This is a genomic window from Rhizobium mesoamericanum STM3625, from assembly GCF_000312665.1.
Lineage (GTDB): Bacteria > Pseudomonadota > Alphaproteobacteria > Rhizobiales > Rhizobiaceae > Rhizobium > Rhizobium mesoamericanum.
The window spans coordinates 1,642,210-1,699,060 of record NZ_HF536772.1 but is presented as its reverse complement, the minus strand read 5'-3'; the positions used below and the strand labels follow the sequence as shown (position 1 = coordinate 1,699,060).

The 56,851-nt window shown below is 60.3% G+C and carries 55 protein-coding genes and 1 pseudogene (2 of these 56 running past the window's edge); 22 read left to right on the top strand and 34 right to left on the bottom strand.

Annotation, left to right across the window (positions count from 1 at the left end):
- The 6 genes from lpxK to BN77_RS08210 form a co-directional block, all read right to left on the bottom strand.
- Positions 1–679 carry the 5' portion of a tetraacyldisaccharide 4'-kinase gene (gene lpxK / locus BN77_RS08235; protein WP_007530429.1) on the bottom strand. The gene continues 362 nt to the left of window position 1, outside the view, so the window shows 679 of its 1,041 coding nt (coding positions 1–679); it begins with the start codon at positions 677–679; its stop codon lies beyond the left edge, outside the window.
- A 106-nt stretch (positions 680–785) separates the two neighbouring features.
- Positions 786–1,499, bottom strand: coding sequence for an HAD family hydrolase (locus BN77_RS08230; protein WP_007530427.1), 714 nt, complete (start codon positions 1,497–1,499; stop codon positions 786–788).
- 14 nt (positions 1,500–1,513) lie between these two features.
- On the bottom strand, positions 1,514–2,833 hold the full coding sequence (waaA, locus tag BN77_RS08225; protein ID WP_007530425.1) for a lipid IV(A) 3-deoxy-D-manno-octulosonic acid transferase: 1,320 nt from the start codon (positions 2,831–2,833) through the stop codon (positions 1,514–1,516).
- Positions 2,834–2,981: 148 nt separating this feature from the next.
- On the bottom strand, positions 2,982–3,227 hold the full coding sequence (locus tag BN77_RS08220; RefSeq protein ID WP_007530422.1) for a DUF4170 domain-containing protein: 246 nt from the start codon (positions 3,225–3,227) through the stop codon (positions 2,982–2,984).
- Positions 3,228–3,288: 61 nt separating this feature from the next.
- A complete protein-coding gene (locus BN77_RS08215) occupies positions 3,289–4,098 on the bottom strand; it encodes a 3'(2'),5'-bisphosphate nucleotidase CysQ (RefSeq protein WP_007530419.1) in 810 nt (269 codons plus the stop codon).
- A gap of 16 nt (positions 4,099–4,114) precedes the next feature.
- On the bottom strand, positions 4,115–5,461 hold the full coding sequence (locus tag BN77_RS08210; RefSeq protein ID WP_007530417.1) for a TldD/PmbA family protein: 1,347 nt from the start codon (positions 5,459–5,461) through the stop codon (positions 4,115–4,117).
- A gap of 118 nt (positions 5,462–5,579) precedes the next feature.
- On the opposite strand from BN77_RS08210, the gene BN77_RS08205 reads away from it, so the two are divergent.
- Both BN77_RS08205 and BN77_RS34375 read left to right on the top strand, forming a co-directional pair.
- On the top strand, positions 5,580–7,388 hold the full coding sequence (locus BN77_RS08205; protein WP_007530415.1) for a monovalent cation:proton antiporter-2 (CPA2) family protein: 1,809 nt from the start codon (positions 5,580–5,582) through the stop codon (positions 7,386–7,388).
- 334 nt (positions 7,389–7,722) lie between these two features.
- Positions 7,723–7,872: a hypothetical protein gene (locus BN77_RS34375; RefSeq protein ID WP_202902608.1), complete on the top strand. Its 150-nt coding sequence runs from the start codon at positions 7,723–7,725 to the stop codon at positions 7,870–7,872.
- A 15-nt stretch (positions 7,873–7,887) separates the two neighbouring features.
- Here BN77_RS34375 and BN77_RS08200 read toward each other — a convergent pair whose 3' ends face one another.
- Genes BN77_RS08200 through BN77_RS08190 form a run of 3 tightly spaced genes read right to left on the bottom strand, consistent with a single transcriptional unit; the run spans position 7,888 to position 11,207 of the window.
- Entirely contained in the window at positions 7,888–8,784 is an 897-nt protein-coding gene (locus BN77_RS08200; protein WP_007530413.1) for a patatin-like phospholipase family protein, read from the bottom strand.
- A gap of 22 nt (positions 8,785–8,806) precedes the next feature.
- Entirely contained in the window at positions 8,807–9,367 is a 561-nt protein-coding gene (gene rsmD, locus BN77_RS08195; RefSeq protein ID WP_007530410.1) for a 16S rRNA (guanine(966)-N(2))-methyltransferase RsmD, read from the bottom strand.
- Positions 9,348–11,207, bottom strand: a complete 1,860-nt coding sequence (locus BN77_RS08190) for a pseudouridine synthase (protein ID WP_007530408.1) — start codon at positions 11,205–11,207, stop codon at positions 9,348–9,350. Before BN77_RS08190 ends, rsmD begins: the two co-directional genes overlap by 20 nt.
- Before the next feature lie 90 nt (positions 11,208–11,297).
- On the opposite strand from BN77_RS08190, the gene BN77_RS08185 reads away from it, so the two are divergent.
- Entirely contained in the window at positions 11,298–11,735 is a 438-nt protein-coding gene (locus BN77_RS08185) for a nucleoside deaminase (protein WP_007530406.1), read from the top strand.
- Positions 11,736–11,837: 102 nt separating this feature from the next.
- Here the strand turns inward: BN77_RS08185 and BN77_RS08180 are convergent, their stop codons facing one another.
- From BN77_RS08180 to chrA, 5 genes are all read right to left on the bottom strand, one after another.
- Complete coding sequence (locus BN77_RS08180; protein ID WP_040676900.1) at positions 11,838–12,464, bottom strand: hypothetical protein; 627 nt, start codon at positions 12,462–12,464, stop codon at positions 11,838–11,840.
- 132 nt (positions 12,465–12,596) lie between these two features.
- Complete coding sequence (ileS, locus tag BN77_RS08175; protein WP_007530402.1) at positions 12,597–15,503, bottom strand: isoleucine--tRNA ligase; 2,907 nt, start codon at positions 15,501–15,503, stop codon at positions 12,597–12,599.
- 261 nt (positions 15,504–15,764) lie between these two features.
- The gene (locus BN77_RS08165; RefSeq protein WP_007530397.1) at positions 15,765–16,748 is read right to left on the bottom strand and encodes a bifunctional riboflavin kinase/FAD synthetase; all 984 of its coding nucleotides are present in this window, start codon (positions 16,746–16,748) and stop codon (positions 15,765–15,767) included.
- A gap of 27 nt (positions 16,749–16,775) precedes the next feature.
- Entirely contained in the window at positions 16,776–17,624 is an 849-nt protein-coding gene (locus BN77_RS08160) for a TIGR01459 family HAD-type hydrolase (protein ID WP_007530395.1), read from the bottom strand.
- A 103-nt stretch (positions 17,625–17,727) separates the two neighbouring features.
- Positions 17,728–19,140: a chromate efflux transporter gene (chrA, locus tag BN77_RS08155; RefSeq protein WP_007530393.1), complete on the bottom strand. Its 1,413-nt coding sequence runs from the start codon at positions 19,138–19,140 to the stop codon at positions 17,728–17,730.
- A 322-nt stretch (positions 19,141–19,462) separates the two neighbouring features.
- Between chrA and groES the strand changes: the two genes are divergently transcribed.
- From groES to BN77_RS08140, 3 genes are all read left to right on the top strand, one after another.
- Complete coding sequence (groES, locus tag BN77_RS08150) at positions 19,463–19,759, top strand: co-chaperone GroES (protein WP_007530391.1); 297 nt, start codon at positions 19,463–19,465, stop codon at positions 19,757–19,759.
- Positions 19,760–19,834: 75 nt separating this feature from the next.
- Entirely contained in the window at positions 19,835–21,475 is a 1,641-nt protein-coding gene (groL, locus tag BN77_RS08145; protein ID WP_007530389.1) for a chaperonin GroEL, read from the top strand.
- 696 nt (positions 21,476–22,171) lie between these two features.
- Positions 22,172–22,618, top strand: a complete 447-nt coding sequence (locus tag BN77_RS08140; RefSeq protein WP_007530386.1) for a hypothetical protein — start codon at positions 22,172–22,174, stop codon at positions 22,616–22,618.
- Between the two features lie 70 nt (positions 22,619–22,688).
- Here BN77_RS08140 and BN77_RS08135 read toward each other — a convergent pair whose 3' ends face one another.
- Entirely contained in the window at positions 22,689–23,399 is a 711-nt protein-coding gene (locus tag BN77_RS08135) for a glutathione binding-like protein (protein ID WP_007530385.1), read from the bottom strand.
- Positions 23,400–23,614: 215 nt separating this feature from the next.
- On the opposite strand from BN77_RS08135, the gene BN77_RS08130 reads away from it, so the two are divergent.
- Positions 23,615–24,037: a DoxX family protein gene (locus BN77_RS08130; RefSeq protein ID WP_007530383.1), complete on the top strand. Its 423-nt coding sequence runs from the start codon at positions 23,615–23,617 to the stop codon at positions 24,035–24,037.
- Between the two features lie 83 nt (positions 24,038–24,120).
- Here BN77_RS08130 and hisG read toward each other — a convergent pair whose 3' ends face one another.
- From hisG to hisS, 3 genes are read right to left on the bottom strand one after another with little or no spacing between them, the layout of a single operon-like run.
- Positions 24,121–24,816: an ATP phosphoribosyltransferase gene (hisG, locus tag BN77_RS08125; RefSeq protein ID WP_007530381.1), complete on the bottom strand. Its 696-nt coding sequence runs from the start codon at positions 24,814–24,816 to the stop codon at positions 24,121–24,123.
- Positions 24,816–25,934 (bottom strand): ATP phosphoribosyltransferase regulatory subunit, encoded by a 1,119-nt coding sequence (locus BN77_RS08120; protein WP_007530379.1) that lies wholly within the window; start codon positions 25,932–25,934, stop codon positions 24,816–24,818. The genes hisG and BN77_RS08120 overlap by 1 nt, the downstream gene beginning before the upstream one ends.
- Position 25,935: 1 nt before the next feature.
- Positions 25,936–27,450, bottom strand: coding sequence for a histidine--tRNA ligase (gene hisS, locus BN77_RS08115; RefSeq protein WP_007530377.1), 1,515 nt, complete (start codon positions 27,448–27,450; stop codon positions 25,936–25,938).
- A gap of 138 nt (positions 27,451–27,588) precedes the next feature.
- Here hisS and BN77_RS08110 point away from each other — a divergent pair, with 138 nt between their 5' ends.
- The 3 genes and pseudogenes from BN77_RS08110 (at position 27,589) to BN77_RS34700 (ending at position 29,680) form a co-directional block, all read left to right on the top strand.
- Positions 27,589–28,347 carry a hypothetical protein gene (locus tag BN77_RS08110; protein WP_007530375.1) on the top strand — a complete coding sequence of 253 codons (759 nt, stop codon included), beginning with the start codon at positions 27,589–27,591 and terminating at the stop codon, positions 28,345–28,347.
- Between the two features lie 141 nt (positions 28,348–28,488).
- Positions 28,489–29,376, top strand: a complete 888-nt coding sequence (locus BN77_RS08105) for an amino acid ABC transporter substrate-binding protein (RefSeq protein WP_007530373.1) — start codon at positions 28,489–28,491, stop codon at positions 29,374–29,376.
- 45 nt (positions 29,377–29,421) lie between these two features.
- Positions 29,422–29,680: pseudogene (locus tag BN77_RS34700) on the top strand (DUF305 domain-containing protein).
- A 59-nt stretch (positions 29,681–29,739) separates the two neighbouring features.
- Here the strand turns inward: BN77_RS34700 and BN77_RS08095 are convergent.
- Positions 29,740–30,789: an aldo/keto reductase gene (locus BN77_RS08095; protein ID WP_007530369.1), complete on the bottom strand. Its 1,050-nt coding sequence runs from the start codon at positions 30,787–30,789 to the stop codon at positions 29,740–29,742.
- A gap of 235 nt (positions 30,790–31,024) precedes the next feature.
- On the opposite strand from BN77_RS08095, the gene BN77_RS08090 reads away from it, so the two are divergent.
- Complete coding sequence (locus BN77_RS08090) at positions 31,025–31,729, top strand: HAD family hydrolase (protein ID WP_007530367.1); 705 nt, start codon at positions 31,025–31,027, stop codon at positions 31,727–31,729.
- Between the two features lie 7 nt (positions 31,730–31,736).
- Here the strand turns inward: BN77_RS08090 and BN77_RS08085 are convergent, their stop codons facing one another.
- Positions 31,737–32,219 carry a hypothetical protein gene (locus BN77_RS08085; RefSeq protein WP_007530365.1) on the bottom strand — a complete coding sequence of 161 codons (483 nt, stop codon included), beginning with the start codon at positions 32,217–32,219 and terminating at the stop codon, positions 31,737–31,739.
- Positions 32,216–32,845 (bottom strand): DNA-3-methyladenine glycosylase I, encoded by a 630-nt coding sequence (locus tag BN77_RS08080; protein ID WP_007530363.1) that lies wholly within the window; start codon positions 32,843–32,845, stop codon positions 32,216–32,218. The genes BN77_RS08085 and BN77_RS08080 overlap by 4 nt, the downstream gene beginning before the upstream one ends.
- Positions 32,846–33,053: 208 nt before the next feature.
- On the opposite strand from BN77_RS08080, the gene BN77_RS08075 reads away from it, so the two are divergent.
- Together BN77_RS08075 and BN77_RS08070 are read left to right on the top strand one after the other, a co-directional pair.
- On the top strand, positions 33,054–33,794 hold the full coding sequence (locus tag BN77_RS08075) for a L,D-transpeptidase (protein WP_007530361.1): 741 nt from the start codon (positions 33,054–33,056) through the stop codon (positions 33,792–33,794).
- A 136-nt stretch (positions 33,795–33,930) separates the two neighbouring features.
- Positions 33,931–34,611, top strand: coding sequence for a L,D-transpeptidase (locus tag BN77_RS08070; protein WP_007530359.1), 681 nt, complete (start codon positions 33,931–33,933; stop codon positions 34,609–34,611).
- A gap of 34 nt (positions 34,612–34,645) precedes the next feature.
- Here the strand turns inward: BN77_RS08070 and BN77_RS08065 are convergent, their stop codons facing one another.
- From BN77_RS08065 to BN77_RS08050, 4 genes are read right to left on the bottom strand one after another with little or no spacing between them, the layout of a single operon-like run.
- Positions 34,646–35,086, bottom strand: coding sequence for a hypothetical protein (locus BN77_RS08065; protein WP_007530357.1), 441 nt, complete (start codon positions 35,084–35,086; stop codon positions 34,646–34,648).
- A gap of 38 nt (positions 35,087–35,124) precedes the next feature.
- Entirely contained in the window at positions 35,125–36,438 is a 1,314-nt protein-coding gene (glcF, locus tag BN77_RS08060) for a glycolate oxidase subunit GlcF (protein WP_007530356.1), read from the bottom strand.
- Positions 36,439–36,442: 4 nt separating this feature from the next.
- On the bottom strand, positions 36,443–37,648 hold the full coding sequence (gene glcE / locus BN77_RS08055; RefSeq protein WP_040676895.1) for a glycolate oxidase subunit GlcE: 1,206 nt from the start codon (positions 37,646–37,648) through the stop codon (positions 36,443–36,445).
- On the bottom strand, positions 37,645–39,084 hold the full coding sequence (locus BN77_RS08050; RefSeq protein WP_007530351.1) for an FAD-binding oxidoreductase: 1,440 nt from the start codon (positions 39,082–39,084) through the stop codon (positions 37,645–37,647). Before BN77_RS08050 ends, glcE begins: the two co-directional genes overlap by 4 nt.
- 134 nt (positions 39,085–39,218) lie before the next feature.
- On the opposite strand from BN77_RS08050, the gene BN77_RS08045 reads away from it, so the two are divergent.
- From BN77_RS08045 to BN77_RS08020, 6 genes are all read left to right on the top strand, one after another.
- The gene (locus BN77_RS08045; RefSeq protein WP_007530350.1) at positions 39,219–40,115 is read left to right on the top strand and encodes a LysR family transcriptional regulator; all 897 of its coding nucleotides are present in this window, start codon (positions 39,219–39,221) and stop codon (positions 40,113–40,115) included.
- 316 nt (positions 40,116–40,431) lie between these two features.
- Entirely contained in the window at positions 40,432–40,944 is a 513-nt protein-coding gene (locus BN77_RS08040; protein ID WP_040676893.1) for an NUDIX hydrolase, read from the top strand.
- Positions 40,945–41,007: 63 nt separating this feature from the next.
- Positions 41,008–42,507, top strand: coding sequence for an inorganic phosphate transporter (locus tag BN77_RS08035; protein ID WP_007530346.1), 1,500 nt, complete (start codon positions 41,008–41,010; stop codon positions 42,505–42,507).
- Between the two features lie 13 nt (positions 42,508–42,520).
- Positions 42,521–43,258 (top strand): 16S rRNA (uracil(1498)-N(3))-methyltransferase, encoded by a 738-nt coding sequence (locus tag BN77_RS08030; protein WP_007530344.1) that lies wholly within the window; start codon positions 42,521–42,523, stop codon positions 43,256–43,258.
- Positions 43,259–43,406: 148 nt separating this feature from the next.
- Positions 43,407–44,780, top strand: coding sequence for a glutamate--cysteine ligase (locus BN77_RS08025; protein ID WP_007530342.1), 1,374 nt, complete (start codon positions 43,407–43,409; stop codon positions 44,778–44,780).
- A 98-nt stretch (positions 44,781–44,878) separates the two neighbouring features.
- Positions 44,879–45,742 (top strand): DUF937 domain-containing protein, encoded by an 864-nt coding sequence (locus BN77_RS08020; protein WP_007530340.1) that lies wholly within the window; start codon positions 44,879–44,881, stop codon positions 45,740–45,742.
- 86 nt (positions 45,743–45,828) lie between these two features.
- Here the strand turns inward: BN77_RS08020 and BN77_RS08015 are convergent, their stop codons facing one another.
- Positions 45,829–46,128: a YjiS-like domain-containing protein gene (locus tag BN77_RS08015; protein ID WP_007530338.1), complete on the bottom strand. Its 300-nt coding sequence runs from the start codon at positions 46,126–46,128 to the stop codon at positions 45,829–45,831.
- Positions 46,129–46,330: 202 nt separating this feature from the next.
- Here BN77_RS08015 and BN77_RS08010 point away from each other — a divergent pair, with 202 nt between their 5' ends.
- Positions 46,331–47,287, top strand: a complete 957-nt coding sequence (locus BN77_RS08010) for a LysR substrate-binding domain-containing protein (RefSeq protein WP_007530336.1) — start codon at positions 46,331–46,333, stop codon at positions 47,285–47,287.
- A gap of 2 nt (positions 47,288–47,289) precedes the next feature.
- On the opposite strand, the gene BN77_RS08005 is transcribed toward BN77_RS08010, so the two are convergent.
- A complete protein-coding gene (locus BN77_RS08005) occupies positions 47,290–47,922 on the bottom strand; it encodes a TetR/AcrR family transcriptional regulator (protein ID WP_007530334.1) in 633 nt (210 codons plus the stop codon).
- 390 nt (positions 47,923–48,312) lie between these two features.
- Here BN77_RS08005 and BN77_RS07995 point away from each other — a divergent pair, with 390 nt between their 5' ends.
- Positions 48,313–49,218: a hydrogen peroxide-inducible genes activator gene (locus tag BN77_RS07995; protein WP_007530332.1), complete on the top strand. Its 906-nt coding sequence runs from the start codon at positions 48,313–48,315 to the stop codon at positions 49,216–49,218.
- Here the strand turns inward: BN77_RS07995 and BN77_RS07990 are convergent, their stop codons facing one another.
- From BN77_RS07990 to guaB, 4 genes are all read right to left on the bottom strand, one after another.
- Positions 49,219–50,094, bottom strand: coding sequence for a dienelactone hydrolase family protein (locus BN77_RS07990; RefSeq protein ID WP_007530330.1), 876 nt, complete (start codon positions 50,092–50,094; stop codon positions 49,219–49,221).
- A 91-nt stretch (positions 50,095–50,185) separates the two neighbouring features.
- Positions 50,186–50,608: an MAPEG family protein gene (locus BN77_RS07985; protein ID WP_007530328.1), complete on the bottom strand. Its 423-nt coding sequence runs from the start codon at positions 50,606–50,608 to the stop codon at positions 50,186–50,188.
- Positions 50,609–50,691: 83 nt separating this feature from the next.
- Positions 50,692–51,252 carry a hypothetical protein gene (locus BN77_RS07980; protein ID WP_007530326.1) on the bottom strand — a complete coding sequence of 187 codons (561 nt, stop codon included), beginning with the start codon at positions 51,250–51,252 and terminating at the stop codon, positions 50,692–50,694.
- Between the two features lie 2 nt (positions 51,253–51,254).
- A complete protein-coding gene (guaB, locus tag BN77_RS07975; protein WP_007530324.1) occupies positions 51,255–52,739 on the bottom strand; it encodes an IMP dehydrogenase in 1,485 nt (494 codons plus the stop codon).
- Positions 52,740–53,230: 491 nt separating this feature from the next.
- On the opposite strand from guaB, the gene BN77_RS07970 reads away from it, so the two are divergent.
- Positions 53,231–54,655 (top strand): MFS transporter, encoded by a 1,425-nt coding sequence (locus BN77_RS07970; RefSeq protein ID WP_007530320.1) that lies wholly within the window; start codon positions 53,231–53,233, stop codon positions 54,653–54,655.
- Between the two features lie 3 nt (positions 54,656–54,658).
- Here the strand turns inward: BN77_RS07970 and BN77_RS07965 are convergent, their stop codons facing one another.
- The 3 genes in view from BN77_RS07965 to BN77_RS07955 are tightly spaced (at most 57 nt apart) and all read right to left on the bottom strand, a layout consistent with a single transcriptional unit that may run on beyond the window.
- Positions 54,659–55,042: a VOC family protein gene (locus tag BN77_RS07965; protein WP_028749931.1), complete on the bottom strand. Its 384-nt coding sequence runs from the start codon at positions 55,040–55,042 to the stop codon at positions 54,659–54,661.
- Positions 55,043–55,099: 57 nt separating this feature from the next.
- Entirely contained in the window at positions 55,100–55,819 is a 720-nt protein-coding gene (locus BN77_RS07960) for an RlmE family RNA methyltransferase (protein WP_007530316.1), read from the bottom strand.
- Positions 55,820–55,828: 9 nt separating this feature from the next.
- A protein-coding gene (locus BN77_RS07955; RefSeq protein WP_007530314.1) for a Ppx/GppA phosphatase family protein crosses the window boundary here: on the bottom strand, positions 55,829–56,851 show its 3' portion. The gene runs 513 nt beyond the window's last position; 1,023 of the gene's 1,536 nt are visible here — the last part of the coding sequence; the start codon falls outside the window, past its right edge; it ends in the stop codon at positions 55,829–55,831.

Genomic DNA, 56,851 nt, shown 5'->3' with positions numbered 1-56,851 from the left:
AAAGATCGGCGCTATCGCACACTTTCAGCGAGGCTGTGAAATAGGGCTTGGCGGCGCGCGCGGCGACCCGAACAATGTTATCGGCGGCCTCGCCCCCTCCAACCTTCAGAAGGGCCGTCGCGTAGCGCAACTGCTGGCGAATGGGCGCGCGCACGGGGCCGCCCGGAACGATATGGCCGTTGCCTAGGCCGCGCGTGGAATCGATGACCAGCAATGCATAGTCGATCGTCAGCCGGGCGCTCTGGAAGCCGTCATCCATGATGATGAGGTCCACACCCTCATTGACGAGGCGCTGAGCGCCTTCAACCCGGCGCCGGGAAATCACGGTCAGAGCTTCGCGGGCGAGAAGCAGAGGCTCGTCGCCGACTGCAAGGGCGCGGTGATGAGCCGGATCGACGACGGTGGTGACATCGAGCGAACCGCCATAACCGCGGCTGAGGAAGCCGGGCTTCAATCCCTTTGCCTTTGCCGCACGGGCAATCGTCAGCGCCGTCGGCGTCTTGCCGGCACCGCCGACAGTGAAATTGCCGACGCAGATAACGGGCACGGGAACCGAGGCGCGCTTCGCATTGGCCATGCGATGGCCGGCGATGCGCCCATATAGGAAGGAAATCGGATAAAGCGTCCAGGCACGCCAATCGGCTTTCGACCACCAAAACGGCGGCGCTTCGGATACCATTCTTCCCGTCCTGCCCTTTGGACGCCGAGCATCATGCTGGCGGTTCTTGTCCTTAACCGGGCGAAAGGAGAGGGCAATTTTCAAGAAAAAGCAAGCCCTTGGTCAATCAGGCAAGCTGAAGAACGGGTAGTAGGCCCTCAAGCTCGGTGATGTCGTTCAGGCAGTAGTCCGACGCAGCGGTGAGTGATTCCCGCGATCCAGTGCCGGTGAGCACGGCGACGGTGACGCCGACCTTGGCGTTTCGACCCATATGCAGGTCGTGGTTATTGTCACCAACCACGGCGACCTCGGAGGGATCGAGGCCTGTCGCAGCGCAGAAACCAAGCACCATTCCGGGTTCCGGCTTGGTGCCGAAGCCGCTGTCGTATCCAGCCACGTAATCGATGAAGGGTGCAAAGCCAAAACGCTGGGCAGTCTGTGTGATCGAACGCTCGTTGTCGCTCGAGGCAACGCCGAGGCGAAAGCCACGGGCATGCAGGCGACCGAAGAAGGCGGCGAGATCCGTCACCGCAACGGAAAACGCGGCGGCGTGTGAAAAAAGAGCGTCCAGCTTGATCGTTAACTCGACCAAGTCAAGCTTCGAGCCGGCCTCGATCAGCCCTTCGGAAATTTGGCGCGTGTTGCCAGCCGCAAGCAAGCTATCGGGAACGATATGTCCAGTGACAGGATCCATACCGCAAGCGAGTAGCAGCCGGTCTGCAAGTTCCGTATCGCCCTCAGAAGCGATGCGTGCCAGTTCGCGGTTCACCGGCAGCCAGCTCGCGTCATAATCCAGAAGCGTGCCATCCTTGTCGAAGAGTATCCCTTTGATCGTCTTCATATTCGCCCTTGCCCTCAGCGCTGCACGACCGCCTTCGGCAGCAGTCTCGCCTTCACCGTCAGCGGATTGATGTAGGGCTCCAAACCCTTGACAGTCGCCGTCAGCGCGCCACGCATTTCTTGCACGGCGCCGGCCCCGGCCTCGATCATGTTGCGGCGTGCGCCGTCGTTGGTGAGCAAATAATGGACGCCCTTTGCGAGCATCTCCGTGTCGCGGACCATGCGAGCGCTGCCGCGCCGCGCCAGCTTCTGATAGGCTTCGCGAAAATTTTGCACGTTGCTCCCCGACAGGACCGCGCAACCGAGCATCGCCGGCTCCAACGGGTTCTGGCCACCTTCGGCAAACAGCGAGCGACCGACGAAGGCGATCTCGGTCAAGCGCAGGTAGAGGCCCATTTCGCCGATCGTATCTCCGAGGAATACATCGACGTCGGGAGCAAGCGCATCGCCCCGTGTTCGGCGTGCAACCTTGAGGCCCTGCTTGACGAGTTCGGTTTCGATTTCATCGGCGCGCTCAGGATGGCGCGGAACGATGATCGTCAATTGCCCGTTTCGCTCCTTCAGCGCGCGATGGACGATTCCTGCGGCCTTTTCCTCACCCTCGAAGGTCGAGATTGCCGCCCAGGTCTTGCGGGCGCCAAGCTGCTTTTTGTAGCCAGCGAACACGGCTGCGTCATAGGGCGGCGCGTCTGTATCGACCTTCAGATTGCCCGACATCATGACGTGGCGCGCGCCAAGATCGCGGAACCGCTCCGCGTCGACATCCGATTGGGCAATGACGAGCGCAAGGTTTTCGAACAGAGCCTCCGCAAGTGCCGGTCGCCGGCTCCATCGCGCGAAGGACCGGTCCGACATGCGCGCGTTGACGAGGATCTGCGGAATGCGGCGGCGGCCGAGTTCCATTAGGGTCGCCGGCCAGATTTCGGATTCCGCAATCAGAGCGCAATCCGGCTGCCAGTATTCGAGAAAGCGGCTGACCGCCGGCTTCAGGTCGAGCGGCACGTACTGGTGGATCGCCTCGTTGCCGATGCGCTCAGCGGCAAGCTTTGCCGAAGTGATTGTTCCCGTCGTCAGAATGACATGGATATCACGGCGGCGAATTTCACGGATCAGCGGAATGACGGCATTCGTTTCGCCGACGCTCGCGGCATGAAACCAGACAAGCGGCCCGGCCGGACGGTCGGCGCTGGCATAGCCTGAGCGCTCCAAACGGCGCGCACGGTCTTCCTTGCCCTTGGCCGCCCGATAGGCGAGGTAACCGCCGACAAAAGGGGTCAGCAACATTCCCGTCGCCTGGTAGGCGCTCAGCGCAAACCGCGCCATGCGACCACTCATCTGCCAATTCTCCGATCACAAACGATCGACATCAACCCGTTCCCAATTCCCAAGTGTTGTTGCGGCCTGCAATGACCGATCAGTTTGTCCAGAATGCGTCCGGCAATCGATCGGTGACGGCTCTCGATGAATCGTGACCGCGGGAAAGTTACTGGGCAGACTTGCTTTCCGGGTCCAGCAAACGGTGCATGTGGACGATGAAATATCGCATATGTGCATTATCCACAGTCGACTGAGCCTTTGCCTTCCAGGCGGTCAATGCCGTGGCATAGTCCGGAAAAATGCCTACGATATCGAGGTCCCTGAGGTCCCTGAACTGAACATCGTCCAAGCTTTCCAATTCGCCGCCAAATACGAGATGCAAGAGCTGCTTTTTGTTGCCGGATTCCGTCATTTTCTTCTCTTTCTGCTCTGTTCTCCTCCGCCGCTTCATCTGAGGGATTTTGACGAAAACGTCAACTGCCTCGACGTTCACCAATCCCGGTTAATAGATCAGAGAGTCGCGGCGCAGCGGCGGCGCAAAGTTCGTCGTGGCTGACCTTGACGCGGTTATAGAGCGGCGCGTCACCCTGGAGATCAACAAGCCGGCCGCCAGCCCGCTCGAGTATCAAATCGGCCGCGGCGAGGTCCCAATCATGTGAATTGTGCTTGATGAAGGTGCCGTCGATCTGCCCGTCGGCGACCATCGCAATGCGGTAAGCAAGGGACGGGACGTGCCTGACCCGCTCAATGCGATGCTTGAGCGCCTCCGGAAATGCCTTGAGCACGTCCTCGGCTATCGCAAAACGCCCAGGTGCATCGAGCGGTGTCGTCGATACGGTTATCGGCTGACCATTCTTCAAGGCCACGCCGCCCTCGACCGCTTCGTAGAGTTCCTGCAAGGCAGGAGCGTAGAGAACCCCGGCGACCGGCCGCCCGTGGCGCACGACCGCAACACTGACGCACCACAATTCCAGACCAGCTAGGAATGCTCGCGTGCCATCGATAGGGTCGATGATGAACAGCGTGTCCCGTGAAAGCCGATTGCCGTCGTCTTCGGTTTCTTCGGAAAGCCAGCCATAGTCCGGCCGGGCGGCCCGCAGAATGGATTCAAGCTTCTGGTTGGCCGCGAAATCGGCGGCACTAACGGGCGATCGTCCCTCGTGCTTCCACCAGACTTCTGGCGACCGGTTGAAATAACCGAGTGCAACATCGCCGGCTTGCCTGGCAGCATCCGCGATCAGTTCCAGATCGCTCCGCCAGAGGGCTGTCTTCACGTCGCTCATTCGGCAATCCAATCTATCAGCGCCCGGCGAGCGTCATTCCTTCGATCGCAAGCGTCGGAGCGGCGACACCGAACTTGCGGTCGATGTCGTTTGCAGGCGTGACCCGCATGAACATGTCCTTGAGATTCGAAGCGATCGTCACTTCGGACACAGCAAAGGTCAGTTCGCCATTCTCGATCCAGAAGCCGGTCGCACCGCGGCTATACTCGCCGGTGATCATGTTGACGCCCTGGCCGATCAGCTCGGTCACGTAGAAGCCAGTGCCGACGCTGCGGATCAGATCCTCCGGCGAGATATCGCCGGGTTCCAGCGCGAGATTCGTCGCAGCCGGCGTCACCGAATTGCCACCGCGCACGCCGCGGCCGTTGGTTTCCATGCCGATTTCGCGGGCCGTCGAGGTGGAGAGGAACCAATGCTTGAGGATACCGTCCTCGATCATCAGCAATCGCTCCCCGGATACGCCCTCGCCATCGAAGGGGCGCGATGACGGGCCGCGGACGATCAGCGGATCGTCCGAGATCGAAAGTCCCGATCTCAATACCTGCTGACCCATCTTGTCGCGCAGGAAGCTCGTCTTACGCGCCACAGACGCGCCATTGATCGCCCCTGCGATGTGCCCAACGAAGCCACGTGCGACGCGGGGATCAAAAACGACGGTGATGTCCTTGGCCGTATCCACCTGGCGCGGATTGATGCGCTTGACCGTGCGTTCGCCTGCCCTGCGGCCGATGTCGGCGGCGTTATCCAGTTCGCCAAAATAGAGGCGGCTATCGAAATCATAATCGCGCTCCATGGCCGTGCCTTCGCCCGCGATGACGCTCACTGATCGGCCAAAGCGCGAGCCCATGTAGCTGCCTTCAAAACCATGGGAGGTCACGAGCACAAGGCCGCCCATTCCGGCCGAAGCCCCGGCGCCAGACGAATTGGTAACGCCACTGACGGCAAGGGCCGCAGCTTCCGCCTCAAGCGCGGCTTCACGAAGCTGGTCGGATGACACCTCGGTGGTGTCGAGAAGCTGAAGATCCGGATAGGACTTCGCGAGTTTGTCCTCGTCCGCCAGACAGGCGAATGGGTCTTCCGGTGATACCTTGGCCATCGCGACAGCCCGTTCGGCCAGCGCAGAAAGATCGAAGCCTGGATTTGCGGAGACGCTGGCAACCCGCTTGCCAATGAAAACGCGCAGCGAGAAATCATCGCTTTCCGACGATTCCGTTCCCTCGACCTTACCGAGGCGCACGCTGACAGATTGCGATCGCGAGCGCACGACCACCGCATCTGCGGCGTCGGCCCCAGCCTTCTTTGCCAGATCGATCAGTTGGCTTGCGCGGGAAAGAAGCGTCGAGGAGTCGATTTCTGAGGACATGATTTGGCCTTTCCTTCGCGTTCCATTTATTGTGCACTACCAAAAGCATCAAGGCCGCGCACATCGATTCTTTTGCCGTCGCTTGCATGCCTCCCCGCATTTGAAAGAGACACGCCTGATGTCAGAGCCTAATACTCTTTTCACCGAGACGATCCTGCTGCTCGGTGGCGCCGTAGTTTCGGCACCGATCTTCAAGCGACTTGGGCTCGGAACCGTGCTCGGCTATCTCGCTGCCGGCGTCGTGATCGGCCCGATCTTTCACGGGTTGACCGATGGCGAGCAGATCCTCGACGTTGCCGAACTCGGTGTCGTTTTCCTGCTGTTCATCATAGGGCTGGAGCTGAAGCCTTCGCGCCTCTGGCAGATGCGGCGCGACATTTTCGGGCTCGGAACCGCGCAGGTGGTGGCGACCGGTCTTGTGCTTACACTGCTGACCTATTTTTCCGGAATTCTGGATTGGCGCGGCAGCATCGTTGCGGGTTTCGGGCTTGCTCTCTCCTCCACCGCATTTGCGATGCAGATCCTCGAAGACGAAGGCGATGTGAACACCCGCTACGGGCAACGCTCCTTCTCAATGCTGCTTTTCCAAGATCTTGCGATCGTGCCGTTGCTGGCTCTCATCAGTATTCTTGACGGTGGCAAGGGCAGTGGAGCGCCTCTGCTTGACTTCGCGGTCGCCATTGCGGCGGTCGCTGCGATGATCGTCATGGGGCGCTATCTGCTCACGCCGCTCTTTCAGATCATCGCCCGCACAGGTGCCAGAGAGGCAATGATTGCCGCCGCCCTCTTTGTTGTGATGGGGTCGGCGAGCCTGATGCAGCTTGCCGGATTGTCGATGGCGATGGGCGCCTTCCTTTCCGGCGTAATGCTTGCTGAGTCCTCCTATCGCCACGAATTGGAAGCCGATATCGAGCCCTTCCGTGGTGTTTTGCTCGCTATCTTCTTCATCGCGGTCGGCCTGTCGATTGAACTGGAAGTGCTCAGAGACAACGGTCTTTTCATTGTCGTAGCCGTGCCCGTCATCATGACCGCGAAGGCTCTCGTGATCTATATTCTCTGCCGCGCAACAGGCTCGCCGCACGACGATGCTATCAGGATCGCTTTCCTCCTGCCGCAAGGCGGCGAATTCGGCTTTGTGCTGTTTACCGCCGCCGGTGTTGCCGGACTGATGCCGACAAGCACCGCCTCACTGCTGATCGCCATCGTCACCCTTTCGATGGCGCTCACCCCGATCGGAACGATGCTGGCCAAGCGTCTCCTTTCAGGCAAAGAGGAGGAACAGCTGGACGAGGATTTTGAAGGCGCAGGCGCGGATGTGCTGATGGTCGGCTTCTCGCGTTTCGGGCAGATCGCTGCCCAGATCCTGCTCGCCGGCGGGCGCGCCGTAACCGTCATCGACTTTTCGGCCGATCGCATCCGACAGGCTTCCTCCTTCGGTTTCCGGATCTACTTTGGCGACGGCACACGCAAGGACGTGCTCAGGGCCGCCGGCATCGACCGCGCCAAGATCGTCGTCGTCTGCACGCAGAAGCGTGAGATTACCGACAAGATCGTCGAGCTGGTGCAGGCGGACTATCCACATGCCAAGCTCTTCGTGCGCTCCTACGACCGCATCCACTCGATCGCGCTGCGCAACCTCAACGTCGACTATGAACTGCGCGAAACTCTGGAGTCCGGTCTGCTGTTTGGCCGACGCACGCTCGAGGCATTGGGTGTCGGCGAGGCGGAGGCCTACGAGATCGGCGAGGATATCCGCAAGCGCGACGAGGCCCGCCTGGTCCTCCAGGTCACGGAAGGACTGCAGGCCGGCCGCGACATGCTTTTCTCCCAGCCGGTCAAACCGGAGCCGCTTGTCAAGCCAAAGCGCGCCGCGAACTTCGACGAGGACCCGCTGGCGGGCACTGCAGAAGTTACAGCCGACGCTTAGAGCGGTTTAGACTTTGGTATAGCTGCGCGCGCAGACGGTAAAAGGCGACCTCTACCGGACGGGCGGAAGCTCAGAACCGAAGTCAAGCTTGGATGGCTCCACAAGCTGTTCGGCACTGATCGCTTTTTTCACCTTCCTCGCGGCGGTCACGACAGTATCAATTGCTGTGCTGGACTGGTTGCGTTACCTAAACGACAAAATGGGCGATCGCAGTGGCCTTCCTGAGATACGCCGGTAATTGGCTACATCCCCTAGTTGCCAATGCCGTCGATTTGAGGGAGTATCCGGCGTTGGCCGCTGAGGCCCGTGCAGTCTTCGATGATAGGACAATGCCATGCCTCCACGCTGTCTTTTAGCCACCGTCGCCATCGCGCTCCTTGCACTTTCCGGGTGCACAACCACCGGCTCGGGCGCGGGGAATACCACCTACGCAACCCCCGCAGGGATTGGCCCGGTTCGTGGCGCCGGCATTAACGGCTACTAGTTTTGTGCAAAGCCTCTAAGGGCCGATCCGCGCTTCGATCTCGCGATCGAGCGCGTATTTCAGTTCGTCCTTGATGCCGACTGACATGGACAGGACTTGGCGCGCTTTGAGGAAGTCCATCACGCCGATCCGCCCAACGGGTGGGCGCAGGAAGATGTGCGGCGCCTGTAGGCGCAACTTCAGGGAAATCGCGGTCTGCATCATCAACTGCCCGGACCCGAAGATGCTTTCCATCCGGTTCGGAATATGGGTGCCATCGCCTTCCGGTGCGCCGACGACGTCGATGCCTATGACGATGTCGGCCCGGTCCATGAGGCATTCGTAAGGCACGGGATTGCTGATGCCACCGTCGATCATCACCCGCCCTTGCAGCCGCACCGGCATAAAGACGGCTGGGATCGCCGACGAAGCGGCCAGCGCCGGGAACAGCGCGCCATGGCTCGTCAACACCTCGCACTGGTCATAGTAGTCGGTTGCCGTCACGATCATCGGAATCGGCAGGTCCTCGAAACGATCCGGCAGATCGGCGGGAAGGAAAGCTTTCAGGATCCGTTCGAGGTTAAACTGTCCAATGCGCACGCCGTTTGCTACGGCATCGCGCACGGTCTGCGGGCGTAGGCCCCAAAGGCGGCTCACGACCGCGGCCTTGTTGCCAACGGTCATCATGACGTGCTCGCGGATCGCATCGCCCGTCATCCCGGCCGCCATTCCTGCGCCCATGATCGAGCCAATCGAGGAGCCCGCAATCGCGACGGGTCGAATGCCGAGCTCATCCAGCGTTTCGATGATGTGGATGTGCGACAGGCCGCGCGCGCCGCCGCCGCCGAAGGCAACTGCGACCGTGGGTGTCGAACAGCCCGAGGCGTTGCGGGAGGCAGGCAACTCGGTCTCGATCTTCTCTGCCTGCTGCACCGCTCCCCCCGATTTCCGCCGCCTATTCAGGTTGATAACGGAAGAAATGAACCTTCGTGTCGCCGAATATCCGGCTTTCCAGGAAAAGATAGGAAGGGTCGATCGAAACGGCAACGTCCGCGCGTTCCTCAAGCACCGCGATTGCGCCGGGTTGCAGCCAGCCGCCCTTGGCGGCGGCGGCCATGGCCTTTTCGCCAAGGCCCTTGCCATAGGGCGGATCGGCAAACAGCATCTGGAACGGCTCGAGGTTGCCGACGCTGCCGAGATCGGTCGCATCGCGCCTTAGGATGCGCGTCCTGCCATGCAGGCCGAGCGCATCGATGTTTTCCCAAAGCAAGCCCCTGCCCTCGACGCTGTTTTCGACAAACAGCGCGTGGCGACAACCTCGGGAAACAGCTTCGAGCCCGACCGCGCCGGTGCCGGCAAAGAGATCCAGGACCCGGGTGCTATCGATGCATTCCGGATAGGCGTGGCTTAGAATATTGAACAAGCTCTCACGCGTCCGGTCGGCAGTCGGCCGGATGTCGCTTGACTTTGGTACGGCAAGCGGCCGTCCGCGAAACTCACCGCCGACGATCCGCACCGCGCGTCATTCCCTTTCCTTTCGGTCCACTCCGCGACGGCCCGCCCGAAGGCTTGCCACCGCCGCCCTGCCTGTCGCCCTTCGGCTTGCCTGAGAAAGACTTGCCGGCGCCCGGCTTACCGCCGCCGAAGCTCTTGCCGCGCGGCTTGTCGCCAAAGGACTTGCCAGCCGGACGCTCCGAACGGGCCTCGCCTGAGAAGCTCTTGGCGCGTGGGCGCTCATCTCCCTCTGCGCGAGGACGCCGATCGGCACGTGGCTTGTCCCCGAACGGGCGGTCGCCACGCGGAGGACGGTCTCCGAACGGGCGGTCACCACGAGCCGGACGATCCCCGAACGAACGCGGACGCTCGTCGCCCTCTTCGCGCGGCTTGCGATCGCTGCGAGGGCGGTCGGAGAACGGGCGCTCGCCGCGCGAAGGGTGGTCGCCATGCGGCCTGTCGCCGCGCGCCGGACGGTCACGAAACGAGCGGTCACCGCGAGCCGGACGATCCCCGAAGGAGCGCTTGCGGCCGAAGCCGTCATCGCCTTCATCCTTGGACTTGCGGACGATCTCACTGGATCGGATCCATTCGCCCTCGTCATCGCTCGCGCGATTTATCTGAACACGGGGGCGGTCGTCGCCGTAGTGAGAATGTTCGGGCTTGGCAGTATTAGGGGTCTCGCCACGTCGGCGGGCGGTCTTCGCGTTCTTTTCCGCCTTGGCTGCTGCCTTCTCGCCGAGCGGGCGGGCGCCGGGGGCCATCCAGACATTGGCGTTACGGCGGCTGCCGAGCGCGGGGCGCTTCGGACGATCATCGTCATTGCGGCCACCATCGCGACGGTCATCGTGGCGATCCTCACGCTTGGTGTCTAGGCGGCTCAGCGCCCGCTCGCGCTTGTCTTCCGGCTTGCGGAGGCGCTCGCGGCGCTCCGGCTTCGCTTCAGGTTCCTCCTCAGCCGCAACAGCCGGCGAGTTGTAGATCGGCGCGTCGAAATTGGCCTTCGCATCCTCGATCAGGCGCGGGCCCAGCTGGTCACGCAAAGTGCGGCCGCGAACTTCGACCACATCCCGCTCCGGCAGGTCGCCGAGCTGGAACGGACCATAGGAAATGCGGATCAGACGATTGACGTCGAGGCCGAGGGCGCCGAGCACGTTCTTGATTTCGCGGTTCTTGCCTTCCCGCAGGCCCATGGTGAGCCAGACGTTCGAGCCCTGTGTACGGTCGAGGGTCGCTTCGATCGAGCCATAAAGGACGCCATCCACGGCAATGCCATCCTTGAGCTTGTCGAGCGCCTCCTGGTCGATCTCGCCGTGGGCGCGTACGCGGTAGCGGCGCAGCCAGCCGGTCGTCGGCAATTCCAGCGCGCGGGCAAGGCCCCCATCGTTGGTCAAAAGCAACAGGCCTTCGGTGTTGATGTCGAGACGGCCAATCGACATGACGCGCGGCAGATCATCCGGCAGGTTGTCGAAAACAGTGGGGCGTCCTTCCGGATCCACGTTTGTCGTCACCAGGCCGGCTGGCTTGTGATAGAGCCACAGCCTGGTGCGTTCGATGCCACGGATCGGAATGCCGTCCACTTCGATCCTGTCCGTCAACGTCACGTTGACGACGGGGGTCTCGAGGAGCTTGCCGTTCAGCTTGACGCGGCCGTCCATGATCATGCGCTCGATATCGCGACGCGATGCGACGCCGGCGCGCGCCATCACCTTCGAGATGCGCTCGGCCTTGGCGTCACCTTCGGCAAGGCTGCTCGCCTCAGTCTTGACGAGTGCCTTTGCGGGCTTGCCACCGAACTTCGGGCCGGCATTGCGCGGAGATGGCTTACCGCCTGGCCGTTTTGGCTTGTCTTTGAATGTCATTTGTTGTTTGCCTGCCTTTTGGGGCCTTCCTATCAGGTCGCGCCCCTGCGGTTAAGTGGAAATTGTCGGATCGTGAAGACAAATCAATTTATGGAGCTGGCGCTCGACCAGGCCCGCGCCGCCGGCGAACGCGGTGAGGTACCGATCGGAGCGGTTCTCGCGATTGACGGTGCCGTGGTTGCGGCATCCGGCAATCGCACGCGCGAGCTCAACGATGTCACAGCTCACGCTGAAATCGCCGCCATTCGCATGGCCTGCGAGGCGCTGGGTCAGGAACGACTGACCGGCGCCGACCTTTATGTGACGCTGGAACCGTGTACGATGTGCGCGGCCGCCATTTCCTTTGCGCGCATTCGCAGGCTCTATTACGGCGCAGAAGACCCGAAGGGTGGTGCCGTCGACAATGGCGTGCGCTTCTATAGGCAGCCCACCTGCCACCACGCCCCGGAGGTGTATTCCGGTCTGCGGGAGACAACATCCGCCGATATCCTTCGAACGTTCTTCGCGCAGAAGCGTGATGTGCCATGACATCGCTCGTAATCTTCGCGCTGTCGGCGCCAGCCTTGCTGGCGGGATGCTTGTTGACACGTGGTCAAAAGCAAAGCGGGGCTGACAGCCCCGCTTGAAATCTTACTGGAGGAGGTTCCACCACTGATTGCCGGTACCGGCAATCGCAGCTTCCTTCTTCTTCTTCTTCGCCTTCTTCAGTTCCGGCTCGCCGAGATCGTCGAGCTTGGCCGGATCGTCGACCTGGCGGTATTCGGTCGGTGGATCCGAGATGTAGCGGCGATCGGTATAGGAGCCCTTCTGGATAGCGCGAGCCTCGCGATAGGCCTTGGTCTGGGCTTCGGTCGTTTGCCGGCCACCTTCAACTTTGTCACTTGCGAGCGGCGAGCGGTAGTTGGGGTTGTCGCTGTTTTCGTCAGCTTCCTTAACCAGGCGCGCACGGGTTTCTTCCGGGGATTCGATCCACTGCGGATTTTCCTTGCTGGCAATGCTCTGCTGCGGCTCGACGAGGTTTTCCTTGTCACCTGCCGACGGCAGCACGAGACCCGGGCGGGCGCTGTATTTGACACCTTTGTTTTTCGGCCCGTCGCCAGTCAGGGAAACGGACTGACCAAGGTCGTCGGTCAACTGCTCCATTGCGGTCTTGTCCGTTCCGTAGCGGGGGCTTCCCACGCAGCCGGAAATCATCGAGCCGCCTGTCACAGCAACCGTCAGGCAGACGCCCATACGGAACCAACGCGTTGATAACATGAAAACCCTTCCAGCCATGCCGGTGCAATCATCGCCCTACGGACAATCGTCCCCCTGACGCAAAAATCCGGCCATTTTCAGGCAGCTTTTACCGGATGAACCGCGATTGTGCAATTCACCCGGTAATATTCTTCAGTTTTGCACCGCTAGTTCGCGCAACGCGGCCGCATCGCGGGCCGAGACGTCGGGATACTCGGGGTCAGAGCCGACATCCGTCGTGATCCGCCAGGACCGGGCGCATTTGATGCCTTCGGCCAATTTCGGCTCGACGCTGACACCCGATACCTCCGGCAGACGAAACGCCTCGGCGGGCCCTTCCCTGCCATCGATAACAATGCCAGACGTGATGCAGATTTCCTCAAAGTCCTGGCCCTCCAGCGCCTTCAGAAGCTCCGCATCAGTGACGTGAACGACGGGGGCAGCCTCCAGCGAGGAGCCCATGCGCTTGTCCTTGCGCTCGATTTCCAGAGCGCCGGTGACGACCGTACGAACGGCGCGGATCTTCTTCCATTTCTCGGCAAGAGCGTCGTTCTTCCATTCCGCCGGAATGGAAGGGAACTGCTCGAGGTGAACCGAGAGGGCTGAAGGATTGCGCGACAGCCAGGCCTCTTCGGTCGTGAAGGGCAACATCGGCGCCAGCCATGTCACCATGCATTCGAAGATGTTGCGGATGACATGAAGGGCCGAACGACGGCGCAGGCTCGACGGCGCATCGCAGTAGAGCGCATCCTTGCGGACGTCGAAATAGAAGGCCGAGAGCTCGACGTTGGCGAAATCGATCAGCGCGCGAGCAATCTTCTTAAAGTCGAACGCGTCATAGCTCTCGCGGACGAGTTGTTCGAGTTCGGCCAGCCGGTGCAGCATCAATCGCTCGAGCTCCGGCAGATCGGCAAGTGCGATGACTTCGCCTTTGTCGTGAGCCAGCGTGCCGAGCATCCAGCGAATGGTGTTGCGCAGCTTTCGATAGGCATCGATGTTCGTCTGGATGATCGTCTTGCCGACACGCAGATCCTCGGCGTAGTCGGACGTCATCACCCAAAGGCGTAGGATATCGGCGCCTGCGTCCTTCATGATTTCCTGCGGAGATGTCACGTTGCCTTTCGACTTCGACATCTTCTCGCCTTTCTCGTCCATGGTGAAGCCATGGGTGAGAACAGCATTATAGGGCGCCCGGCCACGGGTTGCGGCGGATTCCAGCAGCGACGAATGGAACCAGCCGCGGTGCTGGTCGGACCCTTCAAGGTAAAGGTCGGCCGGCCATTTAAGATCCGGGCGGTCTTCAAGCGTGAAGGTGTGCGTCGAGCCCGAGTCGAACCAGACGTCGAGGATGTCCATGACCTGGGTCCAGGGCTCGTTTGCCTTCTCACCTAGGAAGCGCTCGCGCGCGCCATCCGCGAACCAGGCATCAGCACCCTCCTTCTCGAAGGCTTCCAGGATTCGTTCGTTCACGGCATCGTCCTGCAGGATACCGCCGTCGTCATCAACGAAGAGGCAGATCGGCACGCCCCAGGCGCGCTGACGCGAGAGCACCCAATCCGGACGCTGTTCGATCATGGCGCGTAGGCGGTTCTGGCCGGCGGCAGGTACGAAGCGGGTTGCGTCGATTGCGCCCAGGGCGCGCGAGCGCAGCGTCGTGCCGTCACCGAGTTCCTTGTCCATGTAGACGAACCACTGCGGCGTATTGCGGAAGATGACGGGCTTCTTCGAACGCCAGGAGTGCGGATACGAGTGCTTGAGGCGACCCCGTGCAAACAGCGCATGGCGACCGATCAGCGCCTTGATGACCCGTTCGTTGGCATCGCCTTTCTTGCCCTTATCATCGATGACGCGAGCAGCACCGCCCTCGGCATCCGGGCCGAAACCAGGCGCGTCAGTCGTGAAGAACCCAGCATCGTCGACCGGGAACGGGATCGCCGACGAGATGTGGCGCTCTTCCAGCAAACGGAGGTTGGCCATCCAGGCGTCAAAGTCTTCGCGCCCGTGGCTCGGCGCAGTGTGGACGAAGCCGGTGCCCGTCTCATCGGTGACATGGTCGCCGTCGAGGAGCGGCACTTCGAAGTGGTAGCCGCCGCCAAGCCCGTGCAGGGGGTGCGCGCAGGTGATCGAGGCGAATTCCGCCGCTGCGACATCGCGGACAAACTTGAGGGTCACCTTCGCCTTGGCAGCCGACTCTTCGGCGAGGCGCTTGGCGAAGATCAGCCGTTCACCGGGTTGCGGTCCGAAGTCATTCTCAGCCGTCTCAATATCATAGAGGCCATAGCCGTAGCGCGAGGAATAAGCGATGGCGCGATTGCCCGGGATCGTCCACGGCGTTGTTGTCCAGATCACGACGAAGGCGCCCTTGAGATCGCTGGAGCCTTCGACGATCGGGAACTTCACCCAGATCATGTCGCTTTCGACATCAGCGTATTCGACCTCGGCTTCGGCGAGCGCCGTGCGCTCGACGACCGACCACATGATCGGCTTGGAGCCGCGATAGAGTTGGCCGGATTTGGCGATCTTCAGCAATTCGCCGGCGATGCGCGATTCCGCATGGAAGTTCATCGTCGTGTACGGATTGTCGAAGTCACCTTCGATGCCGAGGCGCTTGAACTCCTCCGACTGCACCTTGATCCAGTCAGCAGCAAAGTCGCGGCATTCCCGACGGAATTCGTTGACCGGAACCTCGTCCTTGTTCTTGCCTTTCTCGCGGTACTTCTCCTCGATCTTCCATTCGATCGGAAGGCCATGGCAGTCCCACCCGGGGACGTAGTTGGCGTCGTAACCGCGCATCTGAAACGAGCGGTTGATGACGTCCTTGAGGATCTTGTTCAACGCGTGCCCGATATGGATGTTGCCGTTCGCATAAGGCGGGCCGTCGTGAAGCACGAACTTCTCGCGGCCAGCAGCGGAAGCGCGCAGCTTCTTGTAGAGACCCATCTGCTGCCAGCGGGCAACGGTCTCCGGCTCCTTCTGTGGCAGGCCGGCGCGCATCGGGAAGTCCGTTTCCGGTAGATAGAGGGTCTTAGAGTAGTCGATTTTTTCGGCTGTATCGGTCATGTCTAGCAATCGTCTCTAGGCGCCACGGAAGTGGGCGCAACGGGCTTGAAAATTGGTGACGGAGGCGCTCGTCGTCCAAGCGCCGAAAACCCGGACCTTCCGGCCGCTTAGCGCGCGCGGAAGGCCGGGCCGATAATTCGTATCGTGATCGCCAGCCGGAACTTTTTCATCGGGCCGGTTCATAGGCGCTTTTGCAGGGAAAAGGAAGAGGGATTTCATGGCGCAGCCCACGAGCGCGGGGCAAGCGCTGCCGCTCCCAAATCAGTGAAAGCAGATCTTGAGGTCGAGTTCGCCAAGCGGACGCACGCCGGCAAGCAGTGCCCTTGCCTCGTCCTTGTCGCAATTCATCTGCTCGACAAGGGGGTCAAGGCCGTCGAACTTCAGTTCTGGGCGCAAGTAGCCGAAGAAGGATACCGAACAGATCTGCCCGTAGAGGTTACCGCTGAAATCGAAAACGTAGGTCTCAAGCAGCGGCGCGCCATTTTCCGTGACCGTCGGTCGGCGACCGTAGCTGGCGACGCCATCGTGCAGGGTGCCGTTCGCAAGACGAAAGCGAACGGCGTAGATGCCGGCCTTCAGATCGGCTTCAGCGGGCAATTGCATGTTCGCGGTCGGGAAGCCGAGCTGGCGGCCAAGCTTCTCGCCGCCAATGACTTCCGCTTCCACTGTATAGTGATAACCGAGCATCGCGGCTGCCTCGCTGACGTTGCCGTCCTTCAGCAGTTCGCGAATATGGCTCGAGGACACAACGTCGGTATTCTCGTCGCGGAATGCATCGATCAACGTCACGCCGAACCCATACTTCTGACCGGCATCCATCAGGAAGGCCGGACCGCCTTCGCGGCCACGGCCAAAATGAAAGTTGAAACCCGTCACGACCTCGGATGCGCCGAGCCAATCCTTGAGGATCGAATGGATGAAATCTTCGGCGGAACGCTGCGAAAACTCCCTGTCGAAGGGATATTCGATGACGGCGTTGAAGCCGATCGCTTCGAGGATACGCGCCTTAAGCGGTGCAGGCGTCAAGCGAAAGACCGGCTGATCTGGGCGGAAGACAGTACGCGGATGCGGCTCGAAAGTCAGGACGAGTGCCGGAATACCACGCTGCCGCGATATTTCGAGGGCCCGGTTCAGCACGGACTGATGCCCGCGATGCACGCCGTCGAAATTGCCAATGGCAATGACGCCGCCACGCAGGTGGTCCGGCAAGGGTTCGCGGGTTTCGTTGCGGTGAAAAACAGTCATCAGCTGGCTTTTCTTCTGCGGGGCTCTTTAGGCTAGACGAGGCATCCACCACTTCGGGGTCGCTTTTTCGCGCTCTAGGTAGGCCGTGAGGATCGCCTCATCGGTCTCCCCATTCAGCGTGTATTCCTTCGCATGGATGCCGCCGCTGATATAGAGGAGGTCGAGGCCATAATCGAGAGCGCCGCGCACATCGGTCGGCATCCCGTCTCCGATCGCCAGGACGCGGCTCTTCGGAAACTCGCCATGCGCCTCGCGGGCCACCGACAATACGGCGTCGTAAATCGGCTTGTGCGGCTTGCCGGCAATACGTGTCTGACCGCCGAGCTGATCGTAATAGGCCGCCATCGCGCCGGCGCAGGGGATAATCTTGTGGCCGCGCTCGACAACCAGATCAGGGTTGGCGCAGATCATCGCCACGCCGCGCGCCTGGAACGCCTTCAGCATCTCGGTGTAGTCTTCTGGAGTTTCGGTTTCGTCGTCGAAGAAGCCGGTGCAGACGACCGAGTCCGCATCCCTGGCATCTACGCGTTCCACTCCAAGCCCCTCGATGATCGCAAGGTCGCGATCCGGTCCGAGCAGAAATACCTTCTTCGGCCCCTCGGCAATCAGGCCTCGCGTGACGTCGCCCGAGGTGACGATCCGGTCGTAGGCGCCGTCCTGGATACCGATCTGGCGAAGCTGCGCCACGACTTGCGGAGCGATGCGGGGCGAATTGGTGATGAGAACGACGGTCAGTCCCTGCTCTCGCGCTGCCTCCAGTGCAGCCGCCGCCTTCGGGAAGGGATCGACGCCGTTGTGCAGGACACCCCAGACATCGCAGAACACCGCATCATACTGGCTGGTGATTTCCGCAAGGTTCTCGATCCGCTTGGCCATTCCGATTTCCCGATCTCGTTAAGTCACGGCTGACATCGCAAAGGCATGCCGCAATGGCAAGGCATTTTGCAGTGAGCAACGGCAAAAAACCGGAACCCACCGACTAGAGGACAGCGATGGCAGCCTTGACCAACAGACCCGCAGCGGCGGAGACGCCGATTACGGTCCGGATGCCGACCTTGAAGCGAAAGAGCAGGACGGACGCGAGCACGAAGATCCCGAGCGCCACGAGATCGAGCGTCCGCCACTCTGGCCAGGCGACGCTGACGATCGGCAGCCCGGTCTTGACGGAAAGGAGCGCGAGGCGGCCGACCTCTGCAAAAAGCACATGCTGACCGAACCATAGCGCAAGATTGAGAATGGCGCCTGCGACCGCCGCGGCGATCGCCGAAAGGGTCCCCGAGAGGTTCTCGTTGTTGCGCAGCCTCTCGATGTAGGGCGCGCCTGCAAAGATCCAGACGAAGCTCGGCACGAACGTTGCCCATGCGGCGAGGAAGGCGCCGAGAACACCACCAGCCACCGGCGCCATGGCAACGGGGTTGCGGTAGCCAGCGAGAAAACCGACAAAACAGAGGACAAGGACGAGCGGCCCGGGCGTCGTCTCGGCAAGCGCTAGTCCATCGAGCATCTCGCCTGGCTGAAGCCATGCGTAGTGGCCGACAGCGACCTGCGTGACGTAGGAAAGGACCGCGTATGCGCCTCCGAAGGTAACGACGGCCATCTTGGAGAAGAGGACGAAGACCGCGCCGAACACATTGGTCTCGCCGCTCAGCGTTTCGGCGATCAGGTCCGCCGGTGCATCGATGCCCCGAATGAAGAAGAGCGGCAACTGCCAGACGAGAATCCAGAACACGAGCACTGCGAGCGGCTTTGCGATCGCATGTGTTGTGATTGTGGGAAAGCGCCTGCCGGAAGAGGTTTGCGGAAAAGCTGGCGCTGCCAATCGATGCCGGCGATGCCGCGTCCATAACAGTCCCGCCGCTGCGGCCAGGATGATGACCAGAGGAAACGACAGGTTCAGAAGGAAGAAAGCCAGGAACGACGCTCCGGCCACATAGTAATGAAAGCGTTCCTTCAACGCTTGGCGCCCCACCCGCAGCAATGCCTCGATGACGATTGCCAGGACCGCCGCCTTCACACCGAAGAAAAACGGGGAAAGCCAGGCCGCTCCCTGAAAGACGGCGTAGAGGCTCGATAGCGCCAGGATGGCGAAGAAGCCAGGCAACATGAACAGCAGGCCGGCAATGAGGCCGCCGCGTATGCCGTGCATCATCCAGCCGATGAGGATGGCGAGTTGCTGGGCCTCAGGCCCTGGCAGCAGCATGCAGAAATTCAGCGCATGCAGGAAGCGCTCCTCGGAGATCCAGCGCTTCTCGTCAACGATGGTCCTATGCATGAGGGCGATCTGGCCAACCGGGCCGCCGAAGCTTACACAGCCAATCCGCGCCCAGACGCCGGCTACCTGTCGCAGCGTCGGTGCCGCCACGCTACCCTCTGCCGCGATCGCCTCGTTCACGGTTGTCGCCCCTCTCGCCCCAAGGCGCTCGATATCATCGGCACGCGTTTGCGACAATCCTGCGCCAAAGGGCTTGCACTTGGCTTTTTGAGAGATAGGACCTCGGGGAGTGGTCCATCATCGCGCGGCCTGTCGAACTTCCGACAAGGAGGTGCTGTTAAGGCTATTTGCGAGGACACCGAAGAAAAATTGCGGCCGTTCTTGACTCCCCGTTAGGCCACACCTAAATGCTGCCTCGCTAGCACTCACCAAGGACGAGTGCTAACACCCATCCGTGCGGGCCGCTCGGCCCGCGAGTGTCATTTGATCGAGGGATTAGACAATGGCAACCACCAATTTCCGCCCCCTTCACGATCGCGTCGTCGTTCGCCGCGTTGAGTCCGAAGAAAAGACCAAGGGCGGCATCATCATTCCGGATACCGCTAAGGAAAAGCCGCAGGAAGGCGAAATCGTCGCCGTCGGTTCCGGTGCTCGTGACGAGTCCGGCAAGGTCGTCGCTCTCGACGTCAAGGCTGGCGATCGCGTTCTGTTCGGCAAGTGGTCTGGCACCGAAGTCAAGATCAACGGCGAAGACCTTCTGATCATGAAGGAAGCCGACATCATGGGCATCATCGGCTAATCAGCCGTTTTTCCCTTTCCGATTTTAGCTACGGGCCCCCAAAGCCCGGACAACTCGAATTCAGGAGTTTCAATCATGGCAGCTAAAGAAATCAAGTTCGGCCGCACCGCGCGCGAAAAGATGCTGCGTGGCGTCGACATTCTCGCTGACGCAGTGAAGGTAACACTCGGCCCGAAGGGTCGTAATGTCATCATCGACAAGTCCTTCGGCGCTCCGCGCATCACCAAGGACGGCGTCTCGGTCGCCAAAGAAATCGAACTGGAAGACAAGTTCGAGAACATGGGCGCTCAGATGGTCCGCGAAGTTGCTTCGAAGACCAACGATATCGCCGGCGACGGCACGACGACCGCAACGGTTCTCGCTCAGGCCATCGTTCGCGAAGGTGCCAAGGCAGTTGCTGCCGGCATGAACCCGATGGACCTGAAGCGTGGTATTGACCTCGCTGTCGGCGAAGTCGTCAAGGATCTCCAGGCAAAGGCCAAGAAGATCAACACCTCGGAAGAGGTTGCCCAGGTCGGCACGATCTCCGCAAATGGCGAAAAGCAGATCGGTCTCGACATCGCTGAAGCAATGCAGAAGGTCGGCAACGAAGGCGTTATCACCGTCGAAGAAGCCAAGACCGCTGAAACCGAACTCGAAGTCGTCGAAGGCATGCAGTTCGACCGCGGCTACCTCAGCCCGTACTTTGTCACCAACCCGGAAAAGATGGTTGCCGATCTCGAAGACGCCTTCATCCTCTTGCACGAGAAGAAGCTCTCGAACCTGCAGGCGATGCTCCCGGTTCTCGAAGCCGTCGTTCAGACCGGCAAGCCGCTCCTCATCATCGCTGAAGATGTCGAAGGCGAAGCACTTGCGACGCTCGTCGTCAACAAGCTGCGCGGCGGCCTGAAGATAGCTGCTGTCAAGGCTCCGGGCTTCGGCGATCGCCGCAAGGCCATGCTCGAAGACATCGCGATCCTCACGGGCGGTACGGTTATCTCCGAAGACCTCGGCATCAAGCTCGAGTCGGTTACCCTCGACATGCTTGGCCGCGCCAAGAAGGTTTCGATCTCCAAGGAAAACACGACGATCGTCGACGGTTCCGGTGCCAAGTCCGACATCGAAGGCCGCGTTGCCCAGATCAAGGCCCAGATCGAAGAAACCACCTCGGACTACGACCGCGAAAAGCTGCAGGAGCGTCTTGCCAAGCTCGCTGGCGGCGTTGCCGTTATCCGCGTCGGCGGCTCGACGGAAGTCGAAGTGAAGGAAAAGAAAGACCGCATCGACGACGCGCTCAACGCGACGCGCGCTGCTGTTCAGGAAGGCATCGTACCGGGCGGCGGCGTTGCCCTGCTGCGTTCCTCCGCCAAGATCTCCGCCAAGGGCGAGAACGACGACCAGGAAGCCGGCATCAACATCGTTCGTCGCGCTCTGCAGGCTCCGGCCCGCCAGATCGCCGAGAACGCTGGTGACGAAGCGTCGATCGTTGTCGGCAAGATCCTCGAGAAGGGCGAAGACAACTTCGGCTACAACGCCCAGACCGGCGAATACGGCGACATGATCGCCATGGGTATCGTCGACCCGGTCAAGGTTGTTCGTACGGCTCTGCAGGACGCAGCTTCGGTTGCTTCGCTGCTGATCACCACCGAAGCGATGATCGCCGAGTTGCCGAAGAAGGACGCTCCGGCTGGCATGCCAGGCGGTATGGGCGGCATGGGCGGCATGGACATGATGTGATAGGCGAAAGCCTATCGCTGAAGCGTCCATGAAGCTTCACCGATCTATCTCCGGTTTCCCGGAACAGGAAGGGCGGTTTTCGGACCGCCCTTTTCGTTTCGACACTGATTCGGGTGCGGTCGCACGCTTTTTCAGTTGTCAGGTGAAACGTTTAACCAGATATCTGAGCGCTCTTCGGATTTGGCGAGGCTTTCGCAAAGCTTGCGGGTTTTCGTTTTTTTCGTTCGAAGGCTGTTTTCCCTTCGATGCAATTTTATGCAAATCTGGCTGCATCGACGGGAAACGAAATCGCTTAATCCTCAAAAACTGCACTCTTGTGCCGCTTTATGGATCTTCCCAGACCTCAAGCTCTGTTTCCACTCACAGTAGATATCAGCGCCTCCCAAAAAGCCGATTGCCGTTTGCATAAAAGTACCTATAAATTCCCGTTGCATTCGGTGTGCCTTCATCAGCCGACGGTCGCGAGCGACAACGATCCCGACCAGGCGAACACGGGACCGTGCTCGGGAAGAACCTCTCCCGAAAATAGATCATAAGTTGTGTAAATTCTCGGCGAAATTGGAAGCGGTTCGTCAGAAGAACCGGCAATCCAGGCCCCATTTCGCGAGGTCCCGTGCATGAAGTACGGTGCAGCATGAACCTAATCATTTTTGCCGGACGTGCAGCGGGGGAAGCTGTACCTAAGCTGGGGAAAATTTGTTTAAAATCGCGAAAACCAACGTCGCGGCACCGCTCATGCCGGGTTCGCTGGATATCGGCAATCACGATCATGAAATGCTTGCGCAGTATTCCGTTTCGGAAACCTGGGTTGCAGACTTTTCCAGCGGCGTGATCCGCCTCAAGGAATCGAGCGCCCTGCTGCACGGGCTACCGGCGCGGGAATGCGGCCTTCTCAGCCTCACGCGCTGCTATGACCCCAAGGATCACGCACACATTTTGGAACTCTTCGAGCAGGCCGCCACGCTCTCGTCGTCCTTCTGCTTCTCGACGACGATCATAATGTCGAATGGCTTCCGCCAGCCCTTGTTCTGCATGGGCGAGTCGAACGGGCATGACGGTGCCTGTCACGGCAGCATGCTTGGAGTTTTTGTCTTTCCGCGTTTCAAGACCAATGTCGGCAACGAGTTTGCACGCCGCCAATAGAAGCGTCGGCCAGACATAAAAGCCGGCCCTATGGGACTGGGACCGGCCTTGTCGCAATCTTGCTTCGGCTTTAATCAGGTCGGGCAGGTATGCTTAACCCCTTTTCCGATGCCGGGCGGGCGATGCAACGCTCGAGCCAGTCCATGACCGCCGGGAAGCTCTTATAGTCCAGCACCTCTCGGCCGCCATAGAAGATATCGGCGCCCCGGAGCCACGGGAACGTGGCGACGTCGGCGATCGTGTAGAGATCGCCCATGAGCCACTGCCGGCTCTGGAGCCGCGCTTCCAGCACACTGAGCAGCCGTTTCGATTCGTCGCGGTAGCGCTCCATCGGATAGGAGTTGTTGGCGACCTTGTCGGCTGCGAACTTGTAGAAATGGCCGAACTGCCCGAACATTGGCCCGATGCCGGCCATCTGGAAGAAGACCCATTGGATCGTCTCATAGCGCCCCGCCGCATCGGCCGGAATGAGCTTGCCGGTCTTCTCAGCGAGATACAGCAGGATGGCACCGGATTCGAAAATGCCGATCGGCTTTCTATCCGGACCATTGGGATCGATGATCGCTGGAATACGACCGTTCGGATTGAGCGACACGAATTCCGGAGACTTCTGGTCATTCGTGCTAAAGGAAATCAGATGTGGCTCATAGGGCAAGCCGAGCTCTTCAAGCGCGATTGATATCTTCACGCCGTTCGGTGTCGGCAACGAGTAAAGCTGGATAATGTCCGGGTTCGCTGCAGGCCAGCGCGTCGTAATTGGAAAAGCGGAAAGATCTGCCATTGGGGTCTCCATCTTGGGTGGCCGAACATAGAAGAGGGCCAGCGCTGATGGCAAGGTTGCCTGCTCACTATCTTTCGTTCAATATTAGAGAACAAAGTGTCCCCTTCCGTCTATCTTTCCACTACGGCAAAAAAAGGCGACAAAGCGGCATCGGGGTTGGCAGCGTGCCGGGGGCACAACGACCTCAGACGTCATTCAAACGGAGACAACGTCCCATGTCGAATACCAACAACCTCATCATTCTTGGCGCCCGCATCCTACTCTCCTTCATGTTCATCCTAGCAGGCTTTGGCAAGCTCGCCGACGCGGCCGGTACTGCCGGCATGATCGCCGGTGCTGGTCTTCCCGCAGCGACTGCCCTTGCCTATCTCGCAGGCGCCTTCGAACTGCTGACCGGCCTTGCCGTTCTCGTTGGCTTCCAGACGAAGATCGTCGGCTGGCTGCTGGCTGGCTTCTGTGTGTTCACTGCCGTCCTCTTCCACCTGCCCTACGCCAGCGGCACGGAACTGGTTAACATCCTGAACCAGATCATGGTCATGAAGAACATCACGCTGGCCGGCGCCTACATCCTGCTCGCCACCTACGGCCCGGGCGTCTACTCGCTCGACGCACGCCGCGGCGCCTACGTAGCCGCCTAATCGATCGGGGCATCCTCCCAAGGCATGAAAACCCGCCGTTCACGAGACGGCGGGTTTTTTCATGCGATCATTCGGGAGATAAGTCAGAGTACTGAACGAACGGCGTCGATCAGCCGCTGAACGGTCGCGTCATTCGCGTGGCTTTCCTTCCGCGCCCTGACGAAGCAGGCTTCGGAGCGAAGGACGACACCGTCAGACAGGACCTTCAGGTTGTTCGCGCGAAGGGTCGAGCCGGTGGAAGTGATATCGACAATGATATCGGCAGAGCCAGAGGCAGGCGCCCCCTCGGTTGCCCCAAGACTTTCGACGATGCGGTAGAGCTGGATGCCGTGCTGGCTTGAGAAGAACCGCTGCGTCAACCGCCAGTATTTGGTGGCGATCGCCAGGCGCCGTCCGTGACGGGCGCGAAAATCGGAGGCGACGTCGCCAAGATCGGCCATGGTGTCGACGTCGAGCCAGATTTCGGGAACGGCAACCACGACATCCGCATGGCCGAACCCGAGACGCGCGCAAACCTCGACACGCTTGTCCGCCTCCGCCAGCCCCTCTCGAATAAGGTCCTCACCTGTGACACCGAAATCGACCGTGCCGTTGCCGAGCTCGCGGGAAATCTCCGAGGCGGAGAGGAAGGCGACTTCGACGTCGTCCCAGCCCTCCACGCGTCCGCGATAGGAGCGATCGTTGCCCACAGCAGTGATCCTGATGCCGGCGCGTTCGAAGATCGCCGAGGCATCATCCTTCATGCGTCCCTTGGAGGGTAGTGCGATGGTAATCGTCATCAGGCAGCCCTCTCCGCTTCGATGCGATCCAGCCAGAGCGAGAAGCCCACGGCTGGAATGCGTTCCTTGGCTCCCAAGAACGTCATCAACCGGTCGAAACGGCCACCACCGGCGAGGACCGCCGACGTGCCCTGGACGCCGATTTCGAAAACCAGACCGGTGTAGTAATCCAGCGGACGCCCGAAGGCTGCGCGGTAGTCTATCAGCCCCAAGTCGACGCCGGCATTGGCGAGCGCGGCCACACGACCGTCGAAACGAGCCAGCGCGTTGCCAAGCTTGAGGCCCGCGGCATCTGCAAAACCGGCAAGCGCCGCCGAAGCATTGATCAGCGGCACGTTCAGCGACAGGAATTCCTCGAGCACACGGTAGGCCGCGTCATCGAGGCGCGTTTCGGAGAGGATCAGCTTCTCCTTCAAACGACGCGCGATTTCCAGCGGAGAGCGGCTTGCATTCGTCGAATAACCCGTCGCCTGCATCGTCGCATCGATGTGCGCGACCAGTGCGGGTTCGTCATCGGCAGCGATCAGATGCGCGATCTCGTCGCTCAGCCCGGTCACAGACTGAGGGCTGACAAGGTTCGCCAAGAGGGCCTCGAGCTGGCTCATGTTGCCGAAGGCATGGATCAGCCGTTTCTGCCAGCCAAGCGGCAGGCCGAGCGCCTGTACGACCGCCTCAAAGACAGCCTGGTCGCCCAGTGTAACAGAAAGGTGCTTGCCGGGAACGACACGCGCCAAGACGCCGATCGCATCACCGATCGCCCGCGCATCGGCAGCGGCAATGTTGATGTCGCCAAGATCCTCGATCCCGGCCTGATAGAATTCGTTGCCGCCTTCGCGTCGCTGACGGAAAACTTCGCCGAGATAGGAATAGCGTTTCGGCGTACCGGTCGCGCTCTCGATGTGCCGCAGGCAGACGGGTATCGTGAACTCCGGACGCAGACAAAGGCTGGCGCCCGTCTCGCTCTCGGTCATGAAGATGCGCCGGCGAAGATCCTCGCCGGCGATATCAAGAAACGGTTCGGCTGGCTGGATGACGGGCGTGTCCACCCGTTCCGTCTTTCGCGCTGCAAACTCTGAAAGGAGCTCGCCGGAGAAGTCCGGCAGGTTGATCAGGGCCATCTCAGCCCGCCCTCTTCCGGTCTTCAGCCTGCGCCGCCAGAATATTCTTCACCTTGGCAATCAGATCGCCCTCGGCAACGGTCTCCTGGGCGACGCGGGCCTCGCGCCAGCTGGCGTTGTCCTCGATCTCGCCCGACAAGCGCTTGCCCTCGATCAGGTCCTTGATCTGAACGACGCCCTGCGAACGCTCATCTCCGCCCTGAATGATGGCAATGGGGCAGCCACGGCGATCGGCGTATTTCAGCTGGTTACCGAACTTCTTCCAGTTGCCCTGGAACATCTCGGCGCGGATGCCAGCCGAACGCAGCTCCTGGGTGAAACGCTGATATCTGCCCATCGCCTCGACATCGCCGTCCATGACGGTGACCAGAACCGGCTCGATGACCTCCGCCTGGCCGAGCTTACCGAGGTTCTTCAGCGCCGTCATCAGGCGCGAGACGCCAATAGAGAAGCCGGTGGCGGGCACGGGCTGACCCATGAAGCGGGAGACAAGGCCGTCATAACGACCGCCGCCGCCGACGGAACCGAAGACCACCTTCTCGCCCTTCTCGTTGGTAACGTCGAAGAGAAGCTCTGCCTCGTAGACGGGACCAGTATAGTATTCAAGGCCACGGACGACCGAAGGATCGATCTTGATGCGGTCGGACTGATAACCGGCGCTTCGCACCAATGCGCCGATGAAGTTCAACTCCTCGACGCCCTCCGCACCCTTGGATGTACCGGCAACCAGCTCGGCAAGCTGCGCCGCACTTTCGACATAGTCCTTGATGCCGACAAAGAACAGGACCTTGTCGATTTGGCTCTGGTCGAGCCCCGCCCCCTTGGTGAAGTCGCCGGACTCATCCTTTCGTCCGGCACCGAGCAGCAGCTCAACACCCTGGGGACCAAACTTGTCGAGCTTGTCGACCGCGCGCAGCACGTTGAGACGCTGGCCAGCCTTATCGTCGCCCCCAAGACCGATCGCTTCCAGAACACCGTCGAGAACCTTCCGGTTGTTGACACGGATCACGTAGTCGCCTCGCTTGATTCCGAGGGCTTCCAGCGTATCAGCCATCATCATGCACATTTCCGCATCGGCCTGCACGCCCGGCGCTCCGACGGTATCGGCGTCGAACTGCATGAACTGGCGGAAGCGGCCCGGGCCCGGCTTCTCGTTGCGGAAAACATAGCCGGCGCGATAGGTGCGGTAGGGCAGCTGGATCTCGTTGAAATTCTCGGCGACATGACGGGCGAGCGGCGCCGTCAGGTCGTAACGCAAGGACATCCACTGCTCGTCGTCATCCTGCAGCGAGAACACGCCTTCGTTCGGCCGGTCGGCATCGGGCAGGAATTTGCCCAGCGCATCAGTGTATTCGAAAAGCGGTGTTTCGACAGGATCGAAACCATAGTGCTCATAGACTTCCCGGATCTTCGTGGTCATTTCGGTGACGGCGCGGATGTCGGCTGCCGAACGATCGACGAAGCCGCGTGGAAGTCTGGCCTTGAGCTTTTGTGGTTTCTTCTGCTTGTCGTTCATTTCCAAGGTATTCCGCTCGCTGTGACAGTGGCGGTTTCCTAGCGGAAAGGGCCGGGTGCGGCAAGGGCGAAGGCCCTTGATCCGGAACACAGAATCAATTGAACGAGAGAGAATGGATCGAATTGGAGGAGCTTTATCATGATCGCAGAGGCGCTTCTCTACGCCGCGACCGTTCCGGCGACGCTGAAGGCACATCGCCCGTTCATACGATACTCGGTCAATCTCTGGTCCCGAGCCGGCCGCTGCCGCCAGCAATGGGCAGATCACGAGGAGCGCAGCTTGAACGCGGTGAGGCGTGCACTGGCGGGCCTGCAACAGAGGAGAACGGCGGTCGTCCTGGGGTCTGGCCTGCTTCGCGACGTGCCGATCGAGGATTTGGCACGGACCTTTGATACCGTTGTGCTCGTCGATCTCGTGCATCTCGCCTCGACGCGCCTCTGGCTCCGGCTCAAAGGCTACAGCAATATTCGGCTGATCGAGCGCGATCTATCGGGCTATGACGAGCTTGCAGCCGGTGGGCAACCGGAGCCGCTCGCCTTCCTGAGAACGGTTCCGTATCTCGATTTCGTCGTCTCGGCCAATCTCCTCTCCCAGATCGGTCGCGGTGCAAAACGTCGTTACGAGGCGGAGGAGAAAGGCGCCATGCCCGCCGACACCGTAGCGCAACTGATCGAGGCACACAGGTCGGCCTTGGAGGCGGTGCCCTGCAAGATCTGCCTGGTCACTGATGTTTCCCATGCCATCATCGACCGCACCGGAAAGGTGCATGAGGAGGCAGACTTGCTGCATGGCGTGTCGCTGTCACCGGTTCGAGCCAGTTGGACATGGCCCGTGGCGCCACTCGGCGAGGAAAGCACCGACTATCAGATCTTGCATAAGGTCGTTGCCGCCTATTGAGGCAAGTCTCTTCCGAGGCCGAATCTCGTTCGCGATTGGCAGCCAGAGCAGCGCGGCGTCTTCAGTTGACAAATGGCTGGCAACCCATAGTTTGCGTGTATATCCTTGAGATCGCAACCGTTTAAAGACGAGGATCATGCCATGGCGAAGTGCATGAGACGGTTTCTCCTAGCGAACCTTGCCCTTTACTTTTCGGTGATCGCGGTAGCCGCTGCGACGCTCGACACGATCACCCAGCATAGCAGCGTGCGCATCGGCTACATCGCCGACGAGGCGCCCTTTTCCTCCAGCAAAGGAGGCGCCAATCCGACGGGATATGCCATCGACCTCTGTGGCAAGATTGCAGATGAAATAGAACAACAAGTACCGCAGCTGAAGCGCGAATACATCGAGATGACGCTCGCGAACGGGTTCGACGCGGTGAAAAATGGACAGGTCGATCTGCTGTGCGGTGCAATCACCGTCAACTTGAAGAGGCGGGAGATCGTGGACTTCTCGCAGCCCATCTTCCTGACCGGGGCGACTGCGCTGCTGCGCAAAGATTCTCCCAACTACCTACAGACGCTTTTCCTCGACAACCCTGCTGTTCGCCCGGTTAGCGAGCGTGTTGCATCCACGCGCATAATCGGCGTGCGTGCCAACACGACAACGGGAGCGACGCTGCGCGAGGCGCTGGCAACCCAGGTATCGAAGACGAAGCTGGCCGATTTCGAGACGCACGAGGACGGGCTTGCGGCGCTGGAGGATCACAAGATCGATGCCTATATCGCCGATCAGGTGCTCCTTATTAACCTGGCCGCGCGGGCGCGCGATCCGTCCTCGCTCGAGATCGGCGATCGCCTGTATACCCATGAACCCTATGCGATAGCGATGCGTCGCGATGACGCGAACTTCCGCCTGTTGGCCGATCGTGCGTTGACGGCTTTCTATCTGTCTGACGATTTTCTGCCGCTGCTGGAAACTTATTTCGGAGCGGAGGCGGGGCCGATGCTACACACGCAAATCATCATGGAACATGTGCCGGATTGACATTGATCGTATCCACAAAAAATTGATCGGGCAACGTGCGCGGTAATCCCGCGACATCTGTCCAACTCGACTGCGTCTGTCTTCGCCGAAGACATGAAGATGGACATGAGCAATCGGATGGGTGACCAAGTACAGCGGCGATGCCGACATGATCCCGCATCATCAGGACGCGATCGACAAGGCGAAGATCGAGCTGCAGTACGGCAAGGATCCGGAAATTCGAAAGGCTCGCTGACCCGTGATCAAAGCCCAGGAAGGGAAAATCGCCGACATGCAGGCTTGGCTCAAGGCACACAGCAAGTAATCGCGACGGACGCCGGAGCATGAAGCCCCGGCGTCCGCCTTAGCTAAGCTAGCCTTCGATCAAGCCTTTGGGTCGAATGGCTCGGGCCGGCGGCCAGATCCCTGCCGCGCAAGCATCCAGCCGGGATATTCAGGCGCGAGCTCGCTGACCTCGTCCAGTTTCTGCAGATCGTCCGCTTCAAGCTTCAGATTGACGGCCGCCAGGTTCTGGTCGAGTTGCTCTACGCGCTTGGCCCCGATAATGACCGTCGTCACGAAAGGTTTCGCGAGAATGTAGGCAAGCGCCACGGTCGCGACGCTCGTGTTGTGTTTCCCAGCGATCTCGCGCATGACGGCAACACAGGCCCAGGCGCGATCCTTGTCGACGGGCGGGAAGTCGAATGAGGCGCGGCGCCCCTCCCCATTGCCGGGTGCTCCCGGTCCATACTTGCCGGATAGAAGTCCGCCTGCTAGCGGCGACCAGACCATCAGACCAAGCCTTTCTTCCTGCATCATCGGCACGATATCGCGTTCGAGATCACGGCCGGCGATCGAGTAATAGGCCTGTACGGTTTCGAAGCGCGCAAAGCCGCGGCGTTCCGAGACGCCAAGCGCCTTGGCGATGCGCCATGCCTGCCAGTTGGAGACACCGATATACCGCACCAAACCGCGGGACACGAGATCGTCGAAGGCCCGCAGTGTCTCATCGATCGGCGTGACCGGATCGGTGGCGTGGATCTGATAGAGATCGATATGATCCGTCTGCAGGCGCTTCAGGCTCGCCTCGACTGAATCCATAATATGGCCACGCGAGGCGCCGCGATCATTCGGCTTGTCGCCCATGACGCCGTAGACCTTTGTGGCGATGACAACGTCCTTGCGGGGAACGCTGAGGTTTTTCAGGGCCTGGCCAAGCAGCCTTTCCGATTCACCGAAGGAATAGACGTCGGCCGTGTCGATGAAGTTCACGCCCGCTGCAAGCGACCTCTCGACGATCTGGTCGGCAGCCTTCTGGTCGACGTCGGCGATGGAACCCCAAATATTACCTTCGCCGGCAGCTCCGAAGGTCATGGTGCCGAGGCAGATTTCGGAGACGAAGAGCCCCGTATTTCCAAGTTGATTGTAACGCATGATCGAAGATTTCCTTGTGATTACCGTAGGAAGTGCCTACGGACAGATGAATTCATTTTTGGTTATTGGCCTGCGCATGACAGGAGCAGCCCGAATACGGCTGCGCGGGAGGCAGTAACGATGTATGGCAAAGCGGCGGCATTTCAACATCTACAATGCCCGTGCGACCACACCGCATCCCCTTGTTTCGCGCCCGGCCTCCAATAAATTCTCTCCGATGACTCGGAGATGAAGGATGACGACCCGCACGCTGACAACCATCGGCTTCGACGCCGACGACACGCTTTGGCAGAATGAGCAATACTACCGGCTAACCGAGGCGCATTTCACCGAAATGCTGTCAGATTATGCAGATGGGCCCAGGGTCTCGGAGCGCTTGCTCGAAGCAGAGAAGCGCAATCTCCGGCACTATGGCTTCGGCATCAAGGGATTTACTTTATCGATGATCGAGACGGCGATCGAGGTCACCGAAGGCAATGTCCCCGCCAGCGTCATTGCCGGCATTCTCGACACCGGCCGCGATCTGCTTTCCCACCCGGTCGAGACGTTGCCTCATGTTCAAGAGACGCTGGCGGCGCTTTCGGAAGACTACCTGCTGGTAATGATAACCAAGGGTGACCTCTTCGATCAGGAGCGCAAGCTCGCCCAATCCGGGCTCGGCGACTTCTTTCACGCAATCGAAATCGTCTCCGACAAGACCGCTGTGACGTACCGGCGGATCTTCTCCAAGGTCGGCGGCGGTCCGGAACGGGCGATGATGGTGGGCAACTCGCTCAAATCAGACATTGTCCCCGCAATCGCCGCCGGCAGCTATGGTGTCTTTGTGCCGCACGAGTTGACCTGGGTCGTGGAGCATGTCGAGGAACCGAAGGACGCACCGCGCTTTCGCAAAATCGAACACCTCGGAGAACTGCGCGGGCTGATCGAGGGCCTGGGCTAACCCGTCGTCATTGCCTTGGGGGAAAGAGAGGAGACGGCGATTGCTGTTCAGCGGGCGCGACCGGTTGCGGCGGCGCCGCTGTCTGAGGCTCAACGAGAATGCTGTAGGGTGCGCCCAGCCCGCGGCGCGGCGATACTTTTGAATAATAAGGCCGCAGCAGCCAGGTGGTGCTCTCCTTCACCGTGATGTAGTAGCTCTCGCCGTCCTCGTCGGTACCGAAGATCGCCTCCTCATCGGGCGTCGCGAGATCGAATATCGAGAGGAAAGTAAACTTGCTCTTGGTCGAGAAACTGACCTTCACATGTTGGCCCGCCTTGACGGGAAGCGTGTAGACGCGCCCGTTCCCGAACTTCGTCCAACCCTTGAGCTGCATGGTAGCGGCCGGAAACTCAAGCTTCTCGAGTCGCTCGCCGGGCTGCAGTTCCGGTGATTGGGCGAATGCCATCGACGCCAACAGGCAGAAGACGACGGTTGCCGCGAGCGGCCTCATGGACGCACCAATGCATCGCGCATCGCCTCTACCTCGACGCGGCAGAAGCAACCTTCGACATGATCGTTGACGAGACCCATTGCCTGCATGAAGGCATAAACTGTAGTCGGACCGACAAACGTCCAGCCGCGCTTCTTCAAATTCTTGGAAATGACGACCGACGTCGGCGTTGTCGGGTTGGCCATGACGGCGGCTCGATCAACCACCTTCGGCCGCTCGTTGTGACCGGGCTCAAAGCTCCAGAAATAGCGCGCAAGTGACCCGTACTCCTGCCGCAGTTCGATCGCACGGCGGGCGTTATTGATCGTCGAAACGATCTTGCCGCGATGACGCACGATCCCGGGATCGGCAAGGCAGCGCTCGATATCGTTGTCGTCGAAGAGCGAGACCCTTTCGAAATCGAAGCCGGCAAAGGCAGCGCGGAAATTCTCGCGCTTGCGCAAAATAGTGAGCCAGGAGAGGCCCGACTGGAACCCTTCCAGGCAGATCTTCTCGAAGAGGCGGATATCATCCGTTACCGGGCGTCCCCATTCCTCATCATGATACTTGAGATAGTCCGCAAGGTTGGCGTGCCAGTGGCAACGGCTCTTGCCGTCCTCGCCGATAATGATGCCGGTATCGCTCATGGTCGTACTTCGCTTTCGTGCTGCGAATCCGGCTTTACCATTTGCAAACTCTGTTTCCAAACCGAACGATAACCCTGACGAAAAGTTTATCCGGCGCTTCAGGTTTGAATGAATTCAAATTTACCATTCGCTGGCGGTAAAGATGGCAGCGTGACGGAAGACGGCCGGTGCCGTCCGTGCATTTTCGGCCATTTAGAGAGTCCGTCAGATGATGAAATCCCTTCTGCTCGCCGCAGCGATGCTCGGCGTCTTTTCCACGGCCGCGCTGGGCGATGACCGCTATGCGACGCGCCCGCCGGTCGTACTGAGCCCTGATCTCGCGGCTCCATGGATCATGCAGCTAGGCGGCAAGGTTCGACCCGTCGTCTACCAGAAACCGGTCTTTCCGCAGCGCGGTCTCTTCACATCCGGCATCTTGCGCTCGGCGCCGGCGGTCGTGGCGCAGCCGGCGTCCGCCGTCAACCCCGGGGTTCCGGTCGTCCGCCGCCAGCTTGATCCGCAGTTTCTGCCGCAAATCGTTAACTACGACACCAAGGAGGATCCCGGCACGATCGTCATCGATACCAACAGTCGCTTCCTCTACCTCGTGATGGACGGCGGCAAGGCGCGGCGCTACGGCGTCGGCGTCGGGAAGCCGGGCTTCGAATGGGCCGGCGTGCACAAGATCACCCGCAAGTCCGAATGGCCGGACTGGACACCGCCTTCGGAAATGATCGGCCGGGAAGCCGCCAAGGGCCACTATCTCCCGGCGCGTATGGACGGAGGCCCCGAAAATCCGCTTGGCGCGCGAGCCATGTATCTAGGCTCGACGCTCTATCGCATTCATGGAACCAATGCGCCCTGGACGATCGGCAACGCCGTGTCGTCCGGCTGCATCCGGCTGCGCAACGAAGATGTCATTGACCTTTACGAACGCGTAAAGGTCGGAACCCGCGTTATCGTGATGTAAAGGCTCATCAATACCGGTGCGCCGGCGAGAAATAGTTGCAATTTGGACACCGCAGCTGCTCCATTCCGCTCCGACATCTTGAACTGGACCGAAGTTTGGGTAGCTTCGGTCCGGTTTTGCTTTGAGGGAATCATAAATGCTGAAACTAGCGACGGCTTTCGCAGCCGCCAGCCTTCTGGTCTCATCCATGTCCGCATCAGTGTCGGCACAGCCGATTACGCCTGCTCATGATGGCGCGCCTGTCGTCCGCGTCGCCCTGCCGCCGAAATCGGTCAAGCCACAATTCAAGCGCCAGCGCGTGCATCTTGTTACGAACGAAGCGCCCGGAACGATCATCATCGATACTAACCACAAGTTTCTGTACCTCGTCGAAACGAAGAACCGCGCGACGCGCTACGGCATCGGCGTGGGCCGGGAGGGGTTCGGTTGGTCGGGCGTGGTCAAGATCGGCCGCAAGGCAGAGTGGCCAGGCTGGACGCCACCGCCTGAAATGCGCGTTCGCGAGGCCGCAAAGGGCCACATCCTCCCGGCCTTCCAGGAAGGCGGCGAGGACAATCCGCTCGGCGCCCGCGCCATGTATCTCTACAAGGGCGGCAACGATACGTCCTTCCGCATCCACGGCACCAACCAGCCGTGGTCGATCGGCCTCAACATGTCGTCCGGTTGCATCCGGATGATGAACCAGGACGTGATCGATCTCTACGATCGAGCGCCCGTCGGCACCAAGGTCATCGTCGTTGGTCCCGGCAACAAGCAGGGCGAAGTCAGCTTCGACGATCGCGGCATCGACCTGCTGCGGACGCTGTTTGGCGGCTGAGACAAGCGCCCAGGCGGCCGGGGCAACCGGTCGCCTATTTCGATCCGCAGGTGACCTTGCCGGTGGCGGTGAGGGCTTTTGCACCACCGTCGAGAGCGAGTTCATAGGTCCCTGAGAACGTGTTCATCGATTTTCCACGCTGGCCGGCGATCACGATCAGGCTGATCCCCTGGCCATTCGCATCGTCACCGCCCTCATAAAAAATCTCCAGCCGCAGCTCGCCGTCATGCGACCAGTGATGCATCAGGTTTTCTGAACTGACGGCAATCTTCTTGAGTGCCTGCGGAACGTCATCGTTCTTCGCCACCAGAGCGCCGCGAAGATGATTGAGCTTATGGCCGCCTCCGGCCTCGAAGCCGCTTTCCACCGTAAAGCGCACGTCCTTGTCATCCGCCGAGCAGAAGTAGCGAGTGTCTGCTTGGGCGGCAGTGGCCGCGCCGCAGAAAACCGTTAGCGCGAGGATAGTGCGATGCATGAGCGACTCCTGAGATCGCCGGATAATCCGGCGCGCCGCTAAGCTAAAGGCAAATCCTTTAATTTTTCCGGTACATCACCGCCATAGGCCCAATCAAGCAGTTGCACTGTGTGAACGACCGGAATGTCTGTGCCAGTCGCGATCTGCATGATGCAGCCGATGTTGCCAGTCGCGATCACCTGCGGATTCGTCGCTTCGATATTCTTGACCTTGCGGGTCTTGAGTACCTCCGAAATATCCGATTGCATGATGTTGTAGGTACCAGCCGAGCCGCAACAGAGGTGGCCTTCCGCGGGATCGCGGACATTGAAGCCGGCTGCCTTCAGCAATTGCTTAGGGGCTATCGTGATCTTCTGGCCGTGCTGCATCGAGCAGGCAGAGTGATAGGCTACGATGATGCCATTCGGCATCTGTGTGGGAAGGCCTTGCGATACGAGATATTCCGTGATGTCCCGCGCCAAGCCGGATACGCGCGCCGCCTTTTCGGCATAGGCGGGATCGAGCCGCAACATATGACCGTAGTCCTTGATCGTCGTGCCACAGCCCGAGGCTGTGATGATGATTGCGTCGAGCCCACCCCTTTCGATTTCACGCGTCCACACATCGATATTGGCACGTGCACTCGCCAAAGCCTGCTCTTGGCGCCCCATGTGATGGACGAGTGAGCCACAGCAGCTTTCCCCCTGGGGAACGACGACTTCGACGCCAAGCCGTGTGAGCAGCCTGATGGTCGCTTCGTTGATCCCGGGATCGAGGACCGGTTGCGCGCAGCCAGTCAAGATCGCTACTCGGCCGCGCTTCGCACCAGCAGGAGGGTGGCGTGCCGGCGCGGCATAGATCGAAGCGGAAGGAATACGTCGCGGCGCCAGCGCCAGCATCGCGGCAAACGGCTTCAGAGCGGGCGAACGCCTGAGAAGGCTTGCGAACGGCCGGCCCGCCGACGACATCTTGATCGCGAGGCGAAACCGATCGGGATAAGGCAGAATAGCGGCGAGGATCGCCCGCACGAGCCGATTAGTGAAAGGACGCTTGTAGGTCTTCTCAATGTGCGCCCGTGCGTGGTCGACCAAGTGCATGTAGTCGACGCCGGAGGGACAGGTCGTCACGCAGGCGAGACACGAGAGACAACGGTCGATATGAGTGACGACCTCCGCGTCCGCCGGGCGCCCGTTTTCCAGCATGTCCTTGATCAGATAGATGCGCCCACGCGGGCTGTCGAGCTCGTTGCCGAGCGTCACATAGGTCGGGCAGGTCGCGGTGCAGAAGCCGCAATGGACGCATTTGCGCAGGATCTTCTCGGATTCGGCAACATTAGGGTCGGCAAGCTGGGCCGGCGTGAAATTGGTCTGCATTGCCCTATGCTCCTGCCATCTTCCCAGGATTGAAGATGCCGGCGGGATCGAATTTCAGCTTCAGCCGCTGCGACAGCAAGGCTACCGCCTCCTGCTGCGGCTGGAACGCCGACGTCATCGACCGCATCGACTCGGGCGCGCGGATCAGCGTGGCATGGCCGCCGCCCAACACCTTTATGAAACGACGCAAGAGATCCGCATCGGCATCCGCCTCCATCCGCATCCAAATCAGCCCGCCCTGCCAGTCGTAGAATGCATCGACGCCGGCTTCCAGGCGAAGGGCTGCGACGAGTTGGTGGCCGATGCTTGGCGCGACGGACACTCGCCACACAGGCCGCGCCGTGCCGTCGGCGTAAGGGGCGACATCGCGGATGTCTTTCCAAAGACGCACGCTCTCGCTTTGTTCCAGTCGCATGACCGAGCCGAACACTACCATGGCCGTGGCGAGCTTGGCTGAGCGGGCATCGACGGAGCCCGGCAGGCCCTCGATTCGCAGACAAGTCGCCTCCCCTCCAGAAAGCGTGCTGTCGAGAAACTTCCAGGAAACCGTCATCGGCAAATGCGCGGCGCCGGAGACTTCGACCGGTAACGCCATCGCCGCCGCCATGGCGTTTGCAGCTTCGGCATCGTTCAGCCCGGAAACGACGATCGTCGCTTCGGTTCGCGGTCGCGGCGGCACGCGGAAGGTCACTTCGGTCAGGAACCCCAGCGTACCGTGCGAGCCGGCCATCAGCTTGACAAGGTCCAACCCGGTCACGTTTTTCATCACGCGACCGCCAGCATTGATCACCTCGCCCTTGCCATTGATAAAGCTGACGCCGAGCAGGCTGTCGCGCGCGGCCCCAGCCACGAAACGGCGCGGACCCGAGACGTTTGCAGCAAATACGCCGCCGATCGTCGGCTCGCCTGACGTTCCCATGATCGGCCTGTGGTCCATCGGCTCGAAGGCCATCATCTGACCGTTCTCGGCGAGTGCAGCCTCGATCTCGGACAACGGCGTTCCCGAGCGGGCGGTCAAAACCATCTCGCCTGGATTATATGCCGTGATGCCGCTCAGATTAGAAGACCGCAGACGGCTTTCCGCCACCACGCTATTTCCGAAGCCAGAGCGGGTGTTGCCACCGCAGAGCGCGAGCGGCTTGCCTGACTGGGCATGGCTGCGGACGATTGCCGCAGCTTCTTCGTCCGTCATAGGCGATAAATCGATCATGCGGCCGGACGTCCCTCGAGCGGGAAGACCTTGGACGGGTTCAGAATCCAGGCCGGATCGAACGCAGCGCGTGCCGCCATCTGCTGTTCCAAGTCCGCCTGGGAATACTGATGGCGCATCAGGTCACGCTTTTCGATGCCGACGCCGTGTTCGCCCGTCAGACAGCCGCCGGCGTCGACACAGAGCTTCAGGATCTCCATCCCCGCGGTCTCGGCGCGGGCGGCATCTTCCGGATCATTGGCATTGAAGAGGATCAGCGGATGCATGTTGCCATCGCCCGCATGGAAGACATTGGCGACGCGAAGCCCATGGCGATCGATGATCTCAGAGGTTTTCCTCAGCACATAAGAAAGCTGGCTCAGCGGCACTGTTCCGTCCATGCAGATATAGTCGGCAATACGCCCGGTTGCGCCGAAGGCCGACTTCCGACCTTTCCAGATCAGCGCCGCCTCGGTTGCCGACTGGCATTCGCGGACGGTTTTCACGCCGTGCCTGCGGGCGATTTCGACGATGCTCTTAAGCATGTCGTCCATTTCCGTTTCCGATCCCTCGACCTCAACGATCAACAGTGCACCTACGTCGAGAGGATAACCGGCCTTGGCAAAAGCTTCGCAGATTTCGATCGCCGGCTTGTCCATGAACTCGATGGCGACGGGGATGATACCGGCAGCGATGATATCGGCGACGCAGGCCCCCGCCTCCTCCGACGTTTCGAAGCCGAACAGAACCGGCCGGGACCCTTCGGCTTTGGCGATCAGACGAACAGTCGCTTCCGTGACGATCCCAAGCTGGCCTTCATGTCCGCAAACCAATCCAAGCAGATCATAGCCTCCGGCATCCAGTGCCTTGCCCCCGAGATCGATCACGGTGCCATCCGTCAGCACCATCTTGACGCCGAGCAGGTTGTTGGTGGTCACGCCGTACTTCAGACAGTGCGCGCCGCCCGAATTCATGCCGATATTGCCGCCGATCGTGCAGGCGAGCTGCGAGCTTGGATCGGGTGCGTAAAAGAAACCATCCGTAGAGACGGATTCTGATATATTCAGGTTGGTCACGCCGGCTTCGACGATCGCCACACGGTTGGGCAGATCGATTTCCAGAATGCGGTTCATCTTGGAAACGCAGACGACGACCGCATCCTCCTGCGGAATCGCGCCGCCGGAGAGTGAGGTTCCGGCGCCGCGCGGCACGACCGGGATGCCATAGCGATGACAGTATCTCATGACCGCGGCCACTTCCGCGGTCGTCCGCGGCAGGGCAACCGCAAGCGGCATCCGGCGATAGGAAATGAACGCGTCGGTCTCGAACGGCATCAGCTCGCGGGCCTCATGCACGAGGCATTCCGGCGCCAGCAGGTCGATGAGATCTGCGACGATCTGCCGGCGGCGGGCAAGCACATCGGTACGCGGGGCGAGAAACGAAATGGTGTCGGACATGGCTCTCTCCCTTCGCCGGCGGCAGCGAAAACCGGACACGTCCTCTGCGCTGCCAGCTCTGTCGGGCTTAGCACTTTCCCCAATAAGGCGCAAATGCTAAGCACTTATTGCAAAAGGACAAACAATCAAAGCGCATGACCAATCTGGGTGACCTCGAAATTTTCGCAAAAGTAGTTTCGACGGGAAGCATGTCGCTGGCCGGCAGGGCGCTCGGCTTTTCACCGGCCGTGGTCTCCAAGCGCATCAAACGGCTAGAGGATCGGCTGGGCACGAGACTTTTGCAGCGCACGACGCGGCAGATCTCCCTGACGGAGGCCGGCCAAGGCTTCTATGACCGCGTGCTCGGCATTCTCGCCGGTATCGAGGAGGCTGAATACTACATCTCCGGGCGCTCCGCGCAGATGCAGGGAACGCTGAAGGTGACGGCGCCGACCTCGTTCGGGCGCACACATGTCGCCCCTCATCTGAAGTCCTTCATGGACATGCATTCGGGGCTTGCGATCAATCTGGTGCTCAGTGACGAATTCACTGACATCGTGGGCGAGGGCTTCGACCTTGCCATCCGGATTGCGGAGCTGACCGACTCAAGTCTTGTCGCGCGGCGACTTGCACCGGTCAGACGCCTGCTTTGTGCATCGCCGGATTACCTTGCCGCCAACGGAACGCCCCAAGTCCTTGACGATCTCAAGCACCATCGCTGCCTGCCCGCGCACAACAACGACGCCTGGCGGCTGGAAGGGCCCGAGGGCCTGCTTTCCCTGCGCCCGCAAGGGATGCTCGTCACCAATTCGAGCGAGGTGGTGCGGGAGGCTGTCATATCAGGGCTCGGGATCGCGCTGCGCTCCACCTGGGACATCAGCCGCGAGCTGAAGGATGGTCGGTTGGTGCACATTCTCCCCGCCTACGAGGGGTCGAGCAACGTGACGCTTTCCGCAGTCTATCCGAGCCGCCAGTTTCTGCCATCCAAGGTGCGGCTGTTCATCGACTTTCTCGCCGAAGTCTACGGACCGGTTCCCTATTGGGAACGCTAGCCACTCTGCAGGATCCGGCTGCGTCCAGCTTGTCGCGCCGGATAGGGAAAGACGCATGATGACCATAGTATTGACATAACAGTGCATGACATCACGCCGTCGATGATTTGAATGCAAGACGAGCGCACATTGAGCACGTGTGCAAAGGCGGAATCAGAACAGTATTTGGCGTATTTCCCGAACCACAAGGAAAGGGAGGCCGCCTATTGATAAGTATCCCGCTGGAAAACTTGAAAACCGTATGGATCGCGCAAGCTTTCCAATGGATACTATTATAGCCAAATGAAGGAAATGAACAAAAAAGGTGACCCGACCGTTGACACTTCTCGCCCGTCTCGCTTCTGACGTACAGCTTATGTTTCGGCGCCCCCCGCGCCAACAATATGCTGCACTTTGCTACCGGGTGAAGAAGAAGACGGGCGGGCTCGAGGTGCTTTTGCTGACGAGCCGTGATACTGGCCGCTGGGTCATTCCCAAAGGCTGGCCGATGGATGGACGTACAGCCTATGAGGTTGCTGCCCGCGAAGCCTATGAGGAAGCAGGAGTGCGTGGGACCGTGGAGAACGAAATCCTCGGCACCTATTCTTATCCCAAGGTCCTGAGGAACGGGCTAAGCGTAACCTGCAAGGTGCAGGTCTACGCGCTCGAAGTCGCCACCATCGCCAAGAATTTCAAGGAAAAAGGCGAGCGCAAGACCGAGTGGATTTCCTGCGACGAAGCGGCAACCCGCGTTCACGAACCCGAGCTTCGCGAGATTTTTTTGCTCTTCAAGCGCCGTATGGCGGAGCAGCTAGCGGCAAGGATGCCGAAGCAAATTCCAGCGGAATGATGCTGCCATCTTGCGCTGCTAAACTTGGCGACGTTAAAGCAGGACTGAACGCCAAGGAATAGCATGCCCGACCGACCAGCCGTCCTCACCAAACGAACGCTCGACAAGGATCTCGACAAGCTTACGCATGTCGAAGATGCGGCGAAGTTCGTTTCGCGCAAGCTGGTTCCCCCCGGGCTCGGGCTGGTCTTCCTTGGCCTGGCTATGCTTTTTGCCGGCGTTTACGTCTTCGATCGGCCAGGTGCAGTGTTGGTGATCGCCGCTGCGGCGCTTGCAGCTTACATGGCCATGAACATCGGTGCGAATGACGTTACCAACAACGTCGGCGCCGCTGTGGGCGCACGCGCAATGACAATGGGACAAGCGCTTGTCATCGCAGCTATCTTCGAAATTCTCGGCGCGACTGTTGCCGGCGGCGAGGTCGTCAAGACGATCTCGTCAAACATCGTGGATGCGGTAGAGGTGCCGCCGGGGACCCTCAGTTGGATCATGATGGCGGCATTGATGGCCGCCGCATTGTGGATCAACCTCGCGACCTGGATGAACGCGCCGGTATCGACCACGCATGCGATCGTCGGTGCGGTGATCGGCGCGGGTATCGGCGCGGTCGGTCCCGAGCCCGTAAAGTGGCGGGTGATGATTGAGATCACATCGGCTTGGGTGACCTCTCCCTTGATCGGCGGTGTAATCGCGGCAAGCCTGCTTTTCATGGTGAAGACCCTGATCATCTACCGCGCCGACAAGATTGCCGCGGCGCGACGCTGGGTTCCCGTCCTGATCGCGATGATGATCGGCGGCTTCGCCTCCTACATGGTTCTGCAGCTTGAATCGGCTGGTGAGTTCTCATCACCGACAATCATGCTTTTTGGCATCGTGGTCGGCGCGCTAGGGTGGTTCGTCGCGCGTTTATTTGTCCGCAGGCAGTCCGTGGGGCTCGAAAATCGTAACAGCTCGCTGCGTGTGCTGTTTCAAATCCCGCTGATTGGCTCAGCTGCACTGCTCTCATTCGCACACGGGGCCAACGATGTATCCAATGCCGTCGGACCGCTTTCGGCCATCGTGCGCGCGGTCGGAGAATCCGCCGAGGCTGCGCAAGGCCGGCCTCCGATCTGGGTGCTGCTGATCGGCGCCTTCGGCATCTCAGTCGGCCTTCTGCTCTTCGGACCTCGCCTGATCCGGCTGGTGGGCGAGCAGATCACCAAGCTCAATCCTATGCGCGCTTACTGCGTGGCGCTGTCAACAGCCTTTACCGTGATTGTCGCCTCATGGCTTGGTTTGCCGGTCAGTACGACGCATATCGCGGTTGGTTCGGTGTTTGGTGTCGGCTTTTTCCGCGAGTGGTACACGCGGCATTCAAAGCGTCGCATCGAATACATGCGCCGCAAGGCCGAAAACTGGGCGGTCGATGAACCGGAAGATCCGAACACACATGAGGTTCGCCGGCGCTATCTCGTTCGTCGTTCGCACTTCATGACGATCGTCGCCGCCTGGATCATCACGGTGCCGACCTCGGCGGCGCTTGCGGCCATGATCTATTGGGTTATGTTCGCCCTCTTTGTATGAGCAGGACTTTTCAATGCGCGCCAATTTTCGCATGCAGCGGCTTTTCGTGGACGCCCCCCTTACAGCCGGCGCAACGGTGGAGACGACGGCAGACAATTTCAACTATCTCGCCAATGTGCTGCGCATGACCGACGGCGCGCAACTGCTGATCTTCAACGGGCGAGATGGCGAATGGAAAGCGCGCCTTACCTTTCCAACACGAAAGCGGATCGTGCTGGTTGCCGAGGAGCAGACGCGTGCGCAGCCTGCGCCTTCCGAGTTGCACTACCTCTTCGCGCCACTGAAGGTCGGGCGGCTGGATTATCTGGTGCAGAAGGCGGTCGAGATGGGTGCCGGCACACTGCGTCCGGTGATGACGCAGCACGTGCAGGGCAAGATCACCAACCTCGACAAACTTAGGGCAAACGTCATCGAGGCGGCGGAGCAATGCGGCATACTCCATATCCCCGATGTTGCCGAGCCAGTAAGGCTGTTCGACCTCTTGGAACAATGGCCGAGCGACCGCCGCATCATCTATTGCGATGAGGGCGATGCGGGACAGAACCCAATGCCGGTTTTGTCCGAGATCAGCGAGCGAAAGCTGGCCCTCCTCGTCGGCCCCGAGGGCGGTTTCTCCGAGGAAGAACGCGCGCGACTGCTCAGCCTCGATTTCGTGACCGCAATACCGCTCGGGCCGCGGATCCTCAGGGCGGATACGGCGGCAGTGGCGGCCATGGCCGTTATTCAGGCGTCGATCGGCGACTGGAATTAACCTTAGGATCGGTCGCGGCCGAAATATGCTGCTATTTTTTTGATGGGCCGTTGAAACAATTTCACTTGCAACATACGTGGGAGCAGTCCTAATCACCCTTCCAATTGCCCGGTTTTTTCGGGCGCTCTCCCATTGCAGGTAGACTTGAATGGCTCGCGATACCACCGACCAGACGCCACTCTCTTCGGTTCAGGAGCTGACCGACTATCTCGCAGTGGGAAGCAAACCGAAGGAAAGATTCCGCATCGGCACAGAGCATGAGAAGTTCGCCTTCTTCCGGGCCGATAACAGCCCCGTCCCATACTTCGGCGAAGCCAGCATTTCGGCGCTGCTAAAAGGGCTGCAGCAGAAATCCGGCTGGGATGCGATCATGGACGGCGACAACATGATCGGCCTTGGCGAGCCAAATGGAATGGGCGCCATATCGATCGAGCCCGGCGGCCAGTTCGAATTGTCCGGGGCGCCGCTCGAAACGATCCACGAGACCTGCAAAGAATCGAACGCGCATCTTGCTACATTGCGCGAGATCGCCGAGCCCATGGGCATCCGCTTCCTCGGCATTGGCGGCAGTCCGAAATGGACGCTTACCGAAACGCCGGTGATGCCGAAATCCCGCTACGAGATCATGACCCGCTACATGCCGAAGGTCGGATCCAGGGGACTCGATATGATGTATCGCACCTGCACGATCCAGGTGAACCTCGACTTCTCCTCGGAAGCGGACATGCGCAAGAAGATGCGCGTCTCGATGAAGCTTCAGTCTCTGGCAACCGCCCTCTTTGCCTCCTCGCCCTTTACCGAGAGCAAGCTCAACGGCCTGCTCTCATGGCGCGGCGAGATCTGGCGCGACACCGACAACAATCGCTCCGGTCTTCTCGACTTCACTTTCCGCGACGACTTCGGTTTTCATGACTATGTCGAATGGGCCCTCGACGTGCCGATGTATTTCGTCGTGCGCGACGGGCATTATCACGACTGTACTCACGTCACGTTCCGTCAGTTCATGAACGGCGCGCTGAAGGGAGAAGTTGCTGCGTGGGAGCCAACGATGGGAGACTGGACGAACCATCTCTCGACGCTCTTCCCGGATGTGCGCCTCAAGCGCTTCCTTGAGATGCGTGGCGCGGATGGCGGCCCTTGGCGGCGAATCTGTGGATTGCCTGCTTTCTGGGTCGGGCTTCTCTATGACAACGCGGCCCTCGAGGACGCCGATATGCTGACCAAGGACTGGACATTCGACGAGGTCAGCGCCTTGCGCGACGCCGTCCCGTCTCAGGGCTTGAGAGCAAAGTTCCGTGGGCATGAGCTCTATGAAACCGCACGCGAAGTGATCGCGGTCTCGAAGGCGGGTCTGAGGGCGCGTAACATGCTCAACAAGGAAGGTCAGGACGAATCCATCTTCCTTGCGCCGCTCGACGAGGTCATGGCGAAGAAGGCGACTTTGGCCGAGGACCTGCTGGCGCTCTACCATGGCCGCTGGAACGGTTCCGTTGAGCCGGTCTTTGAAGAGTATCAATACTAGGGTCGCAGCCTAAGCTCTTCTGCAAAAAGCGGTTTGCGCATTCCTTTTTCCGGCTATAGTGACGCAATTAAGCGTTGCGAACCGGGAAGGGGATTTCCATGCTGCCACTCTTCGACATGATGATGCAGGCCCAGAACGGCGCGGCAATGGATGCCGTCTCCAAGCAGTTCGATCTAGCCCAGGAGCAGGCGGCCAAGGCGATGGCTGCGCTCATGCCGGCATTTTCCGCCGGTCTGAAGCGGAGTAGCAGCAACCCCTACGATTTCATAGGGCTGATGCAGGCAGTCGCCTCCGGCAACTACGTCAAGTATTTCGAGGACATGAGCAAGGCTTTCACGCCGCAGGGGATATCGGACGGCAACAACATCCTCGCTCAGCTGTTCGGCTCCAAGGAGGTCTCGCGTGCCGTGGCGGCGCAGGCAGCCCAGATGACCGGCGTCGGGCAGGAAATCTACAAGCAGATGCTGCCTGTGATGGCCGACACGTTGATGGGCGGATTGTTCAAGCAGTCGATGGGACAGATGAACGCCCCGGTGAATCCGTTCGCCAATACGGCTATGGGCGAAACCATCCAGAAATGGCTCGAAAGCACCGGCTTCACGCCAAAGGAGAAGCCAGCTCCCGAGCCAAGCATCTTCGACAATCCCTTCATTCAGGCCATGCAGCTGATGTTCGGCATGCAGAAACCGCAAGCAGAAAAGACCGTCCCCAACCCGTTCTTCGACAACCCTTTCGCAAAGGCCTTTCAGGAAATGATGGGTTCGGTCGGAAAGCCGGTTGAACCGAAACGGGCCGAAGCTCCGAAGGAGTGGGCAAAGGCGGAAACGGAAAGCTACATGGACATGCTCAACAACATGTTCGACAGCGGACTCGAGGTGCAGAAGAGCTACCAGAAAAGCATGGAAGCTATCTTCGAAACCTATGTGCCAAAGGCACCTCCCCCCACTTCCCCGAAGGCATAAAAAAACCCGGAGACGGCTGGGAGGCCGGTCACCGGGCAAGAGGCAGGGCTATTGGCTATCACCCTGCGGGGAAAACTGGGTCACCCTTAATCCCTTTGGGACCGGAAGAGCGACTTTGGTCCGCGATTGCCCGCGGACCGCGTCAGGTGTTCCGACGGGTCCTCGAAGAACGTGGAGGCCAGGAACGCTGAAGTGAGGTCGGTCCTGCTAAGGCCGATGTCTTCCAATTGCTTGTCATCGAGATCGTGCAGCCGGTTGATCTCCATACGGTTGCGGAACACGCGCAGTACGGATGACACCGTTGCAAAGCCATTTGCGAGACGCTGAGAGAACGTCAGTGCGGTCCGGCTGCAGTCGAGTTCAAGTATCCGGTCTGTCGTGCGCATGGGTTGATCCTTTCATTGGCGCGCAACAACCCACCCCTCCCGTGAGGTCGAGCGGGAAGGCATTAGGTTGAAATCGGAACGGACAGGCAGGGTGTCTGTCCTTCACTTTGCTTGATTTGCATCCCGAAGATGCCAAACGCCTATTGATCAGTCCAACGAATGTTTCTAATGATTAACATCAGAGATTGTTATAGGTGAACTCATGTCCGCGCCTCTTGATATTGACCAGTTGCAGACCTTTATCGCGATCGTCGATTCGGGCAGCTTCACCAAAGCTGCGGACCGGGTCTACAAGACGCAGTCGGCCGTCTCCATGCAGATGCGGCGGCTGGAAGAGCGCATCGGCAAGCAACTTTTCATCAAGGACGGGCGGGGCAACAGGCTGACCGTCGAAGGCGAGAAGCTCTTAAACTATGCGCGACGTATCATTCGTCTCAACAACGAAGCGATCGCAGCCTTCGACGATAACCGACTGGAAGGTACCCTGCGTATCGGTACGCCCGACGACTACGCCGACCGCTACATGCCGGAGATCATCGGCCGCTTCGCCAAGACACATCCGAATGTCGAGCTCTTTATCGTCTGCGAGCCTTCGGTGGACCTCGCCGAGCGGATGCATCGCGGCGAGCTCGATATCGCGCTGGTAACCCATAACCCGCGCGAGCGTATGTCGGACGTCGTGCGGACCGAACCGCTCTGCTGGGTCGCCTCAGCAAACCATCCGATCCGCGACGACGCCCCGGTGCCGCTCGCCGTCGGTCGCCGCGACTGCCAATGGCGCCAGCTCGCCTGTTCGGCGCTGGACGCGGTCGGACGCGAACACCAGATCCTGTTCACCAGCTGGTCGTGCACCGTGGTCGCAGCCGCAGTCCTTGCCGGCATGGCCGTTTCCGTCATGCCGGAATCGGCTCTGCGTACGGGGATGAAGGTGCTGAGCCAGGCAGACGGCTTCCCCGCTCTGCCGCCGGTTCAGATCGGCATCATGAAGCGGCCAGGTGTCTCCATCTCGCTGATGAACGCGATCACCGCGCACATCACCGCCTGCCTTGACAACATCACGCCGGCCGTCGTCGATGACAATCTCGAACCCGATGTGAAGAACGCCTATGGGCGGCTGCAGCCCCGCCTCAAGGTCGCCAACGTCATCCCCAGCTGGTAGCGTCAGGCAGCAATAGGCGAGAGGAAGGTCGTACGGGTGATGCGTTTCCACTCGTCCAGAATGCGACGGGCGAGCGAATCCTCGCTGACGACGGCAAGCCGGATCGACGCCCCGAGCAGGTGGCTGAATAGATAGCTGCGGGCTTGCATGTCGGCCGCAGATAAGTCCGGCGCAACACGGGCGATGGTGTCCTGGAAAATGTCGGCAATCCGCCTGCTGTGCTCGATGTTGAGACGCAGCAGATCGTGGTCGGTCTCGGTGCCCATCCAGATACCGAGATAGGCGGCATCGTTGCGGTAGTCTTCATAGTGCCAATCAATCGTTGCGGCGAGCACGTCGAGCGCTTGGTCGACGGAATGCACCGACGCAAAGGCTTCGGCAATGCGCGTCTGTATCGCCAAAGCGTGGCGGTCGAAGAGCGCTTTGACGATCGCAGCCTTCTCGGGAAAATACTGATAGACGGAGCCGATGGGCACCTTGGCGGCGACGGCCAGTTCCGTCATTCGCATGGAGCTTACGCCTTTTTCAGCAATAATTGCCGCCGCGGCCGACAAGATGAGGTCGAGCCTTTGAATACTGCGTTCCTGCTTTGGCTTCCGGCGGAGGCCGATGCGATCCAAACTTCCGACCTTCATGTCGTTCCCATTTGTTCTTTGTGGAGCGCCGGAAAGAGTTCATGCCGGCGCCCTTTTGCCGATATGACATGCAGGTCTTCACGACTCGTAAACGAGATCGGTTGGATTGTACCGAACCCGAAAAGTGTAGCAAAATCTGGATGATACATCCAGATTTCGTTGACGGTCGGGCACCGGATCATTGAACTTGCTCCGGCTGGGCATCGACTTTCGGTTGCCTCTACGTAGGCGCGATTCGTAGCCTCCTAGAATGCGCCGAGATGTGTCTGCCGACGCCCCAACGAGTTGCATCTCATTGCCGTCGTAAACACCCCGGAGGGCTATCGCTCCCATTGACCTGCGATAATCTCAAGCCTTACTTACTGCAGAGTTCGATTGGAAGAAATTATCATGCTGACACTTCGACAGATGCGCTATTTCGATGCGCTGGCAACGACGCGCCATTTTGGCAGGGCCGCCGAGATGGTCCACATCAGCCAGCCTGCGCTCTCGACCCAGATCAGGGAGATGGAAGAATATCTCGGCGCCAAGCTTGTCGAGCGCACCCGGCAGAGTACCTTTCTGACCCCGAAAGGCGAAGAGGTCCTGCACTACGTCCGCGCCATCCTGCATCAGGTTGACCTGCTCGAGCAGACGGCCCGAAAGGGCGGCGGCACGCTCGAAGGTCTAATCCGCATTGGAATTATTCCGACGGTCGCTCCCTACCTCGTCCCGCAATTCGTCCCGCATCTGCGTAAGAAATATCCCAGCGTTGAGGTGGAGTTGCGGGAGGCTGTGACTGACCGGCTGATGGCGGATCTTTCAACCGGCAAGCTCGATGCGGTCATCGCAGCGTTGCCGCTCGATATCGAAGGCATTCAGACGCGGCCGCTCTTCACCGATCGCTTCTTCATGGCGGTGGCCGACAACGGCGAGGCGGTGTTGATGTCGCCGTTGACCGAGCATGAGGTGAATGTCGACCGGCTCCTGCTTCTCGAGGAGGGACACTGCCTGCGCGACCAGGCGCTCGCCGTCTGCAGCGCCGGCAAGCGCAGTCTCGTGAACTTCGGTGCGACGTCGATGGCAACGCTTTTGCAAATGGTGTCGCACGACATGGGCATGACCCTCATTCCCGAGATGGCCATTCCGACGGAGACCAGTCGCAATTCGATCCGCATCGTCCCGTTTGCTGACCCGCAGCCGTCGCGCGAGATCGGTCTCGCCTGGCGGCGTAGCAATCATCGCGGCAAGGAGATGGAGGCGCTGGCAGAGGCGATCATTGCTGTCGCCCCTGCCCCGCGCGAACTGGCAGCCTGATCAGGAGAGGTTCTTCTTCAGAAATTCGACCGTCCGGCTCCAGGCAAGGTCAGCAGCCTCCTTGTCGTAACGCGCCGAGGACGTATCGTTGTTGAAGGCATGGTTGACGCCATCATAGACGAAGATCTGAAAGGCCTTGCCGTTCTCCTGCAGCGCCTTCTTGTAGGCGTCGATGCCGGCATTGATGCGGTCGTCGAGGCCGGCATAGTGCAGCATCAGCGCCGCCTTGATACCCGGCACATCGGCAGCCCGCGGCTGGGCGCCGTAATAGGCGACGCCGGCCTTAAGCTCCGGCGATTTCGTGGCGAAATCGTTCACCAACCCACCACCCCAGCAAAATCCGATCACGCCAACCTTGCCATTGGAATTATCAAGCCTGGTCAAATAGGTGAGCGTTGCCTCGGCGTTCGCAATTGTGGCGGCCCGGTCAAGCGTGCTGAACATATCACGGGCCTTGTCTTCATTCTCCGGTGTGCCGCCCTGAGGCGAGAGGAAATCCGGTGCCAATGCGATGAAACCCTCCAGCGCCATGCGGCGCGCAACATCCCGGATGTGCGGGTTGAGACCACGGTTCTCATGGATGACGATCACGGCGCCAAGTTTTCCCGAGGCGTCCTTCGGCTCGACCAGATAGCCTTTCATTTCACCGGCACCGCCGGGATAGGTCACATCCTTTGCAACCAGCCGTTTATCGTCTGCGGCGATCATTTCAGCGCCGGCCTTGTTGGCGGCAAGCATCGGCGCAATGACGGCTGCGGCGCCGGCGGAACCGGCCAGTTTCGTCAGCCTGTCCATGAAGCTGCGGCGGTCGAGTGTCAGATGCGTGTATTCGTCGTAGGCGTTGATCATCGCCTGCGTGATTTCCGGCTCGTCCATTAAGACCTCCTGTTCCCTACCTGTCGGCATTCGCCTGCAGGGGAGATAGGTCGGTGGCGAGTAACGCGGGAACAAAACTGCGTTACCGGGCTCATCCGTTCGGGAAGGCCATCCAGACAGCAAGCCATAGCCACATGCCGCCGAGCACCACGTACCCGGCAGCAAAGAGCGGGCTGCGGTAACGAAGATTGTTGCTGGTGACATGCACGAGGGCATGCAGATAGCGCAGTGCGACGAAGAGCCAGGCAAGGACGACGACCGCAAGGTTGTCGGCCTCCGTAATGTACAGGAGGACACAGCACGCGTAAAAGATCACCGGCAGCTCGAACTGATTGGCGAGGCAATTCTTGACAAAGAGGCCTTCCGGGGGCTCGTCGCGATTTTCTCGGTAGTCCGATCGACGAACCTTCCCTGCCTGAATAAGATTCCGGCGGCGATAAGCGAGAAGCACGTAGAGGAAATAGACCAGGGCCACGTGGGCAATAATGGGCCAGAAGATCTCGTAGCCGGTCATTCTGCCTCTTCCTTGCTGTTTTTCGTTTGATTTCCGTGCTGTAGAGGAAAAGCGTGAGTGTCGCAAATGTCGTTGCGGTGATACTAAGTTTCGCCCTTGTCTTGATGCATGGCACCAATGATAGCGAAGCGAGCAATGACGATCAGGCAGATCGCGAGGCTCGCGAATTTCAGCCGTGTCAACCACGGCAACAGCTGGGCGGCCTGATCTGCTCGCACACCGCCTCCAAAGGCAACCAAGCTCGAGATGTTCTCGCCGTAATCTGCAAAACCGTAAAGGAACGGAACGGCGTAGACGAGCTTGACGAGGAAAGGATCGAGCGGGCGCGCCGAGTAAGAGCCGCCGGGTCTCAGCCTCATCAACACCAGCAACAGGAGAGCGGCGAAAAGCGCCGGAAAGATCATCTCGGGACCAACGTACATGGCCCGCAGCAAATTGTTGGCGATCTCGTTCTGACCGAGGAGCCGCCGCATCCTGCCGACAGTTAATTCGTCATAACCGGCGAAATAGACATCGAGAACGACTTGCCCCGTCTCATGCTTGAAGGGGACGACAAAGCCGAATGTCGTCCAGGCGAGCACGCCAAGGCAGATGGCCGCGAGCAGCGTGATAATCCGGAGCGGAATACGGCTGCCCGCATTCATTTTCAGCCGCCGGCGCTCGGATAGTTGGGGCTCTCGCGGGTGATCGTCACATCGTGCGGGTGGCTTTCGCGAAGGCCAGCGCCGGAGATTCGCACGAAGGTCGCGCGTTCCTGGAACTCCTTGAGATCCTTGCCGCCGACATAGCCCATGGCCGCCTTGAGACCACCGGCAAGCTGGTGCAGGACACCGGAGACCGGGCCCTTGTAGGGAACCTGGCCTTCGATGCCTTCAGGCACGAGCTTCAGCGTATCGCGTACTTCTGCCTGGAAGTAGCGGTCTGCCGAGCCTCGCGCCATGGCGCCGACGGAGCCCATGCCGCGATAGGCTTTGAAGGAGCGGCCCTGGTAGAGATAGACTTCGCCCGGGCTTTCATCGGTGCCGGCGAGCAGCGAACCGATCATGACAGCTGAGGCACCCGAGGCGATCGCTTTGGCGACGTCGCCAGAGAACTTGATGCCGCCGTCCGCGATGACGGGAATATTCTGCGCCTGCGCAGCCTCGACGGCCGACATGATGGCTGCTAGCTGAGGAACGCCAACCCCGGCGACGATGCGCGTCGTGCAGATTGAGCCGGGACCGATACCGACCTTGACGGCGTCCGCACCAGCATCGATCAACGCCCTGGTGCCTTCCGATGTTGCCACGTTGCCGGCCATGACGCGCACCGAGTTGGAAAGCTTCTTCACGCGTTCTACGGCATTCAGAACGCCTTGCGAATGACCGTGCGCAGTATCGACGACGAGAAGGTCGACGCCTGCTTCGATCAGGCGTTCGGCGCGCTCGAAACCATCGTTACCGACGCCGACGGCGGCAGCGGCGCGCAGGCGACCCTGCGCATCCTTGGAGGCATTCGGGTTCAGCTGCGACTTTTCGATGTCCTTGACGGTGATGAGACCGACGCAACGACCTTCGCCGTCGACCACCAGCAACTTTTCGATGCGATGCGCGTGCAGCAGGCGTTTGGCTTCCTGCTGGTCGACGTTTTCCTTGACTGTGACGAGGTTCTCGCGCGTCATCAACTCATAGATCTTCTGTTTCGGATCCGACGCGAAGCGGACGTCACGGTTGGTGAGGATACCAACAAGACGACCGGACTTTTCGACAACAGGAATGCCAGAGATGCTGTAGGTCTTCATGAGGCCGAGCGCATCGGCGAGCGTCGCGTCGGGGCCGATCGTCACCGGATTGACGACCATGCCGCTTTCAAACTTCTTGACCTGCCGGACCTGCTCGGCCTGCTCGGCCGGCGTCAGATTCTTGTGGATGACGCCGAGACCGCCGGCCTGCGCCATGGCGATAGCAAGGCGGCTTTCGGTGACAGTGTCCATGGCCGACGAGATGATCGGAATGTTCAACTCGAAATCAGTGGCGATGCGCGTTGCGACGCTCGTCTGACCGGGCAAGACCTCTGAATGACCGGGCTGCAGGAGCACGTCATCGAACGTCAGCGCGTCCAAACCAGTTGGCGTTTCTATGATGCGAGCCATGGCCAATTTCCTTCAATTAAGAAAAATGCAACGCCTCCCGGAACGAATCGTCCGCACCGGCGGTGTGCAAGTGTTGCGTTGGAAGTTGGCGAGGGCTGGTAACACGTCTATGACAGGAAGGGAATAGTAAAAAGCCCGACGTGTCCGTCGGGCCAGGAATGGCTGCCATACGGCGACATCATAGGTCGAACTGTAGGTCTTTGGAACGAAGCGATACCGAACCACAAAGATCTCGACAAAAGTCGACGGCCGGACCGGCAGGTGGTAGCCGAGGAACGCCGATCATGTCGAATACCTTGCTGCCCATACCGCTGCCTGGCCTTTGGCGTCGTCGATCTTAGCCGCTGAAATACCTGAGCAAGCGTCTCACGCAGACGTGATGCAAACGTGTTTCAGAAGCGGATCTGGAGGTTGGCAAGGGGGGTTGGCAGGGGCTCTGCCGAGGACTACAGAGCACGGGCCCGCCTTCGCAGACCCTCAGGCATTCGCGTATGAACCGCATCGTTCCGCTGATCCTCGCCGTCGCTCTTTTCATGGAGCAGATGGACTCCACCGTCATATCGACCGCCCTGCCGGCCATCGCCAACGACCTCCACGTAGGGCCGATCACGCTGAAGCTCGCGCTAACCTCCTACATGGTGTCTCTCGCGGTCTTCATTCCGATCAGCGGCTGGATGGCGGACCGGTATGGCGCCAAGCGGATCTTTCGCCTCGCCATCTGCGTCTTCGTCGTCGGCTCGATCTTCTGCGCGATCTCGTCTGGCCTGATCGAGTTCGTCTTCGCACGTTTCCTGCAGGGCATGGGTGGCGCGATGATGACGCCGGTCGGCCGCCTGGTGCTTGTGAGAACAACAAAGAAAAGTGAACTGGTTTCGGCCATGGCGCTGCTGACCATTCCGGCACTCGTCGGGCCGCTTGCCGGGCCGCCGCTCGGCGGCTTCATCACCACTTATTTCACCTGGCACTGGATCTTCCTGATCAATGTGCCAGTTGGCATCATCGGCGTTTGGCTCGCCACGATCTTCCTACCGAAAGTGGAGGCCACCGCGCCGCCGAGGCTGGATCTCATCGGCTTCCTGCTCACGTCATTTTCAGCCGCCGGCGTCGTCTTCGGCCTCTCCGTCGTCAGCCTTCCAGCACTGCCACCCCTTATCGGCATCGCGGCCACAGCAATCGGCCTCGTCTGTGGTTTTCTTTATGTGCGCCATGCCAAACGCCATCCAGCGCCGATTCTTAATCTAAACCTCTTCCGCAACCCGACTTTCCGCGCGTCCACCACCGGTGGCACGCTGTTTCGCATCTGCATCGGCGCCATGCCCTTTCTGACGCCACTGATGCTTCAGCTCGGTTTTGGTCTGACGCCTTTCCAATCCGGCCTGATCACCTTTGCCGGCGCGATCGGCGCGATCACGACCAAGTTCATGGCGCGCCGTGTCTTTGCCGTAGCTGGCTTCCGCACGACGCTGCTTTCGGCAGCCGGCGTCACGACGATAGTAACGGTCGCGACCGGCTTCTTCACACCGTACACGCCGCATCTCGTCATTATTGCCGTCTTGTTGATCGGTGGCTTCTCACGCTCGTTCTTCTTTACCGGCGTTAACGCCTTGGCGTTTGCCGATATCGATCATGCACAGGCGAGCCAGGCGACGTCGATGAGTTCGGTGATGCAGCAAATCAGCCTGGCACTCGGCGTCGCGGTTGCTGCCGGGATCCTTGAGACGTCCATCTATTTCCGCGGGGAAGAGCTACAGGTTGCCGACTTTCACATTGCGTTTTACGTGATCGCGATCCTGACCGTCGTGGCGACCATTCCCTTCATCCGGATGGACAAGAGCGCCGGCGCGCTGGTTTCCGGCCACCGCGCAAAGCGTCTTGTCCCGGCGACGATCGAGGCGGAACAACAGGCCGTAAAGTAGGAGCTATTCCGGGGTCTCGCAGACGGCACTCAGCTTGTTGCCATCTGGATCGCGCACGTAGGCGGCGTAAAAATTGGCATGGAACGGCCGCAACCCGGGTGCGCCTTCATCGACCCCGCCGGCGGCAAGTGCCGCGGCATGGAATGCATCCACGTCCGCCCGCCGTTCAGCATGAAGTGCGACCATCGAACCATTTCCGCTCGACGCGCGCCTGCGATTGAATGGAGTGACGATCCAGAGCCGGCAGCGGGTGTCCCCGTCGGCGGAGTAGCCGATTTCCTCCTCTGAATGGCGCTGGCGCCTATAGCCAAGGAGCGGCAGGACGTTATCGTAAAACCGCCTGGCTTGGTCGATGTCGTTGGTTCCGAGGGTGACGTACAGGAGCATGGTGCCGGGCATTCAAGGTCTTGGGAGATCGATCATCACCCAAGACCAGCCCAAAGATCAAGCTTCCTTAGCATCTGGCTCCGCTTGGCGCCCTTTAAAGCCTTTTGCCAACAGGAACATCTCCACGGATTCGGCCCGCGACGACGCCGGTTTGACATGGACGACCTGCTTGAAATGCCGCTTCAGCATATTAAGAAGATCGCGCTCGGTTCCCCCCTGGAAGGTCTTTGCTAGGAAGTGGCCGCCCTCGCCCAGCACTTCAACGGCAAAGTGCGCCGCCACTTCGCAGAGATGCATGGTTCGCAGGTGATCGGTACGGTGGTGACCGGTGGTGGGCGCCGCCATATCCGAAATCACCAGATCCGGTGTGCCGCCAACGGCCTCGATCAGCTGCGCCGGCGCCGAGGGATCGAGGAAATCCAGTTGCAGGATCTTCACGCCGGGCAGCTGATCCATCTCCAGAAAGTCGATCGCCGCGACCCGGATATCCTCATCCGTCGAGCCTGTGACTTTGGCAGCGATTTGCGACCAGCTTCCGGGTGCAGCGCCAAGATCGATGATGCGGCGAGCGCCCTTCAGGATGTTGTGCTTCTCGTCGATCTCGAGCAACTTGAAGGCGGCGCGCGCGCGATAGCCCTCGAGCTGGGCGCGCTGCACATAAGGATCGTTGATGTGGCGCTGCAGCCATTGCCGCGACGACGCCTTCATCTTCTTGTTCTTGACGCGCTGGCCTAGTTTGCGGCCAGTGCGGTTACCGGCAATCGTTGGCTTTGCCATGCTTGTCCCCTATTTGCCGCGCTGGCCGCGGCGATGGCGGTGGCGCCGCCAAACGCCATCGTCCGCCATCATGTCTGTCAGCAGGCCTTCCCTCAAGCCACGATCGGCAACGCGCATGCGCGGGCTCGGCCACCGGCGACGGATGGCTTCGAGAATGGCGCAGCCCGCCAGCACCAGATCGGCACGGTCCGGTCCGATGCAGGGATTGGCGGCGCGGCTGGCGAAATCCCACGACAACAGCTTAGCTTGCATCGCCGAGACTTCATCGTCCGACAACCAAATGCCATCGACCTTGCGCCTGTCATAGCGTGGCAGGTCGAGGTGAACCCCGGCGAGTGTCGTCACCGTGCCCGAGGTGCCGATCAGATGGAAATCGTCGGCATGGTCGATCTCGATAGCGGGGCAGTTGAAATTGGCAAGCATGCCCTCCACCTCGACCACCATCCCTTCAAAGAGATCGGGCGTGACATCCCGTCCGCCATGGCGCTCCGAAAGGGTGACGACGCCGACGGGAAGCGAGGTCCAGTGGGTGATGTGATTGGCGAGTCGATTGAAGCGGTTGTCGCCGATGCGGATGACCGCGATTTCGGAGGAGCCGCCACCAATATCGAATAGGACCACCGAGCGCGTCTCACGCCCGACGAGCGAGGAGCAACCCGAGACCGCGAGCCGCGCTTCGGTTTCCCTATCGATGATCTCGAGCTCGAGGCCCGTCTCGGCAACGACGCGCTCGAGAAACTCGGCGCCGTTGCTTGCCTGCCGGCAGGCCTCGGTTGCGATTAGCCTCATGCGACGGATTTCACGGTTCTTCAGCTTGGAAGCGCAGACGCGCAGCGCATCAACCGCGCGATCCATGGCACCGTCAGAGAGCCTGCCACTTGCCGCCAATCCCTCGCCAAGGCGCACGATCCGCGAGAAGGCATCGACAACGCGAAACTGGCCAGGCCGGGTCGGTTGGGCAATCAGCAGGCGGCAATTGTTAGTACCAAGATCGAGAGCGGCGTAGAGCTCGTCCGGCCACGGATGTTCGCC

Coding starts and splice junctions, on each gene's coding strand:
- BN77_RS08135 (WP_007530385.1), bottom strand. CDS start 23,399: ATGGCAGATCTTTCCGCTTTTCCAATTACGACGCGCTGGCCTGCAGCG.
- BN77_RS08015 (WP_007530338.1), bottom strand. CDS start 46,128: ATGCGCACGACAGACCGGATACTTGAACTCGACTGCAGCCGGACCGCA.
- BN77_RS08120 (WP_007530379.1), bottom strand. CDS start 25,934: ATGGCCCTGATCAACCTGCCGGACTTCTCCGGCGAGCTCCTTTCAGAG.
- BN77_RS07990 (WP_007530330.1), bottom strand. CDS start 50,094: ATGGACGAGCCGGAAATCACGCAGGCGATGATCAACGCCTACGACGAA.
- BN77_RS08035 (WP_007530346.1), top strand. CDS start 41,008: ATGCCCGACCGACCAGCCGTCCTCACCAAACGAACGCTCGACAAGGAT.
- waaA (WP_007530425.1), bottom strand. CDS start 2,833: ATGAGTGGTCGCATGGCGCGGTTTGCGCTGAGCGCCTACCAGGCGACG.
- BN77_RS08185 (WP_007530406.1), top strand. CDS start 11,298: ATGGAGCTGGCGCTCGACCAGGCCCGCGCCGCCGGCGAACGCGGTGAG.
- BN77_RS08215 (WP_007530419.1), bottom strand. CDS start 4,098: ATGAGCGACGTGAAGACAGCCCTCTGGCGGAGCGATCTGGAACTGATC.
- hisS (WP_007530377.1), bottom strand. CDS start 27,450: ATGAACGACAAGCAGAAGAAACCACAAAAGCTCAAGGCCAGACTTCCA.
- BN77_RS08130 (WP_007530383.1), top strand. CDS start 23,615: ATGTCGAATACCAACAACCTCATCATTCTTGGCGCCCGCATCCTACTC.
- BN77_RS07995 (WP_007530332.1), top strand. CDS start 48,313: ATGCTGACACTTCGACAGATGCGCTATTTCGATGCGCTGGCAACGACG.
- BN77_RS08160 (WP_007530395.1), bottom strand. CDS start 17,624: ATGGCCAAGCGGATCGAGAACCTTGCGGAAATCACCAGCCAGTATGAT.
- BN77_RS08090 (WP_007530367.1), top strand. CDS start 31,025: ATGACGACCCGCACGCTGACAACCATCGGCTTCGACGCCGACGACACG.
- glcF (WP_007530356.1), bottom strand. CDS start 36,438: ATGCAGACCAATTTCACGCCGGCCCAGCTTGCCGACCCTAATGTTGCC.
- BN77_RS08205 (WP_007530415.1), top strand. CDS start 5,580: ATGTCAGAGCCTAATACTCTTTTCACCGAGACGATCCTGCTGCTCGGT.
- BN77_RS08085 (WP_007530365.1), bottom strand. CDS start 32,219: ATGAGGCCGCTCGCGGCAACCGTCGTCTTCTGCCTGTTGGCGTCGATG.
- BN77_RS08010 (WP_007530336.1), top strand. CDS start 46,331: ATGTCCGCGCCTCTTGATATTGACCAGTTGCAGACCTTTATCGCGATC.
- BN77_RS08050 (WP_007530351.1), bottom strand. CDS start 39,084: ATGTCCGACACCATTTCGTTTCTCGCCCCGCGTACCGATGTGCTTGCC.
- BN77_RS08105 (WP_007530373.1), top strand. CDS start 28,489: ATGGCGAAGTGCATGAGACGGTTTCTCCTAGCGAACCTTGCCCTTTAC.
- BN77_RS08005 (WP_007530334.1), bottom strand. CDS start 47,922: ATGAAGGTCGGAAGTTTGGATCGCATCGGCCTCCGCCGGAAGCCAAAG.
- BN77_RS34375 (WP_202902608.1), top strand. CDS start 7,723: ATGCCTCCACGCTGTCTTTTAGCCACCGTCGCCATCGCGCTCCTTGCA.
- BN77_RS08070 (WP_007530359.1), top strand. CDS start 33,931: ATGCTGAAACTAGCGACGGCTTTCGCAGCCGCCAGCCTTCTGGTCTCA.
- BN77_RS08020 (WP_007530340.1), top strand. CDS start 44,879: ATGCTGCCACTCTTCGACATGATGATGCAGGCCCAGAACGGCGCGGCA.
- BN77_RS08190 (WP_007530408.1), bottom strand. CDS start 11,207: ATGACATTCAAAGACAAGCCAAAACGGCCAGGCGGTAAGCCATCTCCG.
- BN77_RS07985 (WP_007530328.1), bottom strand. CDS start 50,608: ATGACCGGCTACGAGATCTTCTGGCCCATTATTGCCCACGTGGCCCTG.
- BN77_RS08180 (WP_040676900.1), bottom strand. CDS start 12,464: ATGTTATCAACGCGTTGGTTCCGTATGGGCGTCTGCCTGACGGTTGCT.
- BN77_RS08025 (WP_007530342.1), top strand. CDS start 43,407: ATGGCTCGCGATACCACCGACCAGACGCCACTCTCTTCGGTTCAGGAG.
- ileS (WP_007530402.1), bottom strand. CDS start 15,503: ATGACCGATACAGCCGAAAAAATCGACTACTCTAAGACCCTCTATCTA.
- BN77_RS08230 (WP_007530427.1), bottom strand. CDS start 1,499: ATGAAGACGATCAAAGGGATACTCTTCGACAAGGATGGCACGCTTCTG.
- groES (WP_007530391.1), top strand. CDS start 19,463: ATGGCAACCACCAATTTCCGCCCCCTTCACGATCGCGTCGTCGTTCGC.
- BN77_RS08065 (WP_007530357.1), bottom strand. CDS start 35,086: ATGCATCGCACTATCCTCGCGCTAACGGTTTTCTGCGGCGCGGCCACT.
- BN77_RS08075 (WP_007530361.1), top strand. CDS start 33,054: ATGATGAAATCCCTTCTGCTCGCCGCAGCGATGCTCGGCGTCTTTTCC.
- groL (WP_007530389.1), top strand. CDS start 19,835: ATGGCAGCTAAAGAAATCAAGTTCGGCCGCACCGCGCGCGAAAAGATG.
- glcE (WP_040676895.1), bottom strand. CDS start 37,648: ATGATCGATTTATCGCCTATGACGGACGAAGAAGCTGCGGCAATCGTC.
- guaB (WP_007530324.1), bottom strand. CDS start 52,739: ATGGCTCGCATCATAGAAACGCCAACTGGTTTGGACGCGCTGACGTTC.
- BN77_RS08110 (WP_007530375.1), top strand. CDS start 27,589: ATGATCGCAGAGGCGCTTCTCTACGCCGCGACCGTTCCGGCGACGCTG.
- BN77_RS07965 (WP_028749931.1), bottom strand. CDS start 55,042: ATGCTCCTGTACGTCACCCTCGGAACCAACGACATCGACCAAGCCAGG.
- BN77_RS08165 (WP_007530397.1), bottom strand. CDS start 16,748: ATGACTGTTTTTCACCGCAACGAAACCCGCGAACCCTTGCCGGACCAC.
- BN77_RS07970 (WP_007530320.1), top strand. CDS start 53,231: ATGAACCGCATCGTTCCGCTGATCCTCGCCGTCGCTCTTTTCATGGAG.
- BN77_RS07980 (WP_007530326.1), bottom strand. CDS start 51,252: ATGAATGCGGGCAGCCGTATTCCGCTCCGGATTATCACGCTGCTCGCG.
- BN77_RS08030 (WP_007530344.1), top strand. CDS start 42,521: ATGCGCGCCAATTTTCGCATGCAGCGGCTTTTCGTGGACGCCCCCCTT.
- BN77_RS07960 (WP_007530316.1), bottom strand. CDS start 55,819: ATGGCAAAGCCAACGATTGCCGGTAACCGCACTGGCCGCAAACTAGGC.
- BN77_RS08095 (WP_007530369.1), bottom strand. CDS start 30,789: ATGCGTTACAATCAACTTGGAAATACGGGGCTCTTCGTCTCCGAAATC.
- BN77_RS08080 (WP_007530363.1), bottom strand. CDS start 32,845: ATGAGCGATACCGGCATCATTATCGGCGAGGACGGCAAGAGCCGTTGC.
- hisG (WP_007530381.1), bottom strand. CDS start 24,816: ATGACGATTACCATCGCACTACCCTCCAAGGGACGCATGAAGGATGAT.
- BN77_RS08210 (WP_007530417.1), bottom strand. CDS start 5,461: ATGTCCTCAGAAATCGACTCCTCGACGCTTCTTTCCCGCGCAAGCCAA.
- BN77_RS08045 (WP_007530350.1), top strand. CDS start 39,219: ATGACCAATCTGGGTGACCTCGAAATTTTCGCAAAAGTAGTTTCGACG.
- BN77_RS08220 (WP_007530422.1), bottom strand. CDS start 3,227: ATGACGGAATCCGGCAACAAAAAGCAGCTCTTGCATCTCGTATTTGGC.